Below are 55,887 nucleotides of genomic sequence, written 5' to 3' on the forward strand. Positions count from 1 at the left end.
CGAGGTCGGTCCAGGTCGCGGCCTCCGGCACCGGTACGCCGAGCCGCTCCGCGACCAGGCGCAGCAGTTCCGCCCCGCCGTCGGCCTTGACCTGCGCCTCGAACGCGTTGCCCCGGGTGATCGCGAAACCGGACTGCCCGAACCGGGCCGGGAAGCCGAGCTGCTCGGCGAGCGCCGGCTTGTCCGCGCCCGCGCTGTCCAGCACGGCGCGGCGGGTGCAGCCGGGGTTGCCGGTCAGCGCGGCGACGGTACGGGCGTTGTGCCGCCGGGGCGGCCCACCACCCCGGATCTGCGCCAGCCGCTCCTCCATCCGATGAAGTGTAAGGAAGGGCCCCTTGTTAACGCCTCCGGTAGAGGAAGGGCCCCTTCTTAACACGGCGGTCAGATCTCCCTCAGGCGTCGCCACCCCCAGCCCCGCTCCCAGTCGTTGACCGGCCAGGGCACCGGCACGGTACGGCGATGGAATTCCCGGCCGAGGGGCTCGACGACGCACAGCAGGTCGGCTCGGGCCGTCGGCGGCCGGTGCAGCACTGAGCGAGCAGCTCGCGATGGTTCTCCGGTTCGATACCGGGGTCGGGCCACCCCGTCAGCGGTCGGCGGAGCGGTTCCAGGGCGAGCGCGGGGACTGCGCTCCCGCCACCGGACGACGCCGGCGGCGGTGCCGGCGCCCGGGCGTGCAGGGTGGACGGGCAGCGGTGTGCACCGGCGGGGCGATCGGTGTGGCAGGCTGCCGGCCGATCAGCCAGCAGAGGAAGCGGGTCACTGGTCAGCCGACCGGGAGGCGCTCGGCCTCGGCGCGGGAGATGTCGTACTGGGCGCCGCAGAACGTGCACTGCTGCCCGTACCGGGTGCGCAGCGGGATCAGCGGGATGAAGAAGAGGCTGAACTTGGTGACCCGGCGGGTGATCACCTGGGCGGCCTGGTTGCCGCAGTTGCGGCAGACAGCGGTGACGACGCCGGACCGGACGACCTTGGTCCGCAGCCCGAAGATGAAGAACATCGCCCGGCATTACCCAGCCAGCGCCCGTGTTAAAAGGGGCCCCCTCCTCTACCGGAGGCGTTAAGAGGGGGCCCTTCCTTACAGCCAGATGGGCTTCCAGTCCGGCACCTCGTGGAAGCGTCGCAGCTCGGCGAACCCGGAGACGATGCCGGTCCAGGCGCCGTACGGCGGGTTGCCCTCGTCGAAGCCGGACTGCACGAACGTCAGCTTCGTCCGGCCCTCGGACTCGTCCAGCTCCCAGGAGGTCACGCCGGTCGGTCCCCAGTCGATGGACAGCGCCCGCCCCGGCGTCACGTCGAACACCTTCGCGGCCTCACCGGCGTCGAAGCCGCCCATCGCGTACCGGCCGCCCTCCCAGGGCTCGATGCCGATCGGGTAGCCGAACCAGGCGCCGGCCTGCTCGGAGTCGGTGAGTGACGTCCACACCTTGTCCATCGGGGCGTCGATCAGCAGTTCGCCGCGCAGGTCGGCGGAGGTGAAGTCGGTACGCGGCAGCAGCGGCCGGCCGTCGAGGTGGTCGTTGAGGTTGGCGATCGCCAGGTACCAGAACGTCTGGAGCACGCCCCGGATGCTGCTGCCGCTCATCGCCTCCTCGAAGCTGAAGTGGCTCTGCCGCAGCGTGAGTACGGTGGCGTCGCCGTCGGGCTCCAGCTCGAACTCGGTGGTGGTCTCCACCCCGTCGAGCGTCCACGCGAAGCGCAGCGTCCGGTCGTCGGCGTGCAGCAGCCGCTGGTGTGGCGCGTCGCCCTCGGGCGTGTAGCGGCCCCAGAACTCGTACCGCCGGGGCAGCTCGACCTCGGCGTGCTCGGCCAGCCAGACGCGCAGCTCGGCGGCGTCGGTCAGGGCCCGGCGGACGGTCGCCACCGGGGCGGCGAGGCGGGCGCGGATGATCATCGGCTCAGTCATGCGTGTCGCCTTTCGGGTAGCAGGCCACGGCGAGCTTGAAGGCGTCTCCCTCGGCGCCGCCGTAGCGCGTGAACAGGTTCTGCAGCGTCGTCTGCAGGTCGTGCAGGAACTCCTGCCGCCGCTCGGCGGGCACCCGGATCTCGCCGGAGACGCCGATGGACGGCAGTTCGGGGGCGGTGCGGTCGAGCGCCGCGATGTCGGCCTGGACCTCCTCCATGAGGTCGAGCAGGTAGCCCAGGCTCAGCTCGTCGCGGGCCCGGCGGGTGCCGCCGATGCGGCCGACCAGGCGGGGCGAGAGCCAGTACGACCGGGCGACGGCCTGGTAGATGCCCTCGGTGATGCCGCGCACCTGCCGCTGCGCCACCTGCTCGGCCAGCCCGGCCGCGACGAGCTGCTTGACGTGGTAGTAGACGCGCTGCGGCGTCTGCTCCAGCCGGGCCGCGACCTCGGTGCAGGTGCGGGGCTCGGCGAGTTGCCGCAGCACCTCGATGCGCTGCGGCTTGAGCAGGACTTCGGCCTGCTCGCGCTGTTCCAGGTACAGGACGTCTCTCATGGCAAAATCAGTTTGTACGTACAAAACTTCTTTGTCAATGGCTTCGACGAAAGGCCGCGCGGTCCGCGCGGCCTTTCGTCGGTGCGTCGCGTCAGGGCGTCCAGTCCGGACGCAGCGGGTACCCGTTCACCCCTTCCGGGCCGTTGTGCGTGGCGAGCACGTGGTGCAACTGGATGCCGTTGCGCTCGAACGCCAGCCGGGAGCCGGCCATGTAGAGCCCCCACACCTTCGCGGTGCCCGGCCCGACCTCGCCGACGCAGAAGTCCCAGTGCTCGACCAGGTTGCGGCACCAGCCGGCGAGCGTCAGCGCGTAGTGCTGACGCAGGTTCTCCTCGTGGTGCACCTCGAACCCGGCGTCGTGGATCTCGCTGATCAGCCGGCCCGGACCGGCCAGCTCACCGTCCGGGAAGACGTACCTGTCGATGAACGCGCCGGAGCGGTGCGGCGCCCGGTTGTCGGCCCGGGTGATGCAGTGGTTCAGCAGCCGCCCGCCGGGCTTGAGCCGGGAGCGCAGCGCGCCGAAGTAGGCCGGGTAGTTGCGCACCCCGATGTGCTCGGTCAGGCCGATCGAGGAGATCGCGTCGAACTGCTCGCGCGGCGCGTCCCGGTAGTCCAGGTGACGCACCTCGGCCAGCTCGCTCAGCCCCTCCCGCTCGATCGCGGCGCGCGCCCAGTCGGCCTGCGCCTTCGACAGCGTCACACCGAGCGCCTTGACGCCGTACTCGCGGGCCGCGTGCCGGACCATGCCGCCCCAGCCGCAGCCGACGTCCAGCAGCCGCATCCCCGGCTTGAGCGCCAGCTTGCCGGCGACCAGGTCGTACTTGTTCCGCTGCGCCTCCTCCAGGGTGTCGCCGGGGCTGCGGAACACCGCGCAGGTGTACGTCATGGACGGCCCGAGCACCTTCTCGTAGAAGGCGTTCGACACGTCGTAGTGGTGCGAGATCGCGGTGCTGTCCCGGGTCCGCGAGTGACGCAGGCCGGTCATCAGCCGCCGCCAGCGCGGCGCCGCCTCCTGCGGCGGGGGCGGCGGCGGGCGCAGCCGTTCCCAGCCCAGGCCCCGGACCAGCGTGAGCGCCTCGCTCATCGCCGGGATCCGCAGCGGCACCTCGTCCTTGATCACCCGCAGCGCCTCGTACGGGTCGCCCGGGTGCACGCCCTCCAGCGCCAGGTCGCCGCTGACGTAGGCCCGGGCCATGCCCAGGTCGCCCGGCGCGGTGAGCAGGTAGGACAGGCCCCGCTCGGTGCGGATCGCCAGGGTGATCCCGGCGTCGGCCGGGCCCACCTCGCTGCCGTCGTAGCCGGTGACCCGGACGGGCAGGTCGCCGGTGGTGACCGCGCGGACCACGTCCGCGGCTGTGGGTCCGGTACGCCGCCCGCCCGCCGGCGGGCCGGCCGGGGCGCTCGCCGCCCCCGGTGTTCGGTCGGTCAGACTCATGCTCGGGATACCGCCTTCTCGTACAGTCCGGTGAGTCGGTGGTCCGGGTCGTAGCGGTCCTTCACGGCACGCCAGGTGTCCCCGCCGTAGAGGCGGTCGAACTCCCCCCGGTCGTAGTACGCGTCGGAGTAGAGCGACTTGTGACCGCCCACCTCCGACACCATGCGCTCGATCTGGCGGTTGACGTCGCCGTCGGCGGCGCCCGCCGCGATGGCGACGCTTCCCCAGAAGCCGATGTTCACATACGTTTCGCCCGGTCGGAGCGGATATAGCGGCCACGCCTTCGCCGACCCGGGACCGGACGGTTCCCGCAGCCGCAGCGGGCACAGCCACACCGGCGTCATCCCCACGTTCGCGGCGAACCAGCGCAGGAACTCGGGCGTGCGGTCCAGCGGGACCTCCACGTCCTGCACCACCCGCTCCCGGGCCGGGCGACCCCGCCACCTGTCGACCCGGGCGGCCACCTGGTGCCGGTGCTCCAGCCGCACGATCCGGTGGTAGACGTCGCTGCGCCGGTAGCGCCGCGGCCACAGCCGCCGCACCACCGGGTGCTGCACCCCGAACGCCGCCGAACACCAGAACCAGTCGGTGTCCCAGCGCCAGAGATAGTCGTACGCGGTGAGCGTGTCCCGGGTGCGCCGGCGCAGCGAGCGGTAGTAGATCTCCTGGCCGGTGTAATCGGACGGGCCGTCGTCGGCCTCGTCGGTGAACGTGCCGAGCACGAGGTACGCCTCGCCGGGGCTGAACACCACCCCGTCCATGGCGTCGACCGGCTCACCGCCCCAGGCGCCCTTGGCGACCACCTCGCCGATCGCGTCGACCAGCTCCTCCAGCCGGGTGAACCGGATGTTGCGCAGTGACACGTACCGGCGGATCGGTTGCAGCTCGATGCGCAGCCGGGTCGCGTAGCCGAGGCTGCCGAGCGAGTTGGGGAAGGCGCGGTGCAGGTCGGCGTGCTCGCCCCGGGGCCGGGTCGTGACGATCTCCCCCGCGCCGGTGAGGACGTCCATCTCCAGCACCGACTCGTGCGGCAGGCCGTTGCGGAAGGAGGTGGACTCGATGCCCAGCCCGGTCACCGCCCCGCCCAGCGTGATGGTGCGCAACTGCGGCACGACCAGCGGCATCAGGCCGTGCGGCAGCGTCGCGTCGACCAGATCCTCGTAGGTGCACATGCCCTGCACGTCGGCGGTGCGGGCCGCCGGGTCCACGGCGAGCACCCCGGTCAGGCCGCTCACGTCCAGGCCGGGCGTACGCGGCGCGGAGCGGGGCCGGAACAGGTTCGAGGTCTGCTTGGCCAGCCGTACGGGTTCCCCGGCGGGCACCGCGGCGTAGGAGCGCCGCAGCGTGTCCACCGCCCGTTCATGATCACGGACAGCGTGCATGAGATCACCTTACGCTCGGGTACGACAATTCGTGGGATGTCCACGGTGGCCATTCCGCGACCGGCCGACGACGCGCGCGTTACCGTGACCGCCATGCCGAATCCCGCGCTCACCGCACTCGACGACGCCGGCCTGCCGTACCGGGTGATCCGCCACGGCCCGGTCGCGAGCCTCGCCGAGGCGGCTGCGGCGCGCGGCGTCGAGGTGCCCGACGTGGTCAAGACGATCGTGGTCCGCCGCGGCGAGGGCGACCTGCTGTTCGTGCTGACGCCCGGCGGCCGGGTGATCTCCTGGCCGAAGCTGCGTGCCCTGCTCGGGGTGAGCCGGCTGTCGATGCCCGACGCCGAGGCGGCGAAGGCCGCCACCGGGTACGCGCGCGGCACCATCACGCCGTTCGGCGCCACCACCGCCTGGCCGGTGGTCGCCGACGAGCGGCTGCGCGGCCGGGAGATCACGCTCGGCGCGGGCGAGCACGGCCTCGCCGTCGCGGTCGACGCGGACACCGCGCTGGCCGCGCTCGGCGCGACGGTGGCCGACGTGACGGACGAGGAGCCGACGCGCTGAGCGGTGGCCGGCACGCGCCCACCGGCATAGCGTGGAGGACATGCCGAAAGCCGTCTGGAACGACCTCGTCGTCGCCGAGAGCGACGACACAGTGGTGGTCGAGGGCAACCACTACTTCCCCCGTGCCGCGCTGCGCGACGACCTGATCCGGGAGTCCGACACCCACACGGTCTGCCCGTGGAAGGGCACGGCCTCCTACTACACGCTCGAACACGGCGGCGCCACCAGCCCGGACGCCGTCTGGTACTACCCCGATCCCAAGCCGGACGCGGAGATGGTCCGCGACCGGGTGGCGTTCTGGAAGGACGTCCGGGTCGTCGACTGAGTCACCGTGCCGCCGGGGCGACTGGCACCCGGCGGCCCCGGTGGGTCACTATGCCCCCATGGCCGACCCGCACTCCGACCCGTCCGGCACCGTCTACGGCGCCCGCCGCGCCCGTGGCGCCCGTGGTGTCCGGCTGCCCCAGGACCCGCTGATGCGGATCGCGCTGGGCGTCGGCGTGGCGGGCGTACTCCTCGGGGTCTTCTTCGCCACCGGCGTGCTCGGCGGCGGCGACGACCGGCCGGTGGTGCCGGCGGCGGCAGTGCCCACAGCGGAGCCGAGCGAGCCGAGCGCGGAACCGACGGCGGAGCCCACGCCGTCGTCGTCGCCCTCGCCGAGCGCGGCGCCGAGCACACCCGCCGCGCCGGTGGCCACGCCGAAGGTGATCCGGGGCGTGCCGTCCGGACGCTGCCTCGGCGTGACGGGCGACGAGGCCGAGGGCGCGCAGGCGGCGCTGGCCGACTGCACCGGCGGGCCGGAGCAGCAGTGGGTGGTCACGCCGGTCACGAACGACACCTACCTGCTCGTCAACGCGGCGAGCGGCAAGTGCCTGGACGTCAACGAGGCGAAGACCGACGACGGCGTCGACGTGCAGCAGTGGTCGTGCAACGGGCAGGCCAACCAGCAGTGGCGGTTCCAGCAGGCCGGTGACGGTGCGGCGCTGCTTGTGGCAGTGCACAGCGGCAAGTGCGCGCAGGTCGACGACGCGGGCACCGAGCCCGGCCGCGAGCTGGAGCAGGCGCCGTGCAGCGGCGCTCCCGAGCAGCAGTGGGCGGCCGGCTGACCGGTCGGCCCCGGTGGCGCCGCCCCGCCGGCCCCGGTAGCGCCGACCCGTCAGCCGCGGTAGCTCCAGGCCCGCCGGCCCGCCGCCACGGGCAGCGCGAGCGCGGGCTCGCCGGCGGGACGGCGCCGCAGCAGCAGCGACAGCCCGGCCGCGCCGACCGACAGCGCGCCCGCCACGTACCAGGCCAGCGCGTAGTCGCCGAGCCGGTCCCGGACCAGACCGGCGCCGGTGGCCGCCAGCGCGGCGCCGAACTGGTGCGCGGCGAACACCCAGCCGAACACCACGGCGCCGGACGCGCCGAACCACTCCCGGCACAACGCCACAGTCGGCGGGACCGTGGCCACCCAGTCCAGCCCGTAGAAGACGATGAAGACCAGCATGCTCGGCTCGGCCGTACCGGCGAACAGGCTCGGCAGCACCAACAGCGACGCCCCGCGCAACGCGTAGTAGGCACCGAGCAGCAGCCGGGCGTCGACCCGGTCGGTGAGCCACCCGGAGGCGATCGAGCCGGCGATGTCGAAGAGCCCGACCACGGCGAGCAGACCCGCGGCTGTGGTCTCCGGCATGCCGTGGTCGTGGGCGGCCGGCACGAAGTGCGTACCGACCAGGCCGTTCGTGGTCGCGCCGCAGATCGCGAAACCGCCGGCGAGCAGCCAGAACGGCCGCGTCCGCGCGGCGGCGGCGAGCGCGCCGACCGCCCGCGCCGCGGCGCCGCCCTCCGGCCGGGCCGGCGGCACGACCTCGGTCGCGCCGTAGGCGGGCCGCCCCAGGTCCGCCGGATGCTCCCGCAACAACCACACCACAAGGGGTACGACCGCCAGCGCGGCCCCGGCGACGACGAGTGCCGCCGTGCGCCAGCCGTGGTCGCGCACCAGCACCGCGAGCAGCGGAAGGAAGACGAGCTGCCCGGCCGCGCCGCCGGCGGTGAGCACACCCGTCACCAGGCCCCGCCGCTTGACGAACCAGCGCCCGGTCACCGTCGCCACGAACGCCAGCGCCATCGAGCCGGTGCCCAGCCCGACGAGGACGCCCCAGCACAGCAGGAGCTGCCAGCTCTCGGTCATCCCCACGGTCAGGCCGCTGCCGGCGGCCACCAGCACCAACGCACCGGCCACCACCCGGCGGATGCCGAACCGGTCCATCAGCGCGGCGGCGAACGGCGCGGTGAGGCCGTACAGCAGCAGGTTGACCGACACGGCGGCGGAGATGGTCGCCAGCGGCCAGCCGAACTCGGCGTGCAGCGGGTGCAGCAGCACACCCGGGGTGGCGCGGAAACCTGCGGCACCGACGAGCGCGACGAAGGCCACGGCGGCGACGAGCCAGGCCGGGTGCAGGCGGGATCGTGTCACCAATCGAGTCTCGGACCGGGCGGTTCCTGCGACGAGTGGCCGGAAAGCCATCGTGCGCAATAATCGGGCCATGTCCGTACCGCACCGGGTCGCCGTCCTCGCCCTCGACGGCGTGGTGGCGCTCGACCTCGGCACCCCCGCCCAGGTCCTCGGCGCCGCCCGCGCCGACGACAGCACCCCGCTGTACGCGGTGGCAACCTGCACCCCCGGCGGCCTGCCGATACGCAGCAGCGCCGGCTTCCAGGTCCTCCCCGACCACGGGCTGGAACTGCTGGAGCGCGCCGACACCGTGATCGTCCCCGGCATCCACTCCGGCTCGCCGCTGCACGACGGCACGGTTGCCGCCGAGGTGGCCCAGGCGCTGCGGGCCGCGTACGACCGGGGCGCCCGCGTCATGTCCATCTGCACCGGCGCGTTCGTGCTCGCCGCCGCCGGACTGCTCGACGGCCGCCCGGCCACCACGCACTGGGCGTACGCGTCGCGCTTCCGCCGCCTGCACCCCGGCGTACGGCTCGACCCCGACGTGCTCTTCGTCGACGACGGCCGCGTGCTCACCTCGGCCGGGGTGGCCGCCGGAATCGACCTGTGCCTGCACGTCGTCCGCACGGACCACGGCAGCGCGGTGGCCAACCGGGCCGCCCGGCGCTGCGTGGTGCCGCCGTGGCGCGACGGTGGGCAGGCCCAGTACATCGAGCGGCCGGTACCCCGCGCCGCTGACAACGGCACAGCGGCCACCCGCGAGTGGGCGCGGCAGCGGCTGCACGAGCCGGTGGCGCTGCGCGAGATGGCGGCGCACGCGCGGATGAGCGTCCGTACGTTCACCAGGCACTTCCGGTCCGAGACCGGGCTCAGCCCGGCGCAGTGGCTGCTCCAGCAGCGCACCGAGCACGCCCGGGTGCTGCTGGAGACGACGGATCTGAACGTCGACCGGATCGCCCGGGACGCGGGTTTCGGCACCACCGCCGCGCTGCGCCAGCACTTCCACGCGCGGGTAGGCGTGTCCCCCACCGCCTACCGCCGCACGTTCCGCCACCCGCCCCCTGCGACGTCCCCCGCCCCGCGTTCCGCCCCGCCCGCACCCGCTGCTCCGCCCCCGCACGCTGTCCCGCCCGTGCCCGCTGTCCCGTCCGCGCCCGCTTCCGTCGATCTTGGAGTTGTGGCGCCTGGAAGGCCAGGCATGTCGGAGTTGTCCACTGCCACAACTCCATGATCGGTTGTCTGCCGGTCAGGCGAGGTGGGGCTGGCGGCGCAGGGCGCGGAGCTGGGCCAGGTGCAGCGGCAGGTGCACGCGGATGTGCAGGTCCAGCGCCCTGCCCCAGGGCAGCGAGTCGTCCACGTCCAGGTCGAAGCCCTCGCGCAGCACGGTGTCCACCGGCGTCTCCGCCGCCGGGCCGAGCCGCTCCGCCAACGCGCACAACTTCTGGCTGGTGGCCCGGAACAGCCCGGCCAGGCCGTCCAGCCCGCCGCACTCGGAGACGAGCGCGTCCAGTTGCGGCCGGTGGATGGTGTCCAGGTCGTAGTACGCGAACGGCGAGCCGGCCAGCACCGCCTCGGTCGCCTCGCTCATCAGCTCGTCGTTGGCGGCGAGGTGCGCGACGATCTGCTCGGCGCTCAGCTGACCTTCGGGCGGCGGCCCGAACCCGCCCGCGTCGATCTCCGCGAACAACTCCTCGTACGCCTGCCGCAGTGCCGGGGCGTCCACCTCGTCCATGCCCCGCATCCAACCCTCGCAGCCGCTGCGGGCACCCCGGCTACCGTGCCCGGTTCACCCAGACGCGTGAAGGCCGGCACCCCGTTGGTTCGGGGTGCCGGCCTTCAGCTTGGTCTTACTTGTTCGTCTTAGCTGTTCCAGTGCTGGGCGACGAGGTCGGCGGCCTGCTGCTCCCACTGGGCGTAGTGGTCCGGGTAGGCCGACACCTGGACGGTCTGGGCGGCCTTGGTCAGCGGCATGTCCTGCCAGCCGTCGACCTGCTTCAGACCCTTCAGGAACGCCGTCGTGGAGTACTCCGGGTCGGTGATCTGCTCCACCGTGCCCCAACCACTGGACGGGCGCTGCTGGAACAGGCCCTGCGAGTCGTGATCGTTACGGTCACCGAGGTGGCCGAGGTTCTCCAGCTTCGACTCCTGCAACGCCGTAGCGATCGACACGACCGCGGCACGCTCGTCCATACCGGCCTTCTTCGTCGCCGCGATGATCGCCTTCACATTCTTGGTCTGCTCGTCGTTCAGGTCGATACGCGACTGCTCACCCTGCACACCGTGCGGGATCAGCTTGTCACCCTGCACGCTCACACTGACCGGCTTCGCCACGTGCGTGGTCTCCGCCGCGTGCGCAGCCACCGGACCGGCGAACACGCCACCGGTGAAAGCCAGACCAGCAACACCCAGAATGCTCTTACGCAGAATCGTGTTCATCAGAAGTGCTCCATTCGGGGGTCGACACACCCCGCGGGGGAACGGGGATGCGTGGGCACCGTCAGGCGCTCAAGAAAGTCTTCGGGGGATCCGGCTGCTCGCGAGGGCAGGGGGATGCCTCGTCGCGGCGCCGGAAGCATGTTCAACGACCCGCCACCCGCCACCATTCCCGGAGGCTCAACACGCCACCAGAAAGCGGCGCGGGTTCACGTCGTCGGAACCGTGTCCAACGACCAGCCGGCCAGGATGATTCCCCGCGGCTCACGTCGCCGGAACCGTACTCAACGACCAGCCGCCCCGGGGTGATTCCCAAGGCCTTGCAGATACCACCCCACTCGCGGGGCGAGCCTTGCTCGGCCGTTCACCCGGATACAACGCCACCCACCCGCCCGCGATTCCACCCCCAGAGTGCCACCCACCACCCCCGAACCAGACACACCCGCCCAGGTCAGCACGGATCGCACCACACGCACCCGCCCCCGCGCCGTCGATCATGAAGTTGACGCCGACAAACCGGACACCAAACACCGTCAACTTCATGATCGACCCGAGCCAGGCGGGCCGACCCGGGCGAGAGGACGGCACCCCGGATCACCTGCGCGATCTTGCGGTTCGAGCCCTTCGGGTGCCCCATTCGCGCGGTTTGCGGGGTACGAAAGTGCAAGATCGCGGATGCCCCAGGGGATCCCGGGCGGCTCTTGTGCCCGAGCTGACGAGGACTCGCCAAGGCTCTAGGAGAGGCCCGCCGATCTTGGAGTTGTGGCACCTCGCGAACGCCGCAAACCGGGCATCATGGGCACCACAACTCCAAGATCGACGAGAGCGCGAGAGCGAGCGCGCGGGCGCGAGGACGCACGGGCGCAGGCGGGCAGGCGCAAGCTCAGCGGCGGCCGTGGCGGGCGCGTAGGTAGTCGGAGACGACGTACTCGCCCAGGTCGTCCAGGTCCGGGGTGAACATCCGGCCACCCGAACGCCGCGCCACCGCATCCACGAACCGGCGCAGCCCTGGATCGTCGCCCAGCATGAACAGGTTGAGCGTCGCGCCGTACCGGGTCAGCCGGTCCACCTCCCGGATCGTCGCCGAGATCGTCTCCGGCAGCGGCGGCCAGTGGAAGTACGCCTCGCCGTCCTCCGGGTCCAGGTGCGCTGTCGGCTCGCCGTCGGTGACCACCAGCACCACCGGCTCGGCACCCGGGTGGCGGCGCAGGTGCCGCCCGGCGATCCGCAGCGCGTGCTGGAGGTTGGTGCCCTGCTGCATGTCCGGCTCCACCGCCGCCAGCTCCTGCTGGGTCAGCGGCATCGCCTCCCGGCCGAAGCCGACGATCTGCAGCGCGTCCTGCGGGAACCGGGTTGCCATCAGGTGCGACAGGGCCAGCGCGGTCTGCTTCATCGGACCCCACCGGCCCTGCGAGATCATCGAGTACGACAGGTCGACGCACAGCACCACCGCCGCCGACGCCCGCCGTTCGGTCTCCACCACCTCGAAGTCCTCGACAGCGAGCGGCACCGGCACCGCGGGACCGGCCCGTCGTACCGCCCGGGTGAGCGTGCGCACCACGTCAAGCGGCTGTTCGTCGCCGTACTCCCAGGGGCGTGACGCCCCGCTCACCTCGCCTGCGGCGCCCGCGGTGCGCAGGTCGTGCTGGCCGCGCGGGCCGGCGGTCAGGTCGGAGAAGACGCGCCGCAGCGCAGTGCTCGCGAGCCGGCGCAGCGCCTTGGGGCTGAGCATCAGCCCGTCCGCGTCGCGGGTGACCCAGCCCTGGCGGCGCAGTTCGCGCTCCAGCTCCTGCAACCGGCGTACGTCGTCGGCGGCGTCCCGGCCCAGCGTACGGGCGACGGCCTCCACGTCGACGTCGTCGAGTGTGGCGCCGGGCTGGTCCTGGTCGAGGGAGTCCAGCAGCTCGTCGAGTTCGGCGATCTCGTCGAGCGCGCCGGTGGCCTCGCCGTAGCCGAGCGGCTGGTCGCCGCGTACCCGCTCGCCGCGCTGCCAGTTCATGTCCGGCCGCAGCGACCGCAGGTGCGCGTCGAGCTGGGACAGTTCACCGGAGAGCCGGTCGCCGAGCGACTGACGCATCAGCCCGGCGAGTTCCTCACGTTGCCGGTCCGACAGCGACCGCATGAGCCGCTCACCTGCGGCGGCCCGCCGGGCCAGTACGTCGATCAGCTCGTCGACGTCCCTGGGGCGTTCCGGGAAGAACTCGCCGTGGCGGCGCATGAACTCGGCGAACGCGTCGGTGGTGTCCTCGGAGCGGGCGTGCCGGGCGAGCAGGTCGTTGAGGTCGCGCATCATCTCGGCGAGCTGCCGCTGGACGGCCGGGTCGGCGGTGGCCCGGGCCGCGTCGCGCAGCCCGGCGAATCGCTGCTCCAGCACGTCGCCGCGCAGCCCGTCGAGGATCCGCTGGTACGTCTGCCGCGCCTCCGCGCTGGCCCAGTCGTACTCGGAAAGCTCCGACACCGCGCGGGCGGTGGAGCGGGGCAGGTTGTCGAGCACGGCCTCGGCGAACCGGGCGTCGTCGCCGTCGCGGCCGCGCAGCTCGTCGCGTTCGGCGGCGAGCGCCTGGTCGAGCAGTGCCCGGGCCCGGGTGACGGCGCCGTCGAGGTCGCCCCGGCGCAGTGCCTCCCGGCGCAGGCGGCGGGCGCGGGCGGCCAGGTCGTCGAGCCCGCCGCGCCCCTGCGGGCCGCGCCGCAGCAGCTCGCGCAGCGATTCGCGCAGGCTGCCGCCGGCGAGCACGTCCGAGCCGACCGCGTCCACAGCGGCGCGTACGTCGTACGGCGGGGCGAGCGGGTCGGGTCCGCCGCGCCACTGCCCGTACCGGAAGCGGTTGCCGCCGGCCACTGTCAGTCCCGGTCCCCGTAGACGGTGCGCCCGGAGTCGGTGACGTCCTTGCCGAGCCGGCGGGTCAGGTGCAGCCCTTCCAGCACGAACTCGATGCCGGCGGCCGCCTCCTCCGGGCTGGGCGCGTCGCCGAGCCCGAGCCGGTCGAGCACCTTGGCCAGCCCCGGCACGGTGCCGACCTGGCGTAGCAGCTCGGACGAGGAGACCAGTTCGCCGGTCTCGACGGCGCCGCCCTCGGCGACGATCGCGGTGAAGCCGGACAGGTCGAGCCCGGCGAGCCGGGCGCGGAACGTCTCGGCGGTGGCGGTACGCAGCAGGTGCGCGAGCACCTCGATCTCGCGTCCCTCCTCGCCGCTCTCGAACTCGACCTTCCCGCGCAGGGTGGAGGTCACCGACACGGTGTCCCCGATCCGGGCCACAGGCGCCTCCGGCCGGGACGCCGTCCCGGCCGCCCCACCCGAGGCACCGACGCCGGCACCAGCGCCGGCAGAAGCACCGGCCAGCAGACCCGAACGGCGCAGCGCGGCGGCGGCCACCGTCTCCGCGGCGGCGATGGCGAACCGGGCGGACACACCGGAGCGCGGGTCGACCGACGGCGACTCCCGCACGTCGCGGGCGAACCGGGCCAGCACCTCCAGCACGTGCTCCGGCACGACGGCGACCAGGTCGGCCTCCTGCCGGATCAGCGCCAGCTCCAGGTCCAGGCCGAGCGGATAGTGGGTACGGATCTCCGCGCCGAACCGGTCCTTCAGCGGCGTGATGATCCGGCCCCGGTTGGTGTAGTCCTCCGGGTTGGCGCTGGCCACGAGCAGCAGGTCCAGCGGCAGCCGTAGCTGGTAGCCGCGGACCTGGATGTCGCGTTCCTCCAGCACGTTGAGCAGCGCCACCTGGATGCGTTCGGCCAGGTCGGGCAGCTCGTTGACGGCGAAGACGCCCCGGTTGGTACGCGGTACGAGCCCGAAGTGGATGGTCTCCGGGTCACCGAGCGTGCGCCCCTGGGCGAGGCGGATCGGGTCGACGTCGCCGATCAGGTCACCGACGCTGGTGTCCGGCGTGGCGAGCTTCTCGCCGTACCGCATCGAGCGGTGCAGCCACCCGATCGCCAGGTCGTCGCCGGCCGAGTCGACGAGCGCCTGGGACGCCGGGGTGAGCGGGTGCATCGGGTGCTCGTTGAGTACCGAGCCGGGGATCACCGGGGTCCACTCGTCCAGCAGCGCGCCGAGCGAACGGATCAGCCGGGTCTTGCCCTGCCCGCGCTCGCCGAGCAGCACCATGTCGTGCCCGGCGAGCAGCGCGCGCTCGACCTCGGGCAGCACCGTGTCCTCGTAGCCCACGATGCCGGGGAAGCGGTCCTCGCCGGAGCCCATCCGGGCGAGGAGGTTGTCTCGGAGTTCCTGTTTGACCGTGCGGTAGCGGTGGCCGGTAGCGCGCAACTCGCCGAGTGTGCTCGGCAGGTCGGCGGGCGGGACCGGGGAAACCTGGTTGGGAGCGGTCACCCGATCCACGCTAGCTCAGAATTCGCGTATCGCCCGGGGGTCGGTCCCGCCCCGTGCCGGGACCGACCCTCCGGGCGGCGTCTCAGGCGCGGCGTCGCAGGTGGTACGCGTACGCGGCACCAGCCAGCGTGACCGCCCAGACCGGCCACAGCACCATCGGCAGGGCGGCGGCGTTGCCCTCCCTGATCAGCTCGGCGAACTGCGGCGCGGCGAGCAGGTCGAGGCTGGCCGCCAGCACGGCGAGCGCGACCAGCCCGGCCGGGATCACCGCGAGGAGCACCGGCACCCGCCGGCCCGCCAGCCCGGGCATCCAGCGCGGGAACCGCTCTCCCCAGCGGGCCACCAGTCCGAGCGTGAGCACCGCGCCGACCACGGCGAACGCGCCCAGCCCCGCGCCGGCCCAGATCGCACCGTCGGCCCGCATCTCGGCGAGCGTCTCCCGGGACATTCCCAGCGGGACACCGGCCAGCCAGGCGAACCGGGTGAACGCGTAGAGCACCGGGACGACGGCCGCCGTCCACGTCGCCCACCGGCCCCACCGGGCGGCCGCGGCGGGCGCGGTCCAGCCCGGAGCGGACCCGTCGGCGATCCGGCGACGCCAGCGCAGCAGCGCGCCGGCCAGCAGCATCCCCCCGGCCAGGGCAGCCAGCCGGGCGAACAGCGGCCAGGTGAAGACGTCGGCGTAGTCCACCGAGGGCCAGCCGAACGGCGCCCCGATGATCAGCATCGGCGCGTAGCCGAGCAGGGCGAGCACCCGCATCCCGGGCACCACCACCGCCAACGCGAGGGCGACGGTCGAGGCGTACCCGGTGATCAGCAGGCGCACCGGGCGGGACGGCCGCCGGGCCGGGCCGGTCATGGCCAGGGCGGCGACGGCGCCGGTCAGCAGGACCACCGCGAACAGCGGCGGGCCGACGGCGTCCGGCAGCAACTGGAGCAGGCCGGCGGCGTCCCCGCCGTGCGGGTCGTTCGTGCCGAACGGGTAGCCGGCGCCGGTGAGCGCCGACAGCAGGGCGAGCACGCCCCAGCCGCCGAGCCAGGCGGCGGCGAGCGGGGCGGCCGGGTCCAGCCGGGTGCGGGTGTCCCGGGGAGGTGCGGAGGTGATGGTCGTCGTCATGCCCTCAGCCTGGACCGGCCGGGCGCGCGTTCCATCCCGCCACGGGGTGGACCCGCTCCCCCACGGGAGGGACCGGTCAGCCGGCCGGGATCACGAAGCCCGACTCGTAGGCGGCGACCACCGCCTGGGTCCGGTCCCGGACCCCGAGCTTGGCCAGCACGTTCCCGACGTGCGTCTTCACCGTCTCGACGCCGACGACCAGCCGGGCGGCGATCTCCGGATTGGACAGGCCGGCGGCCATCAGCCGCAGCACCTCGGCCTCGCGCTCGGTCAGGCGCGCGGCGCGAAGCCGGTCGCCGTCGCGCCGCCCGTACGTGTCGACGAGCTGCCGGATGGCGGCCGGGAACAGCAGCGAATCCCCGGCCGCCACCACCTGGATCGCCTGCACCACCTCGGCCGGGCGGGCCCGTTTGAGGAGGAAACCGGCTGCCCCGGCGCGCAGCGCCTCGTAGACGTACTCGTCGTTGGCGAACGTGGTGACCACCAGGACCCGGGGCGGGTCGGCGGAGGCGGCGAGCAACCGGCGGGTGGCCTGGATGCCGTCGATGGCCGGCATCCGCACGTCCATCAGCACCACCCGCGGTCGCAGCTTCGCGACCAGCGGCGGCACCTGGGCCCCGTCCGCCGCCTCGCCGACGACACGCAGGTCCGGCTGGGCGTCCACGATCGCCCGCAGGCCGACCCGGATCAGTTCGTCGTCGTCGACGATCAGCACGTCGATGGTCACCGGACCTCCCCTCTCGGCACCGGCAGGGTGGCCCGGACGCGCCAGCGATCCCCGTCGGGGCCGGCGTCCAGCCGGCCGCCCAGCAGCAGCACCCGCTCCCGCATGCCGTCGAGCCCGCGCCCGCCGCGGGCCGGCCCGGCGGCGCCACGCACGCTGTTGACGAGCTCGATCGCCAGCCCTTCCGGGGGTACGGCGACTCGCAGCGCGACCGGTCCACGGCCGTGCCGGGCCGCGTTCGTCAGCCCTTCCTGGACGATGCGGTAGCCCTCGCGGGACACCACGGCGGGCAGCGCGTCGAGCGCTCCGTCGACCCGGGACTCGACGTCCAGCCCGGCGGCCCGGGCCGCGGCGACCAGCCGGTCGAGTCCGGCGAGCGTTGATTGCGGCGCGGGTGCCGTCGCGGCGCCGGCCTCGCGGAGCAACCCGAGGACGTGGTCCAGGTCGTCCATGGCGCGCCGGCTGGTCTCCTCGATGGCCGTCAGGGCCCGCCGGCTGAACTCGGGGTCGGTGTCGAGCAGTTCCCGCGCGGCGCCGGCCTGGAGGGTCGCCACGGTCAGGGCGTGGCCGACCGAGTCGTGCAGTTCGCGGGCCAGCCGGTTGCGTTCGGCCAGCCGTACCGCGTGGGTCTCCAGCGCGGCGATCCGCTCGGCCTGGGCCGGGCCGAGCAGCACCGGCGCCATCGAGGCGGCGAGCGCGCCCAGGCCGGCCACGGCGTAGCCGAGTCCGGCCAGCACGGCCAGGCCGGCCAGCCCGGCCTGGACCGGGTGCGCCGGGTCGACGGGGCCGAACCGCTGGTCCGCCACGGCGCCGGTGTCCATCCCGGCCAGGCCGGCGACGAAGACCAGCGCCATCGGGAACGCGCTGATCGCGGCGAACCACACCACCGCGCCGGTGCCCAGGTGCAGGGCGATCCAGAGCGCGGCGCGCAGCCGGGTCTCCCGGTCGATCCGGTGCCCGGGCGCGGGCTCCGGCAGGTCGACGGCGAGCAGCGCCCGGGCGGCGGCGATCTCCAGCGCCCGGCTGCCGGCCAGGAACACCGGCACCACGGCGAGCCCGGCGGCCACCAGCAGCAGGCCGAGCACGAGCGGGCGGGGCGCTGTCGCGTTCCCCAGCATCTGCGCGAAGACCACCGCCAGCAAGGCGTACGGCAGGGCGAGCACGCCACCGAGGAGCAGGAACACGGCACGGCGCCAGGTGCTGGCGCGCACCAGCGGCGCGAACACCCCCCGGACCGTCACCCGGTCATTGTCCGCCCCGTCGTACCGGTCCGGCTCCCCCGTGCCGGGGAGATTCCGGCCGGCTCACCCGCCCAGGCGGGCGCGGACCATCCGGGGTACGGCGGCCAGCCCGGTGACTGGGCGGAACGCGTGTGCGGCGGCGACGAGTGCGGCGTACTCGTCGTCGGCGAGGTCGATCTCGGCGGCGGCCGCGTTGCGTTCCATCTGCTCGACCCCGGAGGCACCCGGGATGGCCACCACGTTCGGGTGCCGCAGCACGTACGCGAGCGCGATCTGGCTCGGCGTCGCGTCGTGCGCGTCGGCGACCTCGCGCAGCGTGGCGATCAGCGCGGTGCCGCGTTCCAGATTCTCCGGCAGGAAGTACGGGTTGGCCCGGCGTACCGCCCCGGCGGGCGGGTTCGTGGCGTCGTAGCGGCCGGAGAGGAAACCCTGCGCCAGCGGGGAGTACGCGATGACGATCCGGCCGGCCTGCTCCGCGTACGGGATGAGGTCTTCCTCGGGGCCGCGGTCGATCATGCTGTAGCGGACCTGGTTGCTCAGCACCCGGCGGCCCAGCGCGGCCTCGGCGAACCGCCACCGGCGCAGGCCGTAGTTGCTGACGCCGACCTCGCCGACCAGCCCGACGTCCTGCAACGAGCGCATGCCGCGCATGGTGGTGGTGTCGGCGACCACCGGGTTGGCCTGGTGCACCTGGTAGAGGTCGATGCCGTCGACGCCGAGCCGGGCGGCGGAGGCGACAGCGCGCTGCTGCACCACCGGCGCGACCGGCAGCAACGGGAAGATCTTGGTGGCGACCACGACCTTGGCCCGGTCGTCGCCCAGGGCCGCGCCGAGGATGCGCTCGCTGCGGCCGAAGCCGTACAGCTCGGCGGTGTCGAACAGGGTGACGCCAAGGTCGAGCGCCCGCCGGACGATCTCGGCGGCGCGGCGCTCGTACTCGGGGCCGTAGCCCCACTCCTTGGAGCCGAACTGCCAGGTGCCGAGGCCGATCTTGGAGATGGGCTTGGGGGTGTCGAGCCGCACGTAACGCATGAGGCCGAACGTACCCGCGCCGCTGCGTGCGCACTCCGGTCCGGACAGAATGGCCTGGTGACCTACCTCGCCAGCGACGACCGTTACCACGAGATGATCTACCGGCGCACCGGCCGCAGCGGGCTGAAGCTGCCTGTCATCTCCCTCGGCCTGTGGCACAACTTCGGACCGGACCGCCCCTTCGAGCGGCAGCGCGACATCGTCCGCCGCGCCTTCGACCTCGGCATCACCCACTTCGACCTGGCGAACAACTACGGCCCGCCGCCCGGTTCGGCGGAGGAGAACTTCGGCCGGCTGCTCGCCACCGACCTGAAGCCGTACCGGGACGAGCTGGTGATCTCCAGCAAGGCCGGGTACCTGATGTGGCCCGGCCCGTACGGCGAGTGGGGTTCGCGCAAGTACCTGATCTCGTCGCTGGACCAGTCGCTGCGCCGCCTCGGGCTGGACTACGTCGACGTCTTCTACTCGCACCGGTTCGACCCGGAGACTCCGCTGGAGGAGACGATGGGCGCGCTCGACGCGATCGTCCGCTCCGGCAAGGCACTCTACGTGGGCATCTCCAACTACGACTCGGAGCAGACCGAGCGGGCCGCGGCGATCCTCCGCGACCTGGGCACGCCGCTGCTGATCAACCAGCCGTCGTACTCGATGATGAACCGCTGGACGGAGAGCGACGGCCTGCTGGACACGCTGGAGAGCGTCGGCGCCGGCTGCATCGCGTACAGCCCGCTCGCCCAGGGCCTGCTCACCGACCGTTACCTGAAGGGCATCCCGGCCGACTCCCGGGTGCGCACGAGCGTCTTCCTGAACGAGAGCGACCTCGACGACGAGACGATGGCGACGGTCCGGGGGCTCGCCGCGGTGGCGCAGCGGCGCGGGCAGACCCTGGCCCAGCTCGCCCTGGCGTGGGCGCTGCGCGACCCGCGCATGACCAGCCTCATCATCGGCGCGAGCAGCGTCGGGCAGCTGGAGGGCAACGTGGCCGCGCTGAACAACCTCGACCTCGCCGGGGACGACCTGGCCGAGATCGAGCGCCTGCTCGGCTGAGTCACCAGATGCGGCGCCGCCCGGCGCGGTGGTTGCGGACACCGCACGGCCGCCCGGGCGGCGGCCCGCCGGTCCGTCGCAGTCCGACCACCGCCGCCGCGAGCAGCGCGACGACGAGCGCCGCCGCGCCGACCAGGAGCGGCCGGGACAGCGGTCCGCCGTCGGTCACCGTCGCGACCGGCACCGCCGGCTCGTCGTCGGCCGCCGGAACGGCGAGGGTACGCGGGGGCGACGCGCTCGCCTTCGGCGCTGCCGACGGCGGGTCCGACGCACCGCGTACCGCCCGGAAGATCACGTCCGAGCAGGAGTAGTACGTGTCCTGGGTGTCCGAGTTCTGCCAGATCACATAGACGATGTGCCGGCCGGTACGGTCGGCCGGCAGCCGCCCCCGCATCTCGTACGCGCCCGCGCGGATCGGCGGGTCGGTGACCTGAAGGAACGGCTTCTCCTCCAGATCCGCCCAGGTCAGCGAGCGCCGAGGCGAGTACGAGCCGGTGGTGACGTAGTACCGGAACGTGCCCCGGTGCGGAATGGTGGTGCGGTAGCGGAACGTGTGCCGGGCCCCGGCCGTGAGCGTGGTGGCTGGCCAGTCGGCGCGCGCCAGGTCCAGTCCCCGGTACGCGGACAGCCCGCCGCTGCACAGCTCCCCGTCCGGGATGCGTTCCCGGTCCCGCCCGTCGATCCGCGCCACCCGGATGTTGTCCCACTCGCGTACCGCCGCTCCGGCGGCGACCGCGGCCCGGCAGGCGGGCGTCTGCGCCCGGCCACCCTCGGGCCCGCACGCGGCGGCCCGGCTCAGCGGGCTGGTCGGCGCACCGTGCGCCGCGGCCGGCGCGGCGGTCAGCGGCACCGTCGCGGCGACGGCGGCGAGCGCGGCGAGCGCGCGACGTGCGGCCATGTGATCGACCTCCCGCGCACTGGTACGGCCGCGAGCCGCCAAAGGTTCGATCCGCGCCGATCGGCCGGGGCGGCATGACCGAACGGACAACCGGGGCGGCGACGGACACCTGATGGGCCCTACAGTGACGAAACCCTGTGATCGAGGAGCGTCCCTTGTCCGAGCCGGCCCCGTCCCCCGAGCCGTCCCGCGCCGCCCCCGCGGCCGGGCCCGCGCCGGGCGACGTCCCCGCCCCCGCACAGCCGTACCTGCTGGTCCTGCCCACGATGGAGGGCGCCCCCGCGCCGGTGCCCTGGCCGGGCGCCGAGGGGCAGCCCGGCTGGGCGATTCCGGTCACCGTGCCACCCGGCACCCAGGGGTACGCGTTGTTCGTCCCGCTGGTCCCGGCGACCGGCCAGCAGACGGCGACCGGCCAGCCTGCGGCGGCGGTGCCCGCCCAGGCCACAGCGCCCGCCGCCGAGCGCTCCCCGCAGGAGGGCGCTGCGACGGCAGCGACAGGTAGTGGAAAGCCCGCCGCCGCACCGGCCGACCGGCCGACGGGCGGAGAGGCCGTCGCCGCCCCGCCGGACGCCGCTCCGGGCACCACCCAGGCGGCCGGCTCGAAGCCGTCCGTCGCGAGCGCCGACGCAGCGGGGGCGGCCACGGCCGGCTCCGGTGAGGCCGGCGCGCGTCCCGGCGACGGCGCTCCGCAGACGACCACTTCCGCGACCTCAGACCCGGCGAGGGCCTCGCAGACGTCTGCCGCTCCCGCGGGCCCGCAGCCAGCCTCCGGGTCATGGGCAGCGCCGGGCACGCAGCCGGGCTCCGGGCCGCCGCCCGCGCCGGGTGCGCAACGTGCTCCGGGCACGCCGCCTCCGCACGGCGGTGGGCCGGTGCCCGCGCCGCCGTACCCCGGAATGGGGTGGAGCGGGCACCCGCAGGCGCCGACGTGGGCGCCGCGACCTCAGGTGCCGCGGACCTCGTTCCTCGGCGCGCGGTGGCCCGGCCCGAAGGCGGCGACCGGGCGGGCAGTGCCGCTCGCGGTGCTGGCCGCCGCGGTCGGCAGCGCGGTCTTCGTGCCGCTGGGCCGCGTCGGCGTCGGCTGGTTCCTGGGGTGGCTCACGCTCACGCTCGCGGTGGTGCTGGCGGTCCGGTCGAAGACCGCGGAGCTACCGCGCGCCGACAAGCTCATCCGGGCCGGGTGGGCGGCGGCCGCGCTGGCCCTGATCGCCGTGCCGGCGTTCCGCAACGCCTGGTGGCTCGTGACGTTCTGCGTGCTCGGCGCGCTCGGCTGCGCCACCCTCGCGATCATCGGCGGGCGGCTGGTGCGCTCGGTCCTGTTCGGCCTGGTGGCGACGCCGTTCGCGGCGTTGCGCGGCCTGCCGTGGGTACGCCGGCACATCACCGCCTCGCCGCAGGAGGCGACGGTACGCAAGGTGACCGTCTCGGTGGTCGCCACGGTCGTGGTGCTCGTGGTCTTCGGCAGCCTGCTCGCGTCGGCCGACGCGGCGTTCTCCGAGGCGCTCGGCTCGCTCGTCCCCGAGATCAACCTCGGTACGGTGTTCGGCTGGCTGTTCCTCGCAGTGGTGGGCGGGCTGATCGCTGTCGCCGCGCTCTACACGCTCGCCGCGCCGCCCGACCTGTCCACAGTGGATCGCGAGGGTGAGCGCCGTCTCGGCCTGCTGGAGTGGGCCCCGGCCATCGGCGCGCTCACGCTGCTGTTCGCCGGGTTCGTGGTGGTGCAGTTCACCACGCTCTTCGGCGGGCAGCAGCACGTGCAGCGGGTCGCCGGGCTCAGCTACGCCGAGTACGCGCGTAGCGGCTTCTGGCAGCTGCTCTTCGTCACGCTGCTGACCGTGGCGGTGCTCGGCGGGGTGAGCCGCTGGGCACGCCGGGAGCGGCCGGTCGAGCGGATCATGCTGCGCGTGCTGCTCGGGCTGATCAGCGCGCTGAGCGTGGTGATCGTGGCGTCGGCGCTGTCCCGGATGTGGACGTACCAGAAGGTCTACAGCTTCACCGGCGAGCGGATCTTCGTGATGGCGTTCGAGATGCTGCTCGGCACGGTCTTCCTGATGATCATCGCGGCCGGCGTCAAATGGCGGGGCCGGTGGATTCCCGGCACCACGCTCGCACTGGCCGTGGCGATGCTGCTCGGCCTGGCCGTGCTCAACCCGGAGGACTACGTCGCCCGCCGCAACACGCTGCGGTACGAGCAGACCGGCAAGATCGACGCCTGGTACCTGCGGGCGCTGTCCGCCGACGCCACCCCGGCACTCGCCAAGCTCCCCGACCCGGTACGCCGGTGCACGCTGAGCTGGATCGCCGACGACCTCGCCGAGCCCGACCCCTGGTACGCCTGGAACCTGGGTCGCCAGCGCGCCCGCAAGGCCCTCGACGAGGTCGGCCCGAAGGCGATCGGCGGCCCGAAGGACTGCCGCCGGGCCGACCAGTTCGACCTGCCGAAGACGCGGCGTCCCCGCTGACGTCGCGGGCCGGGCCGCGGACCACCGCGGCCCGGCCCACCGGCAGCCGTCCGGCGACCGTTCATCCGCTCCTCACCTCGATGCCACGGCGGGCACCGACTCCGCACCTAGCTTCGGCTGCGCGAACGACAACCGAGGTAGCGGAGGTTTCTCCATGTCCACCCGTCAGCTCGTGACGGCATTCGTCGCCGGCGCGGTGCTCGCCGTGCCGGGCGTCGCCCACGCAGGTCCGGCCGACCGTCCCGGCGTACCGCCGCAGCGGACCCACTTCGACCTTCAGGCCCACCGTGGCGGCATCGGGATGACCACCGAGGAGACGCTCGCCGGGTTCGCCAAGGCGATGCGCCTCGGCGTCACCACGTTGGAGCTGGACACCCAGGTCACCCGGGACGAGAAGGTGGTAGTCACGCACGACCGGCAGGTCAGCGCGCAGAAGTGCCGCGACATCGCCCCGGTGCGGCCCGGCGACCCGGCCTACCCGTACGTCGGGAAGTACATCAAGGACCTCACGCTCGCGCAGATCAGGACCATGGACTGCGGCTACCAGCAGTTGCCCGGCTTCCCCGAGCAGGAGCAGATCGCCGGTGTCCGGATGGCCGAGCTGCGCGACGTGCTCGACCTTGTGAAGCGCTACCGCGCGCACGGGATCACGCTCAACATCGAGACCAAGGTGGAGGCGGGCGCGCCCGAGCAGACCGCGCCGCGTGAGCTGTTCGTCCGGCGGGTCTTCGAGGAGATCCGGCGCTCGGGCATCGAGCGGCAGGTCACCATCCAGTCCTTCGACTGGGGCGCGCTGCGGGAGATGCACCGGCTCGCGCCGCGCTGGCCGCTCGTGGCGCTGACGAACTACGACTTCCTCCAGGTCGGCAAGCCGGGCGCGTCGCCGTGGCTGGGCGGGCTGGACGTGGACGACTTCGGTGGCGACTTCGTCCGGGCCGCCGCCGCGACCCCCGGCGTGACCGCGCTGTCCCCGAACTACGGGTTCCCGCAGAACGGCACGATCGCCGACCCGAACTTCCGCTTCTACCCGGACCGCCGGATGATCGCTGACGCGCACGCACGAGGGCTCAAGGTCATCCCCTGGACCTGCGACGACATGCCCACAGTGGCGGCGCTCATGGACATGGGCGTCGACGGGATCATCACCGACTACCCGAACCGGGTGCGGCAGCTCATGGCCGAGCGCGGGATGCGGTTGCCGAAGGCGTACCGGGCGCGCTGAGGTCCGGCGGCGGCCCGGTCAGGCCGGGCCGCCGCCGAAGCCGATCTCGTTGCCGTCCGGATCGTGGAAGATCACCTTCCGGACCCCGTTGTCGTAGGTCTCCTGCGCAGTCGGCGTCAGACCACGGGCGGCGATCGCCGCGACGCGGGAGTCGAGGTCGTCGACGAAGACCGTCTGCATGGCGTGACCGGCGTGCTCGGGCCGTACGTCGACGTAGAGGTAGCGGTGCTCGGCCAGCTCCCACACCGCCTCGCTGTCGTCGGGCCGGAACTGCGGCGGTGCGCCGAACAGCCGCTCGTACCAGTCCGTCGCCACCGCGAGATCGCGGACCGGGACGCCGGCGAACAGGTCGACAGTCATCCGGCCAATCTATCCGGGTCGACGTGCCGGCGCGGGCTCACGCCGTACCGGCGTTTGAACGCCGCACTCAGGGCGAACGAACTGCCGTAGCCGACCCGCCGGGCCACCGCGCCGACTGTGGCGCCGGGCTCGCGGAGCAGATCGGCCGCGAGCGCCAGCCGCCAGCCCGTCAGGTACGCCATGGGCGGCTCGCCGGCCAGCGCGGTGAACCGCCGGGCCAGCGCCGCCCGGGACATCCCCACCTCCGCGGCGAGCGATGCCACCGTCCACGGCCGGGCCGGGTCGTCGTGCAGCATGCGCAGCGCGCGGCCGACCACCGGATCGGCGTACGCCCGGTACCAGGCGGGCGCGGCGGCGCCGGGCCGGGCGAACCACTCCCGCAGCGCGGCGATGAGCAGCAGGTCGAGCAGGCGGTCCAGCACCGCCTCCTGGCCGGGATCGTCCTTGACGATCTCGGCGGCCAGCAGCGGCACCAGCGGCGTGTCCCACGACTCGCGCCGCACCACCGCGAGCGGCGGCAGCGCGTCCAGCAGCCGCCGCCCCACAGTGCCCCGCACCGGGTACGTGCCGGTGAGCAGCACGGTCCGGCCGTCCGGCCCGTTGCCCCAGGTGCGTACGCCCCACCGCGTCATCGCGAACAGCTCGCGCCCGTCGGGAGTGGTGCAGCGCTGGCCCGGGTGCACGACCACCTGCGGCGCCGTGGCCGGATCGTCCGCCACCGTGTACGGGGCCGGGCCGCGCACGATCGCCACGTCACCCTCGGTCAGCCGCGCGGCCCCGCCCTCCTCCGGCACGATCCAGCCGTCGCCCCGCACCACGGCGACCAGCGTGAGCGGCGCCTCGTCCCGGATCAGCATCGACCAGGGCGGGGTGAGGATCGAACGCAGCAGGAAGGCGCCCCGCGCACGGGGACCGTCGAGCAGACCGGAAACGGCGTCCACGAGACGATTGAACACAGGATCGCGCGTCCTGACCATGGGCCGTCTCACCGCGCGGCGGTTCGATGAGGACATGCGACTCGTACAACTGACGCTGGCCGGCGCCACAGTCGGGGCCGGGCTGATGGCGGGCCTGTTCGCCGCATTCGCGTACGCGGTGATGCCGGCGCTGCGCGGCACGGACGACCGCACGTTCGTCGACGCGATGCAGCGCATCAACGTCACCATCGTCAACGGCTGGTTCCTGCTGGCGTTCCTGGGTACGCCGGTGCTGGCCACGCTCGCGGCGGTGCTGGCGTGGCGGGGTGCGGCCCGGCCGGCGCTGCCGTGGATCGTCGCCGGGCTCGCCCTGTACCTGGTGATGTTCGTCGTCACCGTGGCGGTGAACGTGCCGTTGAACGACGCGCTCGCGGCGGCTGGTTCCGCCGATCTCGCTGCGGCTCGGGAGCGCTTCGAATCCGCCTGGGTCACCTGGAACGTGGTCCGGACGCTGGCGAGCACGGCGGGGTTCGGCGCGCTGTGCTGGGCGTTGGTGCTCGCGGGCCGCGCCGCTTGAGCGCCGTTTGCCTGCGAGATGCTAGGAGATGAACCTGTCCGCGTACTCCTCCGCAGGTTCCACGTTGGTGATGACGTCGATCAGGACACCGTCCGGGCCGGCGAGGATGAAGTGCCGCTGTCCGAACTCTTCGGTCCGGACGGGAAGCACGACCTCCAGGTGCCGCAGGCGCTCCCACTCGGCGTCGACATCGTCCACCTCCAGGTTGAGCAGCATCCCACTGGCGACCGGCCCGCGGTAGGCCGCCGGGATCGTCTCGTGGCTGCTGTCCAGCACCGCCAGTTCCCAGTTGTCGCGGCGCAGGCTCACGTACCACTCCGTCTCGAAGGTCGGCTGGAACCCGAAGTGCTCGCGGTAGAAGGCCGCAGCCGAGGTCACGTCGGTCGTCATGAGGACCGGGTACGAGCTGGCGAGTGTCATGGCGAACTCCTTTACATACACTGTGCAGGTAAAGGAATATACATACACGGAGCATGTAAAGGAAGAGTGCGGCATGGCGCGAGCCACCAAGGAGCAGAGCGAGATCACCGGCCGGCGCATCCGGGACGTCGCGACTGCCCTGTTCGCCGAACGCGGCTACACGGCCGTCCGCCTGGAGGAGGTGGCCGCCGCAGCCCAGGTCACCAGGGGTGCGGTCTACCATCACTACCGCAACAAGCAGCACCTGTTCGAAGCCGTCGCAGCCGCCGCGCAACAGCGGGTCGCCGCTGCGGTCGCCAGCGCTGCCGAAGCGGTCGCCGATCCATGGGACGGCCTGGTCGCCGGCTGCCGGGCGTTCCTCACCGCCAGTGTCGACGACACACACCGGCGGATCCTGCTGGTCGACGCGCCCGCGGTGATGGGTTGGCGCACGTGGCGCAGCCAGGACGCGGCCGCTTCCGGGCACCACCTGGCCGAGGCGGTGGCCACGCTGGCAGCAGCCGGGCACCTTGAGGTCAACTCGCCCGAGGCAACTGCCACCTTGCTCTCCGGCGCGATGAACGAGGCAGTGCTACGGATCGCCGAAGCCCCGGACCGGGACGCCGCATTGGTCGAGACGTGGCCCGATCTGCTGCGCCTGCTTCAGTGCCTCCGCGGGCCGCGCACCGCACCCGTCCGGCACGGTTAGCTGGTGGTGCGGCCTTCGAAGGTGACACCGGCAGCACATGGTCAGCACAGAGCGGCGCGACGCTCAAAGAACTGATGGCGCGCATCGGCCATTCGAGCACCCGGGCAGCGATGATCTACCAGCACGCGGCCCGTGACCGCGATCACGCCATCGCCGCCGCGTTGGACGCCCTGATCGAAGAGGCGCGAGGCAAGCTCAGCGCCTGATCTGGCACGGGTCTGGCACATTGCAACCCGAGAGATCGACGAATGACAAAAGCCCTGGTGGGAGGCATTGTCTCTCACCAGGGCTTTTCGCTTGGGTGGAGCCGAGGGGACTCGAACCCCTGACCCCCACACTGCCAGTGTGGTGCGCTACCAGCTGCGCCACGGCCCCTTGCGGTCGTCCCCGGTCGCCCGGGCACGGAGAGAACTATACACACGCCGCCCGGCATGGTCATCTCGCGGGGTCACCCGCACCCGGCTCAGTTCAGCGCCACGTCCGGCGGGAAGTGGGCCACCGCGGCCAGCATGCCGCCCTGCCGGCGCAGCACCATCGGCCAGAGATCATCCGGCCGGTCGACGAAGGCGTCGCCGGGCAGCGCGTCGAACACGAACCAGGAGCCCTCCTCGATCTCGCGCTCCACCTGCCCGGCACCCCAGCCGGAGTAGCCGGCGAACACCCGGATGCCGCCGATGGCCTCGCGCAGCTTCTCCGGGTCGACCGAGAGGTCGATGGTGCCGACCGCGCCGGAGACGCGGTGGAAGCCTTTGACCGGCCGGACGGGGTGCCGCATCCGGGCCAGGCAGATGGCGGAGTCGGGCTGCACCGGGCCGCCCTCGAACAGCACTGCCGGGTCGCGGGCGAGGTCGCTCCAGTCGCCGAGCACGTCGGCCACGGAGACCTCGGTGGCCCGGTTCAGCACCACCCCGAGGGCGCCGCCGGGTTCGTGGGCGACGAGCAGCACGACCGTACGGTCGAAGTTCGGATCCTTGAGCCCTGGTGTCGCGACCAGCAGTCGTCCGGTCATCGACTCCATGGCTCGGCCACCGATCGCCTGCCCCTCACTCTGCATGTCCGACACCCGTCAGCCGTGCGCCCGTACGGGCCCGAGGCCGTCGACCGTCCACCCTGTCAACGCCATGTCACGCACCATAGCCTGCGTCCGGCCCGCTGGTTAAGGTCTGACGGGCGGGTGATCACGACGGATCGAGGGAGGGCCGGATGGCGGCGCAGGCCGAACTGGCGGTGATCGGCGGGTCGGGGCTCTACGCCCTGCTCGACGGGGTGGAACACGTCGTGGACACCCCGTACGGCGAGCCGTCGGGCCCGATCACGGTCGCCGAGGTGGGCGGTCGCCGGGTGGCGTTCCTGCCCCGGCACGGGCGCGATCACCGGTACCCGCCGCACCTGATCCCCTACCGGGCCAACCTTTGGGCGCTGCGGTCGCTCGGCGTACGCCAGGTGCTGGCGCCCTGTGCGGTGGGTGGCCTGCGGCCGGAGCTGGGGCCGGGGACGTTCGTGGTGCCGGATCAGTTGATCGACCGCACCAGCGGGCGCGCGCAGACCTACTACGACAGGGGCGCGGTGCACGTGTCGTTCGCCGACCCGTACTGCCCGGCCGGGCGGCGCACGCTGCTGGACACGGCGGCCGGTCGGGGCGTGCCGGCGGTGGACGGCGGGACCGTCGTCGTGGTCGAGGGTCCGCGCTTCTCGACCCGGGCTGAGTCGCGCTGGTTCGCCTCGATGGGCGGCACGATCGTCAACATGACCGGCCACCCGGAGGCGGTGCTGGCCCGCGAGCTGGCGCTCTGCTACACGTCGATCGCGCTGGTGACGGACCTGGACGCGGGGGTCGAGGCGGGCGAGTCGGTCACCCACGAGGAGGTGTTCCGCGTCTTCGCGGAGAACACCGACCGGCTGCGCGGGCTGCTGCTGGACGCCGTCGCGGCGCTGCCCACCGAGCGGGAGTGCGAGTGCGGAAGCGCCCTGGACGGGATCAAGCTGCCGTTCCCACTGCCCTGAGCGCGGGAAGCACCCGAAAAGTCGCCTTCGGCCCGATAGATTCGGCTGGTCGGGAGACTGGGCACCGGGCCGGCTCCGGCATCCGCGTGCGGAACGGAGGCAGCCGGCGATGGCGACGGTGCGGGAGGCGACCTACGACCTGCTGCGCGCGCTCGGCCTGACCACCGTCTTCGGCAACCCCGGCTCGACCGAGGAGCCGTTCCTCCAGCACTTCCCGGACGACTTCCACTACGTGCACGCGCTCCAGGAGGCGTCGGCGGTCGCGATGGCCGACGGCTACGCCCAGGGCACCGGCCGGCCCGCGCACGTCAACCTGCACACCGCGCCGGGCACCGGCAACGGCATGGGCAACCTGGTCACCGCCTGGCACAACCGGACCCCGCTGATCGTCAGCGCCGGCCAGCAGACCCGCGAGATGCTGCTGATCGAGCCACGCCTGGCCAGCCCGCGGGCGGTCGAGCTGGCCCAGCCGTACGTCAAATGGGCCCACGAGCCGGCCCGCGCGCAGGACATCCCGGCGGCCTTCATGCGGGCGTACGCCTCGGCGGTGCAACCACCCGCCGGGCCGGTGTTCCTCTCCCTGCCGATGGACGACTGGGACCGTCCGGCCGACCCGCCGCCGCAGGTGCGTACCGTCGCCACCCGGATCGCGCCGGACCCGGACCGGCTGCGGAGCTTCGCCGGCGCGCTGGCCGCCGCCCGCACCCCGGCGCTGGTGCTCGGCGCGGCGGTGGACCGGTCGGACGCCTGGACGGACGCGGTCGCGCTGGCCGAACACCTGGCCGCCCCGGTCTGGGCCGCCCCGGCGCCGGAGCGCGCCGTGTTCCCGGAGCGCCACCCGCACTTCCGGGGCGTGCTGCCGTACGCGATCGGGCCGCTGTCGGAGGCGCTGCGCGGCCACGACGTGGTGCTGGTGGTGGGCGCGCCGGTGTTCCGCTACTACCCGCACGTGCCGGGCGACTACCTGCCCGGTGACGCGCGGCTGCTGCACGTCACCGACGACCCGGACGAGGCGGCCCGCGCTCCGGTCGGGGAGAGCCTGCTCGGCGACGCCGGGTTGACCATGGCCGCGCTGCGCGAGCTGCTGCCGCCGACCGACCGGGCGGCGCCGTCACCGCGCCCGCAGCCGGCCCTGCCGGAGCCGGCCGACCCGCCGAGCGCCGACACGTTGTTCGCCGCGCTCGCCGCCGTGTGGCCGGCGGACGGGGTGCTGGTGCAGGAGTCGCCGTCCAACCTGGCCGCGCTGCGCCGCCGGCTGCCGATCGAGCAGCCCCGCTCGTACCTGACGATGGCAAGCGGCGGTCTCGGCTTCGGGCTGCCGGCGGCGGTCGGCATGGCGCTCGCCGAGCGCGACACCGGGCGTGGCCGCCCGGTCGTCGCGGTGGTCGGCGACGGCTCGTTCCACTACTCGGTCCAGGCGTTGTGGACGGCGGCGCGGCTGCGGCTGCCGCTCGCCGTCGTGGTCCCGGTGAATCAGCAGTACGCGATCCTCAAGGCGTTCGCCGAGCTGAAGCACACGCCTGGTGTGCCGGCGCTGGACCTGCCCGGGCTGGATGTGACGGCGGTGGCGCACGGCTACGGCTGCGCCGGTGAGGTGACCACGCCGGACGGGCTCGGTGCGGCGCTCGCCGCCGCGCTCGACGCGGACCGGCCGACGGTGCTGCCGGTGCCGATCAGCACCGACGTGCCGCGGATCCTGTGAGCCTCAGCCGGGCCGGACGGTCAGCGGCGCGCCGCTGGCGGCATCCAGCACGGCCCGGCCGCCGAGCGGGGCGGTGAGCGTGACGCTCACCGGCTTCATCACGAGCTGGGCGGTGCAGGGGCCGGTGGGCGTAACGACGGCGCCGCCGATCACCACCACGTCCGGCCGTTCCAGCACCAGCGGGGTGGGCGGGCCGTCGCAGGCGCCGACGCCGAGCAGGTAGTCGATGCGGTCGCCGTCGACCGCCCGCAGCTGCTGCGCGGACACCAGGCCCGCCGGGAGCGGCCGGGCAGGCACCGTGCCGCCGGGGGCCCGGCCGGTCACGCGCGGTGCGACAGCGATCCGCGCCACGGGTACGGCCAGCTCGTCCACTGTGAACAGCCAGGCGGGCACCTCGGCACGCCCTCGGCTGGTCCAGACCGGTGCGGTGCCCAGCCGTACCCCGGTCACGGTGAGCGCCACGCACGCGCCCGGCGCCGAGGTCGACACCGGGTCGTTCGGGCCGGGCCGCCCGGTCGGTGCCGGGTCCGGTGCGGCCGGGCGCCCGTCGCACGGCGGCGGGTCGCCCTGGTGGAGTTCGGCGTACGCGTCGGCGGCGCTGACCAGCGGCACCCGCAGCGTGCCGTCGGGGAACCGGATCGTGCCGTCCTTCGGCACATCGGCCGGCATCGGGATCTGGTCCCGGTACCAGCCGGCGCCGAACGCCGTCTTCGTCTCCTCGGTGAAGCCCGGGTCGCCGGTGAGCACTGTGGCGTCCTGGAGCGGCACGTACCCGTCGCGCCAGCCCGGCCCGGGCCGCCAGCCCGCCGCCACCTCCTCGGCCCGCTCGGTGAACGCGGTCCGCTGGTCCGGGCCGGCGGGCGGGGCCGCCCCCGGATCGGCGCCGGGCGTGGCGCAGGCGGAGAGGGCCAGCAACGGGATCCCGAGCAGGGCGAGCACGCGACGCATACGGGTTGGACGCCTGCCCGTCCCGGCCGGTTCCCCCGGCTCAGTCCTCGCCGCCGAGGTCGGCCTGGTACGCCTCCCAGAGCAGGTCGGCGCCGTGCCGCCGGTGCCGGTCGAGCGCGCGCACCAGGTCGCGGGTGCGGGCCCGCACCTCCGCGGCGGACACCCCGGGCAGGCGTACGGCGTGCTGGAGCGCGGCCAGCGCGGCACTGATCGCGGCGTGCTCGCCGACCAGCAGGCGTACGCCCCGGTCCAGCCGTGGCGCGGCGCGCACCAGGTCGGCGTAGTGCCCACCCACTCCCTCGGTGACGCGGACGTGTTCGGTGAAGCCCCGCCGGACGGGGTCCAGATCGGTGAGAAGTCGCTCCCGCCAGCGCGGCCCGGTGGCCGGTGCCCGCCCGAGGGCGCGCAGGTCACCGACGGCGCTCGGGAGCACGGCGGTCGGCTGCTGGATCGGACTGGTGACCATGGGACACCTCCCGCTGCTGGGTGCGAACCCGTATGGCGATGGTGGACCTGGTTCGAGGGCCTGTCCAGCGGTCGGCGCCGCCTCATCTGCCTCTCGGGCCTCACCGGCCCCAGCCGCCCCGCAGGCCCCAGAGACGGCGGCCCCAGAGACGACTGTGCGCCCCGGTCCGGGTGGACCGGGGCGCACAGGCCGTGTGGTGGAGGTGCCGGGAATCGAACCCGGGTCCTTCGCCGGTTTGTCAGGGCTTCTCCGAGCGCAGCTCGCTATGCCTCTACTCGGCCCCACCGCTCACGCGAGCAAGTTGGTGTGACGGGCCCAGTCGCTGATTGATCTCGCCGCACGGACCCCGCGACCGGGTCCGATTGGCCAGCCTTCTAGCTGATGCCGGCTAACTGGGTCGAAGGCGCTCCCAGGCCGACAGACTTGCTACTCGCCTCAGGCGGCGAGAGCGAAGTCAGCGCGATTGTTCTTGGCGCTTATTGGTTTCCGACGACCGATTCTCGAGACGACGTCGGCTTCCTCGGCTCGCTTCCCCTGTCGCTGCGTACGAAGTCGAAACCAGTCACCCCCTCGAAGCGCTGCCCCTGTCGGCAGCACACCAAGCCTAACGCCTGGCGCAACCGGTTTCATCCCGAGGCCCGCTCGACGCGGGCTACCGGACGAACCGGACGTATCACTCAGCCATGCCCTTGCCGCGCCGGCCCACCGCCCGGGCGATCTCCCGGTCGGCGTCCCGCTTGGCGAGGTCCTGGCGCTTGTCGTACGACTTCTTACCCCGCGCCAGGCCGATCTCCACCTTGGCCCAGCCGTCGGAGAAGTAGACCTGCAACGGCACCAGCGTCAGGCCGCTCTCCTTGAGCTTGCCCAGCAGCCGGTCGATCTCCAGCCGGTTGAGCAGCAGCTTCCGGGTACGCCGGGGCTCATGATTCGTCCAGGTGCCCTGGGCGTACTCCGGGATGTGCATGGCGTGCAGGTAGATCTCGCCGTCACGCTCCTGGGCGAACGCGTCCACGAGCGACGCCCGCCCGGCCCGCAGCGACTTGACCTCGGTGCCGGTGAGCGCCATGCCCGCCTCGTACGTGTCGAGGATGGCGTAGTCGTGGCGCGCCTTCTTGTTGGAGGCGACCACCTTGCGACCCTTTTCCCGTGGCATCGGCGCCACCCCCTTCCTGATCGACTCACCGGCCACCGGCCACCGGCCGGCGAGCGGAGATCATGCTACCGGAACCACAAGGGCCCTCCCGCGCCGTTTATTCCGGCGCGGAAGGGCCCTCGGTGAGCCGTACGAGGTGACTAGACCCGCAGGTAGAAGCGGAGCGTGACCCAGGCGGTGACCGCGCTGACCACGCCACCGACGGCGGCCATCAGCGGGAAGGTCAGGAAGATCTCGGACCAGGAGATCGGGGTGATGAGGCCCTCCAGGGCCGCCATCGAACTGCCGGCCGACAGCAGCTTCACCCCGACCAACGCGAGCAGGCCCAGGATGGAGCCGAACAGACCGGCCACCACCGCCTCCAGCACGAACGGCGCCTGGATGAACCAGTTCGACGCGCCGACGAGCTTCATGACCGCCACCTCACGCCGCTTGCTGTACGCGGCGACCTGGATGGTGTTCGCGACGAGCAGCAGGGCGGCGATGGCCATCACGGTGGCGATCGCGAGGGCGCCGTTCTGGAACCCGCTGAGCACGCCGAAGACCTTGTCGAGCAGCTTGCTCTGGTCGACGATCGTGTCGATGCCCTCGGTGGCCTTGTACTTGTCGTAGATCGCCTTGTACTGCTCCGGGTCGTTCAGCTTCACCCGGTACGACTCGGGAAGCTGGTCCGGCTTGACGGCGCTGACCAGGTCCGGGGCGTCGGCGTACATCTGCTGGAAGCGCTCGTACGCCTGCTCCTTGTTGACGTACGTCGAGTCCTTGACCAGCGGGTCCTGGCCGAGCTGCTGGCCCAGCGCGTCGACCTGTTCCTTGGTGGCATCGGTCTTCAGGAAGATCGAGACCTCGACGTTCTCGTAGTAGAGGTCCTTCATGTCGCCGACCTTCTGGTAGAGAAGGCCGCTGCCGCCCAGCATGAACAGCGACACCGCCATTGTGATGATCATGGCGATGGTCATGGTGACGTTGCGCCACAGCCCGACCAGTACTTCGGACAGGACGTACTTCATCCGCATCGGGATATCCTCCGGCTCTCCGGCGTGAGGTTTCGTCGTCAGGGTCTACGGAACGTCGGCCGGCTCAGCCGTAGACGCCCCGGGCCTGGTCGCGCACGATGCGGCCGCTCTCGATCTCGATGACCCGGCGCCGCATCTGGTTCACGATGTTGGAGTCGTGCGTGACCATCACGACGGTCGTACCGGTGCGGTTGATCCGGTCCAGCAGGCGCATGATCTCGATCGAGGTGTCCGGGTCCAGGTTTCCGGTCGGCTCGTCGGCCAGCAGGATCAGCGGCCGGTTGACGAACGCCCGGGCCACCGCGACACGCTGCTGCTCACCACCGGACAGCTCGTGCGGGTAGCGGTGCTCCTTGCCGCCGAGACCGACCAGCTCCAGCACCTCCGGCACGACCCGGCGGGCGACCGCCTTCGTCTTACCGATCACCTCCAGCGCGAACGCCACGTTCTCGTACGCGGTGCGGTTCGGCAGCAACCGGAAGTCCTGGAAGACGCAGCCGATGGAACGCCGGAAGTGGGGTCGCTTCCAGGAACGCATCGACGTGACGTCCTTGCCGTTGACGACGACCCGGCCCTTGTTGGGCGTGACCTCGTGCAGCAGCAACTTGATGATGGTGGACTTGCCGGAGCCGGATGGACCGATGAAGAAGACGAACTCGCCCTTCTCGATCGAGACGGACACGTTGTCGAGCGAAGGCCGGGACGCCTTCGGGTACGTCTTCGTCACTTGCTCAAGCTGAATCACGGGTCGGTAGTCTACGCGGTGTAACCGCAGAGCCAAGCCCCACGCCCCGCCGAAGCGGTGCGCGTCATCGATTTACCCGGTCAGACCGAGATCGATGACGCGCTGCGTCCAACCGTGATCACGCACTGTCAGCACTGAGCTGCTGCTGCTTCCGCCAGCGGATTCCCGCCTCGATGAAGCTGTCCAGGTCACCGTCGAAGACCGAGGACGGATTGCCCGTCTCCTGCTCGGTACGCAGATCCTTCACCATCTGATACGGGTGCAGGACGTACGAGCGCATCTGGTCGCCCCAGGAGCTGGTGCTGCCGGTCTTCAGGCCGGCCAGCTTCTCCTCCTCCTCCTGCCGCTTGCGCTCCAGCAGCCGGGCCTGGAGCACCCGCATCGCGGACGCCTTGTTCTGGAGCTGGGACTTCTCGTTCTGGCAGGTCACCACGATGCCGGTGGGGATGTGGGTCAGCCGCACCGCCGAGTCGGTGGTGTTGACGCTCTGCCCACCCGGCCCGGACGACCGGTAGACGTCCACCCGGACCTCGTTCTCCGGGATGTCGATGTGGTCGGTCTGCTCGGTGACCGGCAGCACCTCGACCCCGGCGAAGCTGGTCTGCCGGCGGCCCTGGTTGTCGAACGGGCTGATCCGCACCAGCCGGTGCGTGCCGGACTCCACGCTGAGCGTGCCGTAGGCGTAGGGCACCTTCACCGTGAAGGTGGCCGACTTCAGGCCCGCCTCCTCGGCGTACGAGGTCTCGTAGACCTCGGTCGGGTAGCCGTGCCGCTCGGCCCAGCGCAGGTACATCCGCAGCAGCATCTCGGCGAAGTCGGCGGCGTCCACGCCACCGGCGCCGGCCCGGATCGCGACGAGCGCCTCCCGCGAGTCGTACTCGCCGGAGAGCAGCGTCCGGACCTCCATCTCCTGGATGGCCTTGGTCAGCCCGGTGATCTCCGACTCGACCTCGGTCAGCGCGCCCAGGTCGTCCTCGGCCTGGGCGAGTTCCAGCAGCACCCCGGCGTCGTCGAGCCGGGAGCGCAGGTCACCGAGCTTGGTGATCTCGCCGTTGACGTACGACAGCTGCGACGTCACCTGCTGCGCCTTGGCCTGGTCGTCCCAGAGGTCGGGGGCGGAGGCCTCCTGCTCCAGCCGGGCCTTCTGCTCGCGCAGCTTGTCGAGGTCGAGCACAGCCTCGATGTTGCGCAGCGTGGCGTCGAGGTCCTTGAGCTGTTCGGCGTAATCGGCAGCGGTCACGACAGACAAGACTACTGCCTGGTCGACGCAGGTGGTCAGCCGACGGGCGCGGTCTTCAGCCAGGACAGCGCCGCCTTGTGGTAGGCGACGGCGAACTCCAGCGCGCTGGCGTCGTAGCTGTCGCCTTCCTTCTTGGCGTTCTTGACCTGCTCCCGCACCGCCGCCAGCGCCTCGGTGTGGTACTCGTTCGCCGTCGCGTACAGGTTCTTGAGCTGGCTCGACGAGTGCAGGTCACCGAACGCGATCCGTAGCGCTATCGGGTTACGGATGGTGTCCTTGCCGGGATTCTCCGCCAGCCAGCGGGAGAATGTCCGTTTCCCGGCCGCCGTCAGCGCGTACGGCTGGCTCATCCGCGGCCCGGGCTTGCCGAGACGCACCAGACCCTTCTCGGCCAGGACCGGCAGCTCCCGGTAGACCTGACTGCGGGTCATCGACCAGTACGGCGCCAGCCGGCGCTCAGCGGCGGCCATCAACTGGCCGCCAGTCATCGGGCCGTCGTGCAGCAGACCGAGCAGAGCTGCTGCCGTCGGGTTGACTCCGGATTCCGCCATGCCCTCTAAGCTGCCACTTTGTCGGCTCTGGCGTCCAGGATTTGCTCATTTCGGCACCCGATGACGGGTCCGATGTGCACTGTCGGATGAGGAAGAGGGCCCGCCCCGGCCGGGACGGGCCCTCTCGGAGCGCCTCAGCCCATGTGCGGGTAGACGTGATCGGTCGGCGGGACGAACGTCTCCTTGATCGTCCGCGGCGACATCCAGCGGACCAGGTTGTGCCAGGAGCCCGCCTTGTCGTTGGTGCCGCTGGCCCGGGCGCCGCCGAACGGCTGCTGCCCGACCACCGCGCCGGTCGGCTTGTCGTTGATGTAGAAGTTGCCGGCGGCGTACCGCATCTTCTCCGCCACCTGGTCCACCACCCGGCGGTCGGTCGCGAAGATCGACCCGGTCAGCGCGTACGGCGCGATCGACTCGGCCTGGGTGACCACGTCGTCGAAGCGGGCGTCGTCGAAGACGTGCACGCCGAGGATCGGCCCGAAGTACTCGGTGGTGAACGTCTCGTGCGCGGCGTCGGAGCACTCGAACAGCGTCGGCCGGACGAAGTAGCCGACCGAGTCGTCGGCGGTGCCGCCGGCCAGGATGCGGCAGGAGTCGTCGCCCTTGATCAGCTCCAGCGCGGCGGTGTGCCGGCCGAACGCCTTGTCGTCGATCACCGCGCCGCCGAAGTTGCTGAAGTCGGTCACGTCGCCGTAGGTCAGCGAGTCGGCGGTGGCGGCGAGCCGGTCGCGCAGCCCGCCCTCCCAGATCGACCGCGGGACGTACGCCCGCGAGGCGGCCGAGCACTTCTGGCCCTGGTACTCGTAGGCGCCCCGGATCAGCGCGGTGTGCAGCGCGTCCACGTCGGCGCTGGGGTGCGCGACGACGAAGTCCTTGCCGCCGGTCTCGCCGACCAGCCGGGGGTAGCCCCGGTAGCGGGCGATGTTGTCGCCGACGGTCTTCCACAGGTGCTGGAACACCTTGGTCGAGCCGGTGAAGTGGATACCTGCGAGGTCCGGGTCGGCCAGCGCCACCTCGGAGACCTCCTCGCCGCGCCCGGTGACCATGTTGATCACACCGGGCGGCAGGCCGGCGGCCTCGAACAGGCGCATGGTGAAGTGCGCCGCGAACTGCTGCGTCGGGGACGGCTTCCAGACCACAGTGTTGCCGAGCATGGCCGGCGCGGACGGCAGGTTGCCGGCGATCGCGGTGAAGTTGAACGGGGTGATCGCGTAGACGAACCCCTCCAGCGGCCGGTGGTCGAGGCGGTTCCAGACACCGGGCGAGGACAGCGGCTGCTCGGCCAGGAGCCGCCGGGCGAAGTGCACGTTGAACCGGAGGAAGTCGATCAGCTCGCACGCCGCGTCGATCTCGGCCTGGACGGCGGTCTTGGACTGGCCGAGCATGGTGGCCGCGTTGAGCGTGTCCCGCCAGGGGCCGGCGAGCAGGTCGGCGGCGCGCAGGAAGATCGCGGCCCGCTCCTCGAACGGCAGCGCCCGCCACATCGGAGCGGCGTCCTTGGCGGCCCGGACCGCGGCGCGGGCGTCGTCGTGGGTGGCGTGCCCGGTGACGCCGAGGACGTGCGCGTGCTTGTGCGGCTGCACCACGTCGATCGACGCGCCGCCGGCCATCCGGCGCTCGCCCGCGATCGTCATCGGCAGCTCGATCCGCTCGGCGGCCAGTTCGGCCAGCCGCCGCTGGAGCCGTTCCCGGTCGGCACTGCCGGGCTCGTAGGTGTGCACCGGCTCGTTGAGCGGCTCGGGTACGGAGAACACGGCGTCCATCACAGGCTCCTGGCGATCTCGACGGCGACGGCGAAACCGGACCCGCTGGCGCCGGCCGGCGGCCGGACGCCGGACACCGCGGGGTCAGCGGCGGCGGGACCTGGCCCGATTCTGTCACGAGACGCACCTGCCGGCCGCGCCTCCCCGCCACACCGGACAGCCGGATCATCTCGGGACCGTCGGCTCAACCCACCCACATCCGACGAAACATCGGATCGCAACCCCGTTCATCGACGATTCGTCGGCACCCGCGCGGACTGATTGATCGACTCCACCTCGGGGGGACAGCGGCATCCGAGCCCTCGGGATGCCACCACATCGGCGTACTGCAGTCGATCAAGGCGCGGACGGCACACGGCCCGCCCGGGGAGCGGCGGCACGCCGCGTACGCTGGATGACCGGTGACCTGCCCCGCCCGGCGCGGGAAGATCCGGCGACCGTCGAAGGGAAGACGATGAGCAACCAGCCCGGCAGCTCCACGGCCGCGGAGACGGATCAGCCCGAGGCCGTCGAGCCCACCACGGGCGACGGGACCGCCGTCGAGACGCCCTCCGGCGAGGAAGCAGCCGGGCACGCGGACGAGGGCACTGTCACCGGTGGGCGACCGGAGTTCGCGCCGGGCGCGATCGTGCTCGCCCTGATCTCGGTCGGGTGGCTGGCCGCCATGCTCTGGTCCACCCGCGAGGCGATCCACTCCACGGCGGCCGGCGTCACCGCGATCAGCCTCTCCGCGTACGCGCTACCAGGCGTCATCGCCGCGGCGCTGGTCACCGGCGCCACGGTGGCCCTGCTCGCGACCAACCGGCTGGGCCGCGCCACGCTGCGCTTCCTGGCCGCCGTCGGCACCGGCCTCCTGGTCGGGCTCGTCACCGCGGTGGCGATCAACCTGACGTACGCGGACAACGCCACCACGAACACGATCGCCGGTACCGCGGCGGCGGCAGCGATCATCGGCGGGGCGATGGCCGGTGCGCGCCAGGCCCGGGTGGTGGGGGCGATCACCCTCGCCACGCTCACCGCGCAGATCTTCGTGGTGCTGTTCAGCCGCGCCCGCGATCCGCTCTCCGACCTGTTCGGCGCCGGGGAGACCCAGCAGTCGGTGCTCGACGCCGCGAAGTGGGTCTCGCGTACCGAGTCGCTGCTCGCCGGGCTGCTCGCCGGCCTGGCCGCGTACCTCTATCTCACCTGGTCCCGGCGCCGGGCGGAGCGCCGCGACGGCGCCGCGTCGCCGCTGCGCTGGCCGGCCTACCTGGTCGCCGGGGCGGGCGCGGGCCTGCTCCTGCTGCTCACCGAGGTGATCATCCGGATCGGCGGCCGTGGGCTGCTCGACCTGGCCGCGGCGCTCAGCGAGGCCGACGAGGTGGCGCAGACCGCGCTGGGCACCTCGCGGGTGGACAACGGGATCTGGGTGCTCTTCGTGGGCGCGCTGACCACGCTCATCGTCTTCGGGCGCACGCTCGGGCCGCGCCCGGTGGACGACGACGAGGACGAGCCCGCGGCCTGAACCGCGCGCCGTCAGCCCGCTTCGCGCAGGAGCAGGTCCAGCTCGGTCACGTCGTACCACTCCAGTTCGTGGTCCTCGGCGCCGTCGACTGTGAACTGGGCGTCCGGGTCACCGGCCTGGGCCTCCACCACCACGTCGACGGCGGCGGCCACGTCCTCGACCGCGTCCGCGCCGTCCACGTGCAGCGCGGCGACCGACTTCACGGGTACCGGTCCGACCGGCCGGACCACGCTCGACCCCAGCTCGCCGCCGACCCGCTCGACCGCACGGGCCGGCAGGTCGGCCGAGACCACCACCCGTCGCCGGGGCGCGGCGGGGTCGTGCCGGAGCAGGAGCAGCGCGTCCTGGGCGGCCCGGGTGAAGGCCACGTACTCGAGCTCCTCCTCGTCACCCTCGGCGTACCACTCGCGCAGCTCCGGGGTCACCGCGTGCGCCGCCTCGGCGCTCAGCCCCTCCTCGCGCAGCCGGGCGAGCATGGGAACGGTCGCCGGCAGGTACACCCGGACAAGCTCGTCGGTCACCGGTCACTCCCACACTCAGGCCGATCGCCGGCGGACGCCGACTCCGGGCGCCGATCATGCCGTACGCCGAGACCGTCATACACCCGGCACCCGCGCGGGTGAAGTCTCCCGCCGGTGTGTCTCTCGAACGGGCGCGCGGCGATGTCACCAGGTAGTGGCAAACTGAAGCAAACGCAACCAACCCCGGGAGTCACACCGTGGAGTCGAGGTTCCTGCTGCTGTCCGACGTCGCCGCCGAGCTGAACGTCTCGGACTCGCAGGTCTACCACATGGTCCGCAGCGGCGAACTGCCCGCGATCAAGATCGGTGGCCGGGGCCAGTGGCGGGTCGAGCGCATCCGGCTGGAGGAATACATCGAGCGCAAGTACGCCGAGACCGCCGAATGGGTACGCGGCAACCCGCTCGGTGAGCGCGACGAGGAGTGACCACCCGGGGACCGTGAGCCATTGACGGCGATCGTCCGCGTCCGGGAAGATGAGACCCTGTCGGAGGCAAACGAAGGCAAACGCAAGGATTCGAGATGGTCGACACCCGCCGTCCCCGCGCACCCCGCCCGCCGGTCCGTCTCCGGCCCGCCCCGCCGCTCGACCCGCCGTGCACCGACGAGGAGCCGCTCTGGAGTCCCGTCGGTCAGCTCACGCTCGACCTGGCCGACCCACGGCGCCGTGCCGCCACACGCCCCGCCGGTCGAGCACCGGACCCGGCGACCGCCTGGCCCCGCTGGTCCGGGGCGCAGGCGTCAGCCCTCGCCTCCGCCACACCCGAGGGAGCGCGAGCCGCACACCTGTTCGTGCGCACCTTCCTGGAGATCGTCAACGGCTTCCGGCCGCCCGGTCAGCTCCGGCCGCTCTGCCTGCCCGAGTCGGCCGGCCCGGTGGCAGCCGAGCTGACCCGCGCGGCCCGCCGGGTGACACCGGTCCGCCGCCGTACCGCCCGGCCGGCGCTGCTGCTGCGGCGCCTGCGCGTGTGCGAGCCGCGCGCGGGTGCGGTCGAGGCCACCGCCGTGTTCGCGGGCGCCGGAGGCGCGAGCTGGGCCGTGGCGATACGCCTGGAGCGCCGCCGAGGCACCTGGCTGTGCCAGGTCCTGGACGTCCTTTGAGCCCGGCCATCGCCTCCCCGACCTGGCCCGACGCGCCGCGGCCACCCGCGCCGATCGGTGTGCGGACGCCCGGCACCCAGCGCCCGGGCCTGCGCGATCTTGGTACCAAACGGCCCTCATAGGGGCCCTTTCCTACCAAGATCTCCACCGCTCCCACCAAGCGGAACGCCAATCTCGCCCAACGGGAGGCTCGCCGCAACAACCAGCCGAACGAGGATCTCCACCCCACCCCACCCCACCAAACCCCCGTGATCTTGCACTTTCGTACCCCCGATTCCGGCATGAATCGGTCACAACAGGGGCCGCAACTGCAAGATCGACCGAGGGAGGGCGCGAGGGAGGGCGGGAGGGAGGACGGGAGGACGGCGACGGGCCCCGGCCTTGGTGGCCGGGGCCCGTCGTGGGTGTTCGGGGTCAGTTGCCGCCGTTGGGCGAGCCGTGGCAGCGCTTGTACTTGCGGCCGGAGCCACACGGGCAGGGCGCGTTACGGGACGGGCCCTCACCGCCGTCGACCTGGCCCGGCGCGGCCCGCCGGGCGGTGCTCGCGGCCACAGCCTGGCCGCTCGCCCCGGCCGGAGCACGGCGCGGCGTGGTGGCGGCCGGGCGCTCCGAGGACTGCTGGCCGATGCCGAGCGCCGGCGCCTGCTGCTCGGGCCGCTCGATCACCGGGGCACCTCGGCCGGCCTCGCCGTCCACGGCGGGCGCGGAGTATTGCAGGCCCTGCTGCTGCGGCGCGCGGTTGAGACCCTTGGCCCGGATCTCCACCGGCTTCTCCAGCAGCTGCACCTCCTCGGCCTCCGGCTCCGCCTCCTCGACCTGGACGTCCAGGTTGTAGAGGAAGCCGACCGTCTCCTCCTTGATGCCGTCCATCATGGAGGCGAACATGTCGAAGCCCTCGCGCTGGTACTCGATGACCGGGTCGCGCTGGGCGTACGCCCGCAGGCTGATGCCCTCCTGGAGGTAGTCCATCTCGTAGAGGTGCTCGCGCCACTTACGGTCGATCACCTGGAGCAGGACCATGCGCTCGAGCTGACGCACCGCCTCCTCGCCGAGGCTCTCCTCACGCCTGTCGTACGCGGCGTGCGCGTCCTCCTTCAGGCGGGCGAGCAGGAAGTCCTGGTCGATGCCCGAGCGGGAACCGACCTCCTCCTCCAGTTCCTCGACGGTGATCCCCACCGGGTAGAGCTGCTTCAGGCTCGACCAGAGCTGGTCGAGGTCCCAGTCCTCGGCGTAGCCGTCGCTCGTCGCGCCGACCACGTACGCGGTCACCACGTCGTCGATCATGTTGCGGACCTGGTCGGACAGGTCCTCGCCGTTGAGCACCCGGAGGCGCTCGGCGTAGATCACCTGGCGCTGCTTGTTCAGCACCTCGTCGTACTTGAGGACGTTCTTGCGGATCTCGGCGTTCTGGCCCTCGATCTGGGCCTGGGCGCTCCTGATCTGGCGGGTGACCATCTTCGACTCGATGGGCACGTCCTCCGGGATGTTGAAGCGGTCCATCACGGCCTCGACCGCGCCGGCCCGGAAGCGCTTCATCAGCTCGTCCTGGAGCGACAGGTAGAAGCGGGACTCGCCCGGGTCACCCTGCCGGCCGGCGCGACCGCGCAGCTGGTTGTCGATCCGGCGGGACTCGTGCCGCTCGGTGCCCAGCACGTAGAGCCCACCGGCGGCGGCGACCTCCTCCGCCTCGACGTCGCACGCCTGCTTCCAGGTCGGGAGGATCTCCTCCATCGCCTTGGCGTACTCCTCCGGCTGCTCGACCGGGTCGAGCCCGCGCTGGCGCAGCTCGTTCGCGGCGAGGAACTCGGGGTTGCCGCCGAGCAGGATGTCCGTACCGCGGCCGGCCATGTTGGTGGCGACGGTGACCGCGCCCTTGCGCCCGGCCTGCGCGACGATCTCCGCCTCCTTGGCGTGGAACTTCGCGTTCAGCACCGAGTGCGGGATGCCGCGGCGGCGCAGCATGTGCGACAGGATCTCGGAGTTCTCCACCGAGACGGTGCCGACCAGCACCGGCTGGCCCTGCACGTGCCGCTCGGCGATGTCCTCGACGACGGCGTTGAACTTGGCCTTCTCGGTCTTGTAGATGACGTCGGGCCGGTCGAGCCGGACCATCGGCCGGTGCGTCGGGATGGTCACGACGCCGACCTTGTAGACCTTGTTGAACTCGCCCGCCTCGGTCTGGGCGGTACCGGTCATGCCGGAGAGCTTCTCGTAGAGGCGGAAGTAGTTCTGGAGGGTAATGGTGGCGAGCGTCTGGTTCTCCTGCTTGATCTCCACCCCCTCCTTGGCCTCGATCGCCTGGTGCATGCCCTCGTTGTAGCGACGGCCGTGCAGGATGCGGCCGGTGAACTCGTCGACGATCAGGACCTCACCGTCGTTGACGATGTAGTCCTTGTCGCGCTTGTAGAGCTCCTTGGCCTTGATCGCGTTGTTCAGGTAGCCGACCAGCGGGGTGTTCACCGACTCGTACAGGTTGTCGATGCCCAGGCGGTCCTCCACCTTGGCCACGCCGCGCTCGGTGATCGCGATGGTGCGCTTGGCGTAGTCGACCTCGTAGTCGCCCTCGCCGTCGGTGCCGGGCTGGAGCCGGGCCACCACGGCGGCGAACTCCTGGTACCACCGGGCGGAGTGCTCGGCCGGACCGGAGATGATCAGCGGGGTACGCGCCTCGTCGATCAGGATCGAGTCGACCTCGTCGACCACGGCGAAGAAGTGGCCGCGCTGGACCAGCTCGTCCTTCGACCAGGCCATGTTGTCGCGCAGGTAGTCGAAGCCGAACTCGTTGTTGGTGCCGTAGGTGATGTCGCACTCGTAGGCCGCGCGGTGCTCGCCGGCGGGCCGGTTGGGCAGCACCACGCCGACCTGCAGGCCGAGGAACTCGTGGACGCGGCCCATCCAGGCGGCGTCGCGCTCGGCCAGGTAGTCGTTCACCGTGATCACGTGCACGCCCTTGCCGGCGAGCGCGTTCAGGTAGACCGGCATGACCGAGGTGAGCGTCTTGCCCTCACCCGTCTTCATCTCGGCGATGTTGCCGAAGTGCAGCGCCGCGCCACCCATCACCTGGACGTCGTAGGGGCGCTGGCCGAGCACCCGCGAGGCGGCTTCCCGGCACACCGCGAACGCCTCGGGCAGCAGGTCGTCGAGGGTCTCGCCATCCTCGAGCCGCTCCTTGAACTGGTCGGTCATGGCGCGCAGCTCGTCGTCGCTGAGGTTGACGTAGTCGTCCTCGATCGAGTTGACGGCGGCAGCGATGGCCTTCAGCCGACGCACCATGCGGCCCTCGCCGGCGCGAAGGAACTTTTCCAGAATCGACACGGATCAACGCTCCCCTAGACGGTCTCGAACCATCGTAGGCGCTCCGACGCGACGATGGTCACTGGTGGCGGCGGTCCGGGCTCCGGAACCCGACATAACGCCGCGACCGTGCGCCACCGGCCGCTAATCGGGTTACGCCGTGCGCGAACGATCCGGCACGATGGCTCGAATGGAGCCTGTGGAGATCATCGAGGACGGCCTGCTGCTGCGCCCGTGGCGCGCGGAGGACGCCGACGCGGTGCACCGTGCCTGCCAGGATCCGGACATCCAGCGCTGGACCACCGTACCTCGCCCGTACCTGCCGGAGCACGCGAGCGAGTACGTCACCACGATCAGCGCCACCGCCTGGGCCGAGGGCACCGGTGCGCTCTTCGCGGTCTGCGACGCCGGCACCGGTGAGCTGCTCGCCTCCTTCGGCCTGGTCTCCGTCGACCGCGCGCGGGAGTCGGCCGAGGTGGGCTACTGGACCGCGCCGTGGGCCCGGGGCCGGGGCGTCGCGGTCCGCGCCACCCGCGCGCTCGCCCGCTGGGCCTTCGACGCGCTCAAGCTGCGCCGGCTCACCTGGCAGGCCGAGATCGGCAACCACGCCTCCCGGCTGGTCGCGCTGCGCGCCGGCTTCCGGATCGAGGGTGAGCTGCGGCTTGCCGACCCCAGCCCCGGCGGCCGGCCCGAGGGCTGGATCGGCTCGCTGCTCCCCGGGGAGGTCGCCGCCGCCGGCGACCCGGTCCCCTACGGCCCGGACACGCTCCAGGCCCGCCGCGCGGCGGTCTTCGGCCGGCCGCAGCCGGTCCTGTTCGCCACCGCAGGCGACACCGAACTGCGGCTGCGCGCGCTGGAGGAACGCGACCTGGCCGCGGTGACCCGCACCTGCCAGGACGAGCAGACGATCCGCTGGACCACGGTGCCGCACCCGTACCGGCCGGAGCACGCCGAGGGCTTCCTGCGCGACCTGGTGCGCCCGGCCTGGGCGCGGGGAACGGCAGTGACGTTCGCCGTGGCCGATCCGGACGACCGCTACGTCGCGTCGATCGACCTGCGCCTGCTGCCGAACGACCCGCTGGTGGCCGACGTGGGCTACATGACCGCGCCGCACGCCCGCGGCCGGGGCTACCTGCCGGCCGCGCTCGCCGCGGTGTGCGCCTGGGGTTTCACCACGCTCGGCCTGGCCCGGATCGAGTGGCGGGCGAACGTGGGCAACACCGCCTCGCGGCGGGCCGCCGAGAAGGCCGGGTTCACCGTCGAGGGCACGCTGCGCGGCGGCGTCCAGCACCGCGGCGAGCGGCAGGACGTGTGGATCGGCGGCCTGCTCCCGGGCGACCTGGCGTGACGCCGGAGACGATCGAGGGGTACGGCGTACGGCTGCGGCCGTGCCACCTCGCGGACGTGCCCGAGATGGTGGCCGGGTGCGCCGATCCGGAGATCCGCCGGTTCATGCCCCTGCTGCCCGACCCGTACGACTCCGGCGCCGCCCGCTGGTGGGTCACCGAGGGCGCGCCCGCGGCGTGGGCGGCGGGCGGTGCGGCGTACACGATCGCCGACCCGGCGAGCGACCGGCTGCTCGGCAGCATCGGGCTGACCCGGCTCAGCGCGGAGCGGGCGACGTACGAGATCGGTTACTGGGTGGGAGCGGCGGCGCGCGGCCGGGGCGTGGCCACCGCCGCCACCCGGCTGCTGACCGAGCGGGCGTTCGCCGCCGGGGCGGCCCGGTTGGAGTTGCTCACCCGCACGGAGAACGTGGCGAGCCAGCGCATCGCGCTCGCCTGCGGTTACCGGCACGAGGGCGTACGCCGGGCGGCGGGCGCGGACGGCGACGGCGTACGCCAGGATCTGATCGCCTGGGTGCGGCTGGCCGACGACCCGCCCGGGCCGCTCGCCCGGTTGCTGCCGGACCTGCCGGACGGCCGGCTCACCGACGGCGTGGTGACGCTGCGCCCGGTGGAGCCGGCGGACACGGACGCGCTGTACCGGCTGCACTCGCTGCCGGAGGTGGTGGCGAACCGGGTGCCGCCGGTGGCGCCGGAGCGGGCGGCGCTCGCGCGCCGTTGCCGGCTGGCGGCGAGCCGCTGGCTCGCCGGAGAGGCCGCCGACCTGGCGATCGTCGACGTGGTCACCGGCGCTGTCGTCGGCGGCTGCGCGCTGTTCTACGACGAGCCGGCCACCGGGCAGGCCATGATCGGCTACAGCCTGCTGCCCGAGGCGCGCGGGCGCGGGCTGGCGGCCCGGACGGTCCGGCTGGTCGCGGGGTGGGCGTTCGGCATCGGGGTGGCCCGGCTGTGGGCCGGCACGCGGCCGGACAACGTCGCCTCGCAGCGGGTGCTGGAACGGGCCGGCTTCCGGCGGGAGGGTCTGCTGCGCGGCCGGCTGCCCGGCCCGGACGGCGCCCGTGTCGACTCGGTGGTCTACGGCCGGCTGGCCACCGACGAGAACTGAGTACGGGCCCCCGCGCGGGGGCCCGTACTCACCGGTCAAGGGGTCACGTGTCGAGCTGGATGATCCCGTAGTCGTACGCGTGCCGCCGGTAGACCACACTCGGGCGGCCGGACTCCTTGTCCTGGAACAGGTAGAAGTCGTGGCCGACCAGTTCCATCTGGAACAGCGCGTCGTCGACGGTCATCGGTTCGGCGGGGTGGACCTTCGCCCGGGCGATGTGCCACGGCTGGTCGTCGGGTTCGGTGTGGCCGCTCTCGTCGGGGCGTTCCGCGACCGCTGTGGCGGTGCCGTGGCCGTCGAGCGCCGCCAGTCCGGGCCCGTCGAGGTCGGCAACCGGCAGGCCGGCGGTCGCGGCGGCCACGGAGATCGGCGCATGCCGTCCGCGGTGTACCCGGCGACGGTCCGCCGCGCGGCGGAATCGCGTGTCCAGCTTGGCGATGGCGGCGTCGAGCGCGCTGTAGAAGTCGTTCGTGCAGGCCTCGGCCCGGATCACCGGGCCGCGCGTCACGCACGTGATCTCCACCCGCTGGCAGGTGTCCGCCTGGCGTGGATTGCGCTCGTGGAACAACTCGACGTCCACGCGAATGAGCTTCTGGTCGTAGCGTTCGATCTTCGCGAGCTTCTCGGCTACGTGCACCCGGTAATGGTCCGGCACTTCGACGTTACGGCCCTTGACCACGATGTCCACGTGACCTCCCTTGTTCGGACGGTCGTTCGGTCCGGATCATCCGGTCGACGCACCCGGGAGGGCCCCGCTCGGCGTCGACCGGTGTTGTTCGGCTACGCCTCCTTCCAGTGCCGGGGGAAGGTTTGACCCTCACTACCCCCGACACCGAAACGCTAACTCCTGTACGGCCAACCGTCACCCCTGGTTGCCGAAGGCGGTCGCGAAATTTAACAGCTCATACACCAAGGGGTGAAACGGATACACGAAGCGTCACCGACGGTGCCGCTTTTGCGTTGCGGCGAGCACGGCCGCGGCCTTTGGCGTCATTCCCGCGCGGTGCAACATCCGGCTCACCGCCGCCAGCGTGGCGCCGGTGGTGACGATGTCGTCGAGCAGCACGACCGTCTCCCCCGGCCGGTGGCCGGCCGACGGGCGGCGCAACCGGAACGCCTCCTCGGCCGCGGCGGCCCGCCCGGCGCTGTCCAGCGCCACCGAGTCGGTCCGGGGCAGCGCCCGCAGCGGGCGCAGCACGCGTACCGGCCAGCCGGCCGCGCGTAACCGGGCCGCCGCCGGCCGGACGAGCCGGTCGAGGTGGTCGCCGTAGCGGGCCCGGGCGGCGCGAGCGGTGTCGGGCACCGCCACGAGCGTGACCGGGCCGGGTTGCCCTGCCGCCACCGCGACCACCTCGGCGAGCAGCGCGCCCAACGGCCGGGCCAGCCCGTGCCGGCCCCGTTCCTTGTACGCCAGCAGACCCTCGCGCAGCGCGCCGCCGTACGGGCCGAGCGCGACGCAGGGCGGCAGGCCGGGCGGAGCCGGATCGGGCCGGGCAGGTGCGGGACGCAGCGACTCCAGTTCCCGCACGCAGCCGGGGCAGAAGCCGTGCCGCAGCCGTACCGATCCCGCGCCGCAGCCCGCGCACCCGGCGGGCAGCACCAGGTCGGTCAGGTCCGACCAGAGCCCGCCCAGGTCACGCACGGACGGCTCAGTAGAGGAAGAACGGCGCGGTCGGGTTGGTCGCCCGGCTGCCCGACGGAACGTCAAGCACCTGCTCCCGCTTCACGTAGTCGAACGGGTTGTTCCGCCAGGCCGCGCCGTCCGTCTCGAACATGAACGAGAACGCGGCCAGGCCGCGGTCGCCGCCGCCCGGATAACCGGCGAGCTGGGTCACCGGGGCGCCGATCTCCACCGCCAGCGGGGTCTCCCAGGCACCGTCGACGCTGAGCTGGTGGATCGCCGAACGCCGGTCCGCCTCGTTGCCGGCGAGCGCCAGCTCGTTCTCCGCCACCCAGTCCACCACCGTCACGCCGGTGAGCAGCGTGGTCACCCGGCGGGGCTGTCCGAGGCTGACCACGCCACCGTCGACGCTCACCGCGGCGACGAAGACCGCGCCGCCGGAGGCCAGCGCGATCCGGTGGCCGTCGAGGGAACCGGCCACAGCCGTCACCGGCCCGGGAACGGACAGCGGGATCTCGCTCATCCGGCCCGCGCCGTCGAACCGGTAGAGCCGGCCGTCCGCCGCCACCAGACCGGCCGGGCGGGCCTTGTTCAGCGACCGCAGCCAGGTGGGACGGCTCATCGCCCGGAACGTACGGTCGCCGGGGCTGAGCATCGCGACCGGTTCCGGACCGGTGCCCACCTTGAGCCGCCTGCGGTTGTCCGACCCGGTCACCACGAGCGCGGCGAGCACCTGGTCGTCGGCGCGGGCGAGCGACGCGGAGACCACGTTGCGGTTCTCCGCGGGCGGCAGCGGAACCGCGGCACGCGACTCGTTGCCGAACGCCAGGGGGCGGACGGCGCCGTCGTAGACGGCGAACCGCATCGGATCGCCGCCGCGTGGATAGGCGGCGGTGGAGACGCGCTCCCGCCGCAGGTCGACGGTGAGCCGCTTCTGGTTCTGGATCTTCAGGTCGACCTGGCCGTCGAGGTCCGACAGCGACCATGCCAGCTGGGTGCCGAGCCGGGTCAGCCGCTGCTCGTTGGCGCCCGGCATGTTCAGGTTTATCTCCCAGTGGCCGTCGGCGCCGGTCGCATTGTTGATCAGCTGGGTGCCGTCGGGCAGCCCGGTCACGCCGGGGGCCAGCCAGTCCGACGGGCGGTCGGCCAGCCACTTCATCACCTCGGTGATCCGGCGCTCGGTCGGCGCCGACGAGGGCAGGTAGCGCTGGTCCGGCACCAGCCGGGTCAGGTCGGTGTTCCAGAAGTAGACGGTGCGGGGACGGTAGTACTCGCGCATCGCCGAGTCGCTGGCCAGCAGCACGTTCGGCAGCTCGGTGATCAGCAGGCCGGTACCGGCCTGCTCGGCCCGGCGCAGCTCGAAGGCGTACTGCGTCTCGCTCGCCACCGGCGGGCCGAGCGTGCCGTCGGCGCGCAGCACGCCCACCTGCTGCACCTTGAGCGTCACGGTGCTGGTGCCCTGGTTGTTGGGCGGCGTGCTCTCCGGCTTCTCCCGCAGCCGCACCACTGTCAGTTCGACCTCGCTGGTCTGCGGCTTGCCGGGAAGCAGGTCGCGGGCCTCCGCGGCGAGGAACTTCCGGGCCCGGGCGTACGCCTGGTCGCGTTCCCCTGCCGCGGCGGCCCGCAGGTAGTTCTCGATGAAGGGCACCGGCTCGCTGCTGTCGGCCGGCTCGGGCGGCCGGGCCGGGCTGCCGTTGAGCGCCCCGGACTCGGCGGCCGGCACCGAGCCGTCCACCTGCACGTCCGTCTGGTCCGGGATGCCGCATCCGGCGAGCGCGGCCGGCAGCAGCGCGCCGGTCAGCAGCAGGGCCAGGACGCGGCGGTTCACGGCCGCGCCTCCGCGTGGTCGCCCCCGCCGGCCGGTCCGGCGGTCAGCGCCGCGACGCCGCCGCCGGGCCCGACGGCGGGCAGCCCGCCGTCGCGGGGGCCGCCGAACGGCACCGTGGCGTCGGCCGGCACCAGCCGCAGCGGGGAGGTGGTGAGCCGGTCCCCGGCCCGGGCCGGCAGGGTGAGCCGGAACTGCGCGCCCTGCCCCGGCGCGCCCCACGCCTCCAGCCAGCCGCCGTGCAGGCGGGCGTCCTCCAGGCTGATCGACAGGCCCAGCCCGGTGCCGCCGGTCTGCCGGGCGCGCGACGGGTCGGCCCGCCAGAAGCGGTTGAACACCAGCTTCTCCTCCCCCGGCTTGAGGCCGACCCCGTGGTCCCGCACGGTGATCGCCACCGCGCTCTGGTCCTGGCCCAGGGTGATCCGTACCGGCTTGGCCTCGCCGTGCTCGACCGCGTTGCCGACCAGGTTGCGCAGCACCCGCTCGACGCGGCGCGGGTCGACCTCGGCGATCACCGGAGTGTCCGGCAGGTCCAGCTCGATGGTCACCCCGACCCGCTCGGCCAGCCCGGCCAGCCGCTCGGTCACCCGGTGCACCACCGGCACCAGGTCGGTCGGCTCGCTGTCCAGCACCGCGAAGCCGGCGTCGAACCGGCTGATCTCCAGCAGGTCGGTGAGCAGTTCCTCGAACCGGTCCAGCTCGGCCTGGAGCAGCTCGGCGCTGCGGGCCACCGCCGGGTCGAACTCGTCGCGCTCGGCGAAGATCAGGTCGGCTGCCATCCGTACCGTCGTCAGCGGTGTCCGCAGCTCGTGCGAGACGTCTGAGGTGAACCGGCGTTGCAGCCGGGACATCTCCTCCAGCCGGAGGATCTGCCGTTGCAGGTTCGTCGCCATCTGGTTGAACGAGGCGGCCAGCAGGGCGAGGTCGTCCTCGCCGGAGACCACCATGCGCTGGTCGAGCAGGCCGGCGGAGAGCCGCTGCGCGGTGCGCGCGGCCACCCGTACCGGCGTCACCACCAGGCGGGTGACAAGGGCGGCCAGCAGGCCGAGCAGCAGCACCAGCGCGACGCCGGTGGCGACCACCGTGGCCCGGGCGTCGGCCGCCGTCGCGTCCTGCCGGGCCAGCGGTACGAGGTAGTAGAGCTCGACCTGCCCGAACTTGGTGGGCACCGGGGAGCCGTAGACCAGGTATTTCGTCCGCTCGCCGCCGAGCGAGCCGGTACGGATCTGGTGTGCGACCTTGCCGGAGGCGACTGTGGCCCGCAGCTCGTCGCCGATCACCGCGCCCACCGGCACGTCGGGCGTCGTACGCGGCTCGATGAACTCGGCGAAGTTGTCGGCGGTGATCGCCACCACCACGCCGCTGGTCTGGGTGGGGTCTCCGCCGGCCAGGTAGTTGACGGTGCCGTCGATGGTGTTCTGGAGCTGCGCCTCCTGCGGCTGGCTGTAGAGGTTGAACTGCTTGGCCGCGTACTCGCTGCCGTTGCTCAACCGCAGCCGCACGTCGGTCTCGGCGTTCTCCAGCAGGATGCTCGTGATCTTGTCAGCGATCAGATAGGCGAAACCGCCCACCAGCAGGCTCGACGCCACCAGCGTGATGGTGACCACACGGACCTGGAGCGACCGCCGCCACGCCTGGTGCACCGCGGCCACCAGCCGGGCGACCCGGCCGGTCAGGGCGAGCCAGATCGCCCGCACGGCGTGGAGCCGGCGGGGCGCGGCGGTCGGCGGGTCGGGCATCGGGGTGGTCACCACAGTGCTGACCAGGCTATCCGGTACCCGCCTTGTAGCCCACGCCCCGCACGGTGAGGATGATTTCGGGTCGCTCCGGATCCGGCTCGATCTTGGCGCGCAGCCGCTGGACGTGCACGTTGACCAGGCGGGTGTCCGCCGCGTGGCGGTAGCCCCAGACCTGCTCCAGCAGCACCTCGCGGGTGAAGACCTGACGCGGCTTGCGGGCGAGCGCGACCAGCAGGTCGAACTCCAGCGGCGTCAGCTTCACCTCCTCGCCGTCGCGGCTGACCGTGTGGGCCGGCACGTCGATGGTGATCTGGTTGCCGGGCGGGCCGATGGTCAGCATCTCCGGCGCCACGTCCTCGCCGCGGCGCAGCCGGGCCCGCATCCGGGCCACCAGCTCCTTGGGCTTGAACGGCTTGACCACGTAGTCGTCGGCGCCGGACTCCAGCCCGAGCACCACGTCGACTGTGTCGCTCTTGGCGGTCAGCATCACGATCGGCACGCCGGACTCGCCCCGGATGGCGCGGGCCACGTCGATGCCGCTCATGCCCGGCAGCATCAGGTCGAGCAGGACGATGTCGGGTCGGTTGTCGCGGAACGCGGCCAGCGCCCGTTCGCCGTCCGCGACGAAGGACGGCACGAAGCCCTCGCTGCGCAGCACGATGCCGAGCATCTCGGCGAGGGCGGGGTCGTCGTCGACCACGAGTACCCGGGCTCTCATGGGGTTTATCGTTCCATCCCCGTTCGTCTGGAGTGTTCGGCGTCTCCACGAGACCGTAGCGCCGAGCGGCCCCGCGCACCACAGCAAGTCGGCGTGGCCGCCCAGCGTGGCGCGCCGGGGCGGACGGGTCCACCGGATGCGGACCCGCCGTGCAACCATGATCCCCCGGGCGTCGCCCCGCCCGCCACCTCCGCTCGCCCCGCCCAGGAGTACGCGTGCCCGACGCCGGCCCGACCGCGGTGCTGCCGCGCCGTCCGCTGACCGTCGGCGAGCTGCTCGACGCGGCCGTGCTGCTGCTGCGCGACCAGGCCCGGGTGCTCGTCCCGCTCGCCCTGCTGCTGGCCCTCGCCGAACAGGCGGTGCTCCACCCGCTGCGGATGCTCGCCGGGACCGAACCGCCGTTCTGGTGGCCGGCGGAGTTCGGCGACTCCCTCCCCGCGTACTGGCTGCTGCTGGCGGCCGGCGCGGGCACCGAGGCCGCGATCGTCGCGCTGCTCGGCGCCCCTGCGGCTCGCGGCGCCGGCGCGGCGCTTCTGGGGCGCCGTCCCGCACCGTCGGAGCTGCTGCGCGGCGCCCGGTTCGGCGCGGCACTGCCGGCCGCCGTCCTGGTCGGGCTGACCGTCGCCGCCGCCGGGCTGACCGGGCCGGGCTGGTTCCCGGCGTACGCGCTGCTCGGCCTGGTGGTGCCGGTCCTGGTGCTGGACGGGGTGCCCGCGCACCTGGTGCCCTGGCGGGCGCTACGCCTGGCCGGCCGGGTCAGCGCGCGGGCCGCCGCGATACGGCTGCTGGGTTACCTGGGCTGGTGGCTGATCCGGCTCGGCATCGGGCTTGGTCTCTACCAGGGCCTCACCATGCTGGGCCTGTTCGACGTCTCGGTCTGGGCGCTGCCGGTGACGATCGCCGCGTTCACCGCTGTGAACGCGCTGGCGTACCCGGCGCTCGCCTGCCTGGACGCGGTGCTGCACCTGGAGACCCGGATCCGCACCGAAGGGCTGGACATCCGGCTCTCCCGCGCGCCGGCCGACGTGCCCGAGCCGGTCCTGCTGGCGGCGCACCGGTGAGCCGGTGGTGGACCGAGACGGTCGCGGCCCTCGGTGACGTGGTGCCGCTGCCGCTGGTCGCGCTGATCCTGCTGGCGGTCGCGCTGCTGGCGGCGCTGGGCTGGTACTTCTTCCCCGCCTGGGTGCCCCGCCGGCTGCCCCGGTTCAGTCTCCCCCGGTGGCGGCGTCCACGGCTGCCCCGGTTCCGCCTACCCCGGTTCCGGCGGCGCAGCCGGAAGCGCACCGATCCGCCGCCGGTACGCCTGCCCGCGCCCCGGACCCCGGAACCCGTGCCGGCCGGCGGGCTCGGGCCGGCCGACCGGCTGGCGGCCGAGGGCCGGTACGCCGAGGCGGTCCGGGAGCGCCTGCGCGAGATGGTCCGGCTGCTGGTCGTCCGGCAGGTGGTGGAACCCCGCCCCGGGCTCACCGTCGTCGAGCTGACCGAGGCGGCGGCCCGTAACCGGCCGCAGGTCCGGCCGACGCTGCACGCGGCCGGGGCGATCTTCTCCGACCTCTGGTACGCCCAGCGTCCCGCGACCGCCGCGCACGACCGGCGGATGCGTGAACTCGCCACCGACCTGAGCCGCGAGCTGACCGGGGAGGAGCCGCGGTGACGGCCACAGTCGTACCGGAGACCGTGACGGCGGCGGCCACGGCGGCGCCACGCCGGCGTCCGTACCGGTTGATCGTCCCGCTCGGGCTCGCAGTGCTGTTGATCGTGACCACGCTCGTGCTGCGCG

The 55,887-nt window shown here is 72.8% G+C and carries 55 protein-coding genes, 1 tRNA gene and 1 other RNA gene (2 of these 57 cut by a window edge); 20 read left to right on the top strand and 37 right to left on the bottom strand.

Going from position 1 to position 55,887, the window contains the following annotated elements:
- From BFV98_RS14065 to BFV98_RS14090, 6 genes are all read right to left on the bottom strand, one after another.
- Nucleotides 1–310, bottom strand: the start of a protein-coding gene (locus BFV98_RS14065; RefSeq protein WP_071096620.1) for a hypothetical protein. The gene continues 761 nt to the left of window position 1, outside the view; 310 of the gene's 1,071 nt are visible here — the first part of the coding sequence; it begins with the start codon at nt 308–310; its stop codon lies off the left edge, out of view.
- 456 nt (nt 311–766) lie between these two features.
- A complete protein-coding gene (locus tag BFV98_RS14070; protein WP_013284259.1) occupies nt 767–1,000 on the bottom strand; it encodes a zinc-ribbon domain-containing protein in 234 nt (77 codons plus the stop codon).
- A 78-nt stretch (nt 1,001–1,078) separates the two neighbouring features.
- On the bottom strand, nt 1,079–1,906 hold the full coding sequence (locus BFV98_RS14075) for an SRPBCC family protein (RefSeq protein ID WP_013284258.1): 828 nt from the start codon (nt 1,904–1,906) through the stop codon (nt 1,079–1,081).
- On the bottom strand, nt 1,899–2,459 hold the full coding sequence (locus tag BFV98_RS14080; RefSeq protein WP_071096622.1) for a helix-turn-helix domain-containing protein: 561 nt from the start codon (nt 2,457–2,459) through the stop codon (nt 1,899–1,901). The genes BFV98_RS14075 and BFV98_RS14080 overlap by 8 nt, the downstream gene beginning before the upstream one ends.
- A 91-nt stretch (nt 2,460–2,550) precedes the next feature.
- On the bottom strand, nt 2,551–3,894 hold the full coding sequence (locus BFV98_RS14085; protein WP_071096624.1) for a class I SAM-dependent methyltransferase: 1,344 nt from the start codon (nt 3,892–3,894) through the stop codon (nt 2,551–2,553).
- A complete protein-coding gene (locus BFV98_RS14090) occupies nt 3,891–5,276 on the bottom strand; it encodes an FAD-binding oxidoreductase (protein ID WP_071096626.1) in 1,386 nt (461 codons plus the stop codon). The genes BFV98_RS14085 and BFV98_RS14090 overlap by 4 nt, the downstream gene beginning before the upstream one ends.
- 93 nt (nt 5,277–5,369) lie before the next feature.
- On the opposite strand from BFV98_RS14090, the gene BFV98_RS14095 reads away from it, so the two are divergent.
- The 3 genes from BFV98_RS14095 to BFV98_RS14105 are packed head-to-tail and all read left to right on the top strand — an operon-like array spanning nt 5,370 to nt 6,946.
- The gene (locus tag BFV98_RS14095) at nt 5,370–5,840 is read left to right on the top strand and encodes an aminoacyl-tRNA deacylase (protein WP_114921202.1); all 471 of its coding nucleotides are present in this window, start codon (nt 5,370–5,372) and stop codon (nt 5,838–5,840) included.
- 40 nt (nt 5,841–5,880) lie between these two features.
- Nucleotides 5,881–6,165 carry a DUF427 domain-containing protein gene (locus BFV98_RS14100; protein WP_013284253.1) on the top strand — a complete coding sequence of 95 codons (285 nt, stop codon included), beginning with the start codon at nt 5,881–5,883 and terminating at the stop codon, nt 6,163–6,165.
- 58 nt (nt 6,166–6,223) lie between these two features.
- Entirely contained in the window at nt 6,224–6,946 is a 723-nt protein-coding gene (locus BFV98_RS14105; protein ID WP_013284252.1) for an RICIN domain-containing protein, read from the top strand.
- A gap of 50 nt (nt 6,947–6,996) precedes the next feature.
- Here BFV98_RS14105 and BFV98_RS14110 read toward each other — a convergent pair whose 3' ends face one another.
- The gene (locus tag BFV98_RS14110) at nt 6,997–8,295 is read right to left on the bottom strand and encodes an MFS transporter (RefSeq protein ID WP_013474148.1); all 1,299 of its coding nucleotides are present in this window, start codon (nt 8,293–8,295) and stop codon (nt 6,997–6,999) included.
- Between the two features lie 70 nt (nt 8,296–8,365).
- Here BFV98_RS14110 and BFV98_RS14115 point away from each other — a divergent pair, with 70 nt between their 5' ends.
- Entirely contained in the window at nt 8,366–9,505 is a 1,140-nt protein-coding gene (locus BFV98_RS14115) for a GlxA family transcriptional regulator (protein ID WP_176921697.1), read from the top strand.
- Nucleotides 9,506–9,520: 15 nt separating this feature from the next.
- Here BFV98_RS14115 and BFV98_RS14120 read toward each other — a convergent pair whose 3' ends face one another.
- The 8 genes from BFV98_RS14120 to BFV98_RS14155 form a co-directional block, all read right to left on the bottom strand.
- Entirely contained in the window at nt 9,521–10,015 is a 495-nt protein-coding gene (locus BFV98_RS14120) for a hypothetical protein (protein WP_083395278.1), read from the bottom strand.
- A 119-nt stretch (nt 10,016–10,134) separates the two neighbouring features.
- Entirely contained in the window at nt 10,135–10,710 is a 576-nt protein-coding gene (locus BFV98_RS14125; protein WP_013284248.1) for a hypothetical protein, read from the bottom strand.
- Nucleotides 10,711–11,590: 880 nt separating this feature from the next.
- Entirely contained in the window at nt 11,591–13,546 is a 1,956-nt protein-coding gene (locus tag BFV98_RS14130; protein WP_071096630.1) for a VWA domain-containing protein, read from the bottom strand.
- A gap of 2 nt (nt 13,547–13,548) precedes the next feature.
- Entirely contained in the window at nt 13,549–15,051 is a 1,503-nt protein-coding gene (locus tag BFV98_RS14135) for a magnesium chelatase (protein WP_071096632.1), read from the bottom strand.
- A 73-nt stretch (nt 15,052–15,124) separates the two neighbouring features.
- Nucleotides 15,125–16,159: a hypothetical protein gene (locus BFV98_RS14140; RefSeq protein WP_071096634.1), complete on the bottom strand. Its 1,035-nt coding sequence runs from the start codon at nt 16,157–16,159 to the stop codon at nt 15,125–15,127.
- A 76-nt stretch (nt 16,160–16,235) separates the two neighbouring features.
- Entirely contained in the window at nt 16,236–16,886 is a 651-nt protein-coding gene (locus tag BFV98_RS14145) for a response regulator transcription factor (protein ID WP_071096636.1), read from the bottom strand.
- Entirely contained in the window at nt 16,883–18,124 is a 1,242-nt protein-coding gene (locus BFV98_RS14150) for a sensor histidine kinase (RefSeq protein WP_071096638.1), read from the bottom strand. Before BFV98_RS14150 ends, BFV98_RS14145 begins: the two co-directional genes overlap by 4 nt.
- Nucleotides 18,125–18,187: 63 nt before the next feature.
- Complete coding sequence (locus BFV98_RS14155; protein ID WP_013284242.1) at nt 18,188–19,156, bottom strand: aldo/keto reductase; 969 nt, start codon at nt 19,154–19,156, stop codon at nt 18,188–18,190.
- Nucleotides 19,157–19,213: 57 nt separating this feature from the next.
- Between BFV98_RS14155 and mgrA the strand changes: the two genes are divergently transcribed.
- A complete protein-coding gene (gene mgrA / locus BFV98_RS14160; protein WP_013284241.1) occupies nt 19,214–20,203 on the top strand; it encodes an L-glyceraldehyde 3-phosphate reductase in 990 nt (329 codons plus the stop codon).
- A gap of 1 nt (nt 20,204) precedes the next feature.
- Here the strand turns inward: mgrA and BFV98_RS14165 are convergent, their stop codons facing one another.
- Entirely contained in the window at nt 20,205–21,101 is an 897-nt protein-coding gene (locus BFV98_RS14165) for a lytic polysaccharide monooxygenase (protein WP_071096640.1), read from the bottom strand.
- Nucleotides 21,102–21,256: 155 nt separating this feature from the next.
- Here BFV98_RS14165 and BFV98_RS14170 point away from each other — a divergent pair, with 155 nt between their 5' ends.
- Together BFV98_RS14170 and BFV98_RS14175 are read left to right on the top strand one after the other, a co-directional pair.
- Nucleotides 21,257–23,563, top strand: coding sequence for a DUF4153 domain-containing protein (locus BFV98_RS14170; protein ID WP_071098882.1), 2,307 nt, complete (start codon nt 21,257–21,259; stop codon nt 23,561–23,563).
- A gap of 154 nt (nt 23,564–23,717) precedes the next feature.
- Nucleotides 23,718–24,785 (top strand): glycerophosphodiester phosphodiesterase family protein, encoded by a 1,068-nt coding sequence (locus BFV98_RS14175; protein WP_071096642.1) that lies wholly within the window; start codon nt 23,718–23,720, stop codon nt 24,783–24,785.
- Nucleotides 24,786–24,803: 18 nt separating this feature from the next.
- Here BFV98_RS14175 and BFV98_RS14180 read toward each other — a convergent pair whose 3' ends face one another.
- Both BFV98_RS14180 and BFV98_RS14185 read right to left on the bottom strand, forming a co-directional pair.
- Nucleotides 24,804–25,145, bottom strand: a complete 342-nt coding sequence (locus tag BFV98_RS14180) for a VOC family protein (RefSeq protein ID WP_047893724.1) — start codon at nt 25,143–25,145, stop codon at nt 24,804–24,806.
- Nucleotides 25,142–26,086 carry an AraC family transcriptional regulator gene (locus tag BFV98_RS14185; RefSeq protein WP_083395279.1) on the bottom strand — a complete coding sequence of 315 codons (945 nt, stop codon included), beginning with the start codon at nt 26,084–26,086 and terminating at the stop codon, nt 25,142–25,144. Before BFV98_RS14185 ends, BFV98_RS14180 begins: the two co-directional genes overlap by 4 nt.
- 70 nt (nt 26,087–26,156) lie before the next feature.
- Between BFV98_RS14185 and BFV98_RS14190 the strand changes: the two genes are divergently transcribed.
- Nucleotides 26,157–26,639, top strand: coding sequence for a DUF1772 domain-containing protein (locus tag BFV98_RS14190; protein ID WP_030271117.1), 483 nt, complete (start codon nt 26,157–26,159; stop codon nt 26,637–26,639).
- A gap of 21 nt (nt 26,640–26,660) precedes the next feature.
- On the opposite strand, the gene BFV98_RS14195 is transcribed toward BFV98_RS14190, so the two are convergent.
- Nucleotides 26,661–27,059 carry a VOC family protein gene (locus BFV98_RS14195; protein WP_013284234.1) on the bottom strand — a complete coding sequence of 133 codons (399 nt, stop codon included), beginning with the start codon at nt 27,057–27,059 and terminating at the stop codon, nt 26,661–26,663.
- A 73-nt stretch (nt 27,060–27,132) separates the two neighbouring features.
- Here BFV98_RS14195 and BFV98_RS14200 point away from each other — a divergent pair, with 73 nt between their 5' ends.
- Both BFV98_RS14200 and BFV98_RS14205 read left to right on the top strand, forming a co-directional pair.
- On the top strand, nt 27,133–27,747 hold the full coding sequence (locus BFV98_RS14200; protein ID WP_013284233.1) for a TetR family transcriptional regulator: 615 nt from the start codon (nt 27,133–27,135) through the stop codon (nt 27,745–27,747).
- Nucleotides 27,748–27,821: 74 nt separating this feature from the next.
- Entirely contained in the window at nt 27,822–27,953 is a 132-nt protein-coding gene (locus BFV98_RS14205; protein ID WP_030271119.1) for a hypothetical protein, read from the top strand.
- Between the two features lie 96 nt (nt 27,954–28,049).
- Here the strand turns inward: BFV98_RS14205 and BFV98_RS14210 are convergent.
- Nucleotides 28,050–28,122 (bottom strand) — tRNA-Ala (locus tag BFV98_RS14210).
- 88 nt (nt 28,123–28,210) lie between these two features.
- Nucleotides 28,211–28,801: a YqgE/AlgH family protein gene (locus BFV98_RS14215; protein ID WP_013284232.1), complete on the bottom strand. Its 591-nt coding sequence runs from the start codon at nt 28,799–28,801 to the stop codon at nt 28,211–28,213.
- Nucleotides 28,802–28,950: 149 nt separating this feature from the next.
- On the opposite strand from BFV98_RS14215, the gene BFV98_RS14220 reads away from it, so the two are divergent.
- A complete protein-coding gene (locus BFV98_RS14220; protein ID WP_013284231.1) occupies nt 28,951–29,751 on the top strand; it encodes an S-methyl-5'-thioadenosine phosphorylase in 801 nt (266 codons plus the stop codon).
- A 109-nt stretch (nt 29,752–29,860) separates the two neighbouring features.
- A complete protein-coding gene (mdlC, locus tag BFV98_RS14225) occupies nt 29,861–31,453 on the top strand; it encodes a benzoylformate decarboxylase (protein WP_071096644.1) in 1,593 nt (530 codons plus the stop codon).
- A gap of 3 nt (nt 31,454–31,456) precedes the next feature.
- Here the strand turns inward: mdlC and BFV98_RS14230 are convergent, their stop codons facing one another.
- The 9 genes from BFV98_RS14230 to pruA form a co-directional block, all read right to left on the bottom strand.
- Nucleotides 31,457–32,401 (bottom strand): hypothetical protein, encoded by a 945-nt coding sequence (locus BFV98_RS14230; protein ID WP_071096646.1) that lies wholly within the window; start codon nt 32,399–32,401, stop codon nt 31,457–31,459.
- Between the two features lie 40 nt (nt 32,402–32,441).
- A complete protein-coding gene (locus BFV98_RS14235) occupies nt 32,442–32,867 on the bottom strand; it encodes a hypothetical protein (protein WP_013284228.1) in 426 nt (141 codons plus the stop codon).
- A 194-nt stretch (nt 32,868–33,061) separates the two neighbouring features.
- Nucleotides 33,062–33,437, bottom strand: a transfer-messenger RNA (tmRNA) gene (gene ssrA, locus BFV98_RS14240).
- 103 nt (nt 33,438–33,540) lie between these two features.
- Nucleotides 33,541–34,020, bottom strand: coding sequence for an SsrA-binding protein SmpB (smpB, locus tag BFV98_RS14245; protein ID WP_013284227.1), 480 nt, complete (start codon nt 34,018–34,020; stop codon nt 33,541–33,543).
- A 140-nt stretch (nt 34,021–34,160) separates the two neighbouring features.
- Nucleotides 34,161–35,036, bottom strand: a complete 876-nt coding sequence (gene ftsX / locus BFV98_RS14250; protein ID WP_013284226.1) for a permease-like cell division protein FtsX — start codon at nt 35,034–35,036, stop codon at nt 34,161–34,163.
- A 64-nt stretch (nt 35,037–35,100) separates the two neighbouring features.
- Nucleotides 35,101–35,781, bottom strand: a complete 681-nt coding sequence (gene ftsE / locus BFV98_RS14255; RefSeq protein WP_013284225.1) for a cell division ATP-binding protein FtsE — start codon at nt 35,779–35,781, stop codon at nt 35,101–35,103.
- Nucleotides 35,782–35,899: 118 nt separating this feature from the next.
- The gene (prfB, locus tag BFV98_RS14260) at nt 35,900–37,021 is read right to left on the bottom strand and encodes a peptide chain release factor 2 (protein ID WP_071096648.1); all 1,122 of its coding nucleotides are present in this window, start codon (nt 37,019–37,021) and stop codon (nt 35,900–35,902) included.
- A 35-nt stretch (nt 37,022–37,056) separates the two neighbouring features.
- The gene (locus BFV98_RS14265) at nt 37,057–37,572 is read right to left on the bottom strand and encodes a PadR family transcriptional regulator (RefSeq protein WP_013284223.1); all 516 of its coding nucleotides are present in this window, start codon (nt 37,570–37,572) and stop codon (nt 37,057–37,059) included.
- A gap of 134 nt (nt 37,573–37,706) precedes the next feature.
- Nucleotides 37,707–39,335: an L-glutamate gamma-semialdehyde dehydrogenase gene (gene pruA / locus BFV98_RS14270; protein WP_013284222.1), complete on the bottom strand. Its 1,629-nt coding sequence runs from the start codon at nt 39,333–39,335 to the stop codon at nt 37,707–37,709.
- A 454-nt stretch (nt 39,336–39,789) separates the two neighbouring features.
- Here pruA and BFV98_RS14275 point away from each other — a divergent pair, with 454 nt between their 5' ends.
- Nucleotides 39,790–40,839 carry a hypothetical protein gene (locus tag BFV98_RS14275; RefSeq protein WP_071098886.1) on the top strand — a complete coding sequence of 350 codons (1,050 nt, stop codon included), beginning with the start codon at nt 39,790–39,792 and terminating at the stop codon, nt 40,837–40,839.
- An 11-nt stretch (nt 40,840–40,850) separates the two neighbouring features.
- Here the strand turns inward: BFV98_RS14275 and BFV98_RS14280 are convergent, their stop codons facing one another.
- Nucleotides 40,851–41,360, bottom strand: a complete 510-nt coding sequence (locus tag BFV98_RS14280; RefSeq protein ID WP_013284220.1) for a hypothetical protein — start codon at nt 41,358–41,360, stop codon at nt 40,851–40,853.
- 197 nt (nt 41,361–41,557) lie between these two features.
- Here BFV98_RS14280 and BFV98_RS14285 point away from each other — a divergent pair, with 197 nt between their 5' ends.
- The gene (locus BFV98_RS14285) at nt 41,558–41,785 is read left to right on the top strand and encodes a helix-turn-helix domain-containing protein (protein WP_071096650.1); all 228 of its coding nucleotides are present in this window, start codon (nt 41,558–41,560) and stop codon (nt 41,783–41,785) included.
- A gap of 95 nt (nt 41,786–41,880) precedes the next feature.
- Complete coding sequence (locus tag BFV98_RS14290) at nt 41,881–42,459, top strand: Rv3235 family protein (protein WP_013284218.1); 579 nt, start codon at nt 41,881–41,883, stop codon at nt 42,457–42,459.
- A 414-nt stretch (nt 42,460–42,873) separates the two neighbouring features.
- Here BFV98_RS14290 and secA read toward each other — a convergent pair whose 3' ends face one another.
- Nucleotides 42,874–45,774, bottom strand: coding sequence for a preprotein translocase subunit SecA (secA, locus tag BFV98_RS14295; RefSeq protein WP_071096652.1), 2,901 nt, complete (start codon nt 45,772–45,774; stop codon nt 42,874–42,876).
- Between the two features lie 169 nt (nt 45,775–45,943).
- On the opposite strand from secA, the gene BFV98_RS14300 reads away from it, so the two are divergent.
- Both BFV98_RS14300 and BFV98_RS14305 read left to right on the top strand, forming a co-directional pair.
- Nucleotides 45,944–47,101, top strand: a complete 1,158-nt coding sequence (locus BFV98_RS14300) for a GNAT family N-acetyltransferase (RefSeq protein ID WP_071096654.1) — start codon at nt 45,944–45,946, stop codon at nt 47,099–47,101.
- Nucleotides 47,098–48,204 (top strand): GNAT family N-acetyltransferase, encoded by a 1,107-nt coding sequence (locus tag BFV98_RS14305; protein ID WP_071096656.1) that lies wholly within the window; start codon nt 47,098–47,100, stop codon nt 48,202–48,204. The genes BFV98_RS14300 and BFV98_RS14305 overlap by 4 nt, the downstream gene beginning before the upstream one ends.
- 43 nt (nt 48,205–48,247) lie before the next feature.
- On the opposite strand, the gene hpf is transcribed toward BFV98_RS14305, so the two are convergent.
- The 5 genes from hpf to mtrA all read right to left on the bottom strand — a co-directional run bounded on the left by hpf (nt 48,248) and on the right by mtrA (nt 54,107).
- Nucleotides 48,248–48,892, bottom strand: a complete 645-nt coding sequence (gene hpf, locus BFV98_RS14310; RefSeq protein WP_013474120.1) for a ribosome hibernation-promoting factor, HPF/YfiA family — start codon at nt 48,890–48,892, stop codon at nt 48,248–48,250.
- Nucleotides 48,893–49,141: 249 nt separating this feature from the next.
- Nucleotides 49,142–49,846, bottom strand: a complete 705-nt coding sequence (locus BFV98_RS14315; protein ID WP_013474119.1) for a ComF family protein — start codon at nt 49,844–49,846, stop codon at nt 49,142–49,144.
- 7 nt (nt 49,847–49,853) lie between these two features.
- The gene (locus BFV98_RS14320; RefSeq protein WP_013284212.1) at nt 49,854–51,653 is read right to left on the bottom strand and encodes an LpqB family beta-propeller domain-containing protein; all 1,800 of its coding nucleotides are present in this window, start codon (nt 51,651–51,653) and stop codon (nt 49,854–49,856) included.
- A complete protein-coding gene (gene mtrB, locus BFV98_RS14325) occupies nt 51,650–53,389 on the bottom strand; it encodes an MtrAB system histidine kinase MtrB (RefSeq protein WP_030271133.1) in 1,740 nt (579 codons plus the stop codon). Before mtrB ends, BFV98_RS14320 begins: the two co-directional genes overlap by 4 nt.
- A 28-nt stretch (nt 53,390–53,417) precedes the next feature.
- Nucleotides 53,418–54,107, bottom strand: coding sequence for an MtrAB system response regulator MtrA (gene mtrA / locus BFV98_RS14330; protein WP_013284210.1), 690 nt, complete (start codon nt 54,105–54,107; stop codon nt 53,418–53,420).
- Nucleotides 54,108–54,322: 215 nt separating this feature from the next.
- Between mtrA and BFV98_RS14335 the strand changes: the two genes are divergently transcribed.
- The 3 genes in view from BFV98_RS14335 to BFV98_RS14345 are tightly spaced (each overlapping or abutting the next) and all read left to right on the top strand, a layout consistent with a single transcriptional unit that may run on beyond the window.
- On the top strand, nt 54,323–55,168 hold the full coding sequence (locus tag BFV98_RS14335; protein ID WP_071096658.1) for a hypothetical protein: 846 nt from the start codon (nt 54,323–54,325) through the stop codon (nt 55,166–55,168).
- The gene (locus BFV98_RS14340; RefSeq protein WP_071096660.1) at nt 55,165–55,761 is read left to right on the top strand and encodes a DUF4129 domain-containing protein; all 597 of its coding nucleotides are present in this window, start codon (nt 55,165–55,167) and stop codon (nt 55,759–55,761) included. Before BFV98_RS14335 ends, BFV98_RS14340 begins: the two co-directional genes overlap by 4 nt.
- Nucleotides 55,758–55,887: the 5' portion of a DUF4350 domain-containing protein gene (locus tag BFV98_RS14345; RefSeq protein WP_071096662.1), read on the top strand. The gene runs 1,172 nt beyond the window's last position; only the first 130 of its 1,302 coding nucleotides appear in the window; it begins with the start codon at nt 55,758–55,760; its stop codon lies off the right edge, out of view. The genes BFV98_RS14340 and BFV98_RS14345 overlap by 4 nt, the downstream gene beginning before the upstream one ends.

The sequence above is a fragment of the Micromonospora sp. WMMB235 genome, assembly GCF_001855515.1.
GTDB lineage: Bacteria > Actinomycetota > Actinomycetes > Mycobacteriales > Micromonosporaceae > Micromonospora > Micromonospora aurantiaca.

What these genes read in the sequence shown, in the direction of transcription:
- BFV98_RS14085 (WP_071096624.1), bottom strand. Translation starts at nt 3,894, where the DNA reads ATGAGTCTGACCGACCGAACACCGGGGGCGGCGAGCGCCCCGGCCGGC.
- BFV98_RS14100 (WP_013284253.1), top strand. Translation starts at nt 5,881, where the DNA reads ATGCCGAAAGCCGTCTGGAACGACCTCGTCGTCGCCGAGAGCGACGAC.
- BFV98_RS14155 (WP_013284242.1), bottom strand. Translation starts at nt 19,156, where the DNA reads ATGCGTTACGTGCGGCTCGACACCCCCAAGCCCATCTCCAAGATCGGC.
- BFV98_RS14200 (WP_013284233.1), top strand. Translation starts at nt 27,133, where the DNA reads ATGGCGCGAGCCACCAAGGAGCAGAGCGAGATCACCGGCCGGCGCATC.
- BFV98_RS14190 (WP_030271117.1), top strand. Translation starts at nt 26,157, where the DNA reads ATGCGACTCGTACAACTGACGCTGGCCGGCGCCACAGTCGGGGCCGGG.
- BFV98_RS14215 (WP_013284232.1), bottom strand. Translation starts at nt 28,801, where the DNA reads ATGCAGAGTGAGGGGCAGGCGATCGGTGGCCGAGCCATGGAGTCGATG.
- smpB (WP_013284227.1), bottom strand. Translation starts at nt 34,020, where the DNA reads ATGCCACGGGAAAAGGGTCGCAAGGTGGTCGCCTCCAACAAGAAGGCG.
- BFV98_RS14275 (WP_071098886.1), top strand. Translation starts at nt 39,790, where the DNA reads ATGAGCAACCAGCCCGGCAGCTCCACGGCCGCGGAGACGGATCAGCCC.
- BFV98_RS14205 (WP_030271119.1), top strand. Translation starts at nt 27,822, where the DNA reads ATGGCGCGCATCGGCCATTCGAGCACCCGGGCAGCGATGATCTACCAG.
- BFV98_RS14095 (WP_114921202.1), top strand. Translation starts at nt 5,370, where the DNA reads ATGCCGAATCCCGCGCTCACCGCACTCGACGACGCCGGCCTGCCGTAC.
- BFV98_RS14125 (WP_013284248.1), bottom strand. Translation starts at nt 10,710, where the DNA reads ATGAACACGATTCTGCGTAAGAGCATTCTGGGTGTTGCTGGTCTGGCT.
- BFV98_RS14235 (WP_013284228.1), bottom strand. Translation starts at nt 32,867, where the DNA reads ATGGTCACCAGTCCGATCCAGCAGCCGACCGCCGTGCTCCCGAGCGCC.
- BFV98_RS14075 (WP_013284258.1), bottom strand. Translation starts at nt 1,906, where the DNA reads ATGACTGAGCCGATGATCATCCGCGCCCGCCTCGCCGCCCCGGTGGCG.
- BFV98_RS14290 (WP_013284218.1), top strand. Translation starts at nt 41,881, where the DNA reads ATGGTCGACACCCGCCGTCCCCGCGCACCCCGCCCGCCGGTCCGTCTC.
- BFV98_RS14230 (WP_071096646.1), bottom strand. Translation starts at nt 32,401, where the DNA reads ATGCGTCGCGTGCTCGCCCTGCTCGGGATCCCGTTGCTGGCCCTCTCC.
- BFV98_RS14195 (WP_013284234.1), bottom strand. Translation starts at nt 27,059, where the DNA reads ATGACACTCGCCAGCTCGTACCCGGTCCTCATGACGACCGACGTGACC.
- BFV98_RS14080 (WP_071096622.1), bottom strand. Translation starts at nt 2,459, where the DNA reads ATGAGAGACGTCCTGTACCTGGAACAGCGCGAGCAGGCCGAAGTCCTG.
- BFV98_RS14120 (WP_083395278.1), bottom strand. Translation starts at nt 10,015, where the DNA reads ATGCGGGGCATGGACGAGGTGGACGCCCCGGCACTGCGGCAGGCGTAC.
- BFV98_RS14115 (WP_176921697.1), top strand. Translation starts at nt 8,366, where the DNA reads ATGTCCGTACCGCACCGGGTCGCCGTCCTCGCCCTCGACGGCGTGGTG.
- BFV98_RS14175 (WP_071096642.1), top strand. Translation starts at nt 23,718, where the DNA reads ATGTCCACCCGTCAGCTCGTGACGGCATTCGTCGCCGGCGCGGTGCTC.
- mtrB (WP_030271133.1), bottom strand. Translation starts at nt 53,389, where the DNA reads ATGCCCGACCCGCCGACCGCCGCGCCCCGCCGGCTCCACGCCGTGCGG.
- pruA (WP_013284222.1), bottom strand. Translation starts at nt 39,335, where the DNA reads ATGGACGCCGTGTTCTCCGTACCCGAGCCGCTCAACGAGCCGGTGCAC.
- BFV98_RS14140 (WP_071096634.1), bottom strand. Translation starts at nt 16,159, where the DNA reads ATGACGACGACCATCACCTCCGCACCTCCCCGGGACACCCGCACCCGG.
- BFV98_RS14300 (WP_071096654.1), top strand. Translation starts at nt 45,944, where the DNA reads ATGGAGCCTGTGGAGATCATCGAGGACGGCCTGCTGCTGCGCCCGTGG.
- mtrA (WP_013284210.1), bottom strand. Translation starts at nt 54,107, where the DNA reads ATGAGAGCCCGGGTACTCGTGGTCGACGACGACCCCGCCCTCGCCGAG.
- BFV98_RS14105 (WP_013284252.1), top strand. Translation starts at nt 6,224, where the DNA reads ATGGCCGACCCGCACTCCGACCCGTCCGGCACCGTCTACGGCGCCCGC.
- ftsX (WP_013284226.1), bottom strand. Translation starts at nt 35,036, where the DNA reads ATGCGGATGAAGTACGTCCTGTCCGAAGTACTGGTCGGGCTGTGGCGC.
- mdlC (WP_071096644.1), top strand. Translation starts at nt 29,861, where the DNA reads ATGGCGACGGTGCGGGAGGCGACCTACGACCTGCTGCGCGCGCTCGGC.
- BFV98_RS14070 (WP_013284259.1), bottom strand. Translation starts at nt 1,000, where the DNA reads ATGTTCTTCATCTTCGGGCTGCGGACCAAGGTCGTCCGGTCCGGCGTC.
- BFV98_RS14220 (WP_013284231.1), top strand. Translation starts at nt 28,951, where the DNA reads ATGGCGGCGCAGGCCGAACTGGCGGTGATCGGCGGGTCGGGGCTCTAC.
- BFV98_RS14090 (WP_071096626.1), bottom strand. Translation starts at nt 5,276, where the DNA reads ATGCACGCTGTCCGTGATCATGAACGGGCGGTGGACACGCTGCGGCGC.
- BFV98_RS14180 (WP_047893724.1), bottom strand. Translation starts at nt 25,145, where the DNA reads ATGACTGTCGACCTGTTCGCCGGCGTCCCGGTCCGCGATCTCGCGGTG.
- BFV98_RS14265 (WP_013284223.1), bottom strand. Translation starts at nt 37,572, where the DNA reads ATGGCGGAATCCGGAGTCAACCCGACGGCAGCAGCTCTGCTCGGTCTG.
- BFV98_RS14165 (WP_071096640.1), bottom strand. Translation starts at nt 21,101, where the DNA reads ATGGCCGCACGTCGCGCGCTCGCCGCGCTCGCCGCCGTCGCCGCGACG.